Consider the following 57,671-nt stretch of genomic DNA (forward strand, 5'->3'; position numbering starts at 1 on the left):
TTACAAGAGAAGCTTTTAGTGACCGGGCTGGGGCTCGAACCCAGGACCCTCTCCTTAAAAGGGAGATGCTCTACCAACTGAGCTACCAGGTCATTTATTATTCCTTCCTTAGCGGCTGCAAATATACAAGCCTTTTTCGGTTCTACAAAACCTTTTTATTAAAAAAATTAGCACAAAACTCAATATTGTTTTTAGGTTATTGTTTTACAATATTTTAGCTCAAAAATTATTTTTCTAATAAATATGCTTGACGTACTTTTTTAAATAAATTTGAAGAATATACAAAGTCTACTACTGCTTTATTATCTGTTTTAAAAATTTCTTTATGAGATCCCTCCCATGCTTTTATTCCATTTTTAAGGAAAACAATCTTATCTCCTATTTCCATCACCGAATTCATATCATGCGTATTTATAACTGTTGTTATTTTATACTCATCCGTAATTTCTTGAATTAAGTTATCTATTACAATTGATGTTTGAGGATCTAAACCTGAATTAGGCTCATCACAAAACAAATATTTAGGGTTCATTACAATCGCTCTTGCAATAGCAACTCGTTTTTGCATTCCACCTGATAACTCTGCAGGAAACTTCTTATTTGAATTCTCTAGGTTTACACGTTTTAAAACAAAATTAACTCTATCTAACATTTCACTTTCTGGTTGCTTAGTAAACATCTTTAGAGGAAACATTACATTTTCTTCAACAGTTTGCGAATCAAACAGTGCACTTCCTTGAAAAACCATTCCTAATTCTTTACGAAAGTTTCTCTTATCCTCAATAGTCATTTCTGTATTCACACGACCATCATAAACAATAGTTCCTTCTTCAGGGATATGCAATCCTATTAGTGATTTTAAAAAAACAGTTTTCCCCGAACCACTTTGCCCAATAATTAAGCTTGTTTCACCAGGCAAGAAAGAAGTTGTAATTCCTTTTAAAATTTCAACACCACTAAACCCTTTATGTAAATTATTTACTTCTATCATTTATGTTAACAACATTTGAGTTAATAAGTAATTAGCGATAACAATAAGAACCGTTGTCCAAACTACCGATTGCGTACTAGCCTTACCTACTTCTAACGAACCTCCTTTTACATAATAGCCATGATATGAAGGTACAGTAGCGATTAAAAAAGCAAAAATTAATGTTTTTATAATTGCATAGGTTAATAAAAACGGATCAAACTCCATCTGTACTCCTGTTATATAATCAACACCAGAGAACAATCCTGAAAGTACACCTGCTATCCATCCTCCAAAAATCCCTAAAAACATTCCAAGAACAATTAAAAAAGGATAAAAAAATACGGTTGCTATTATTTTAGGTAATACTAAATAATTTAAAGAATTAATTCCCATTACCTCTAAAGCATCTATTTGTTCTGTAACCCGCATAGCTCCAATACTAGAAGTTATGTATGAACCTACTTTACCTGCTAAAATAATAGAACAAAATGTGGGAGCAAATTCTAATATAATAGATCGCTTGGCTGCAAAACCTATTAATGATCTTGGTATAAAAGGGCTTTCTAAATTTAAAGCTGTTTGTAAAGCAATTACTCCACCAATAAAAAATGAAATAAAAGATATGATTCCTAACGACTTAAGTCCTAATTCATCTATTTCTCTAAACAAAGCTTCTCTAAAAACACGTGCTCTTTGCGGTCTGGTAAAAACTTGTTTTAGCATGAAAAAGTACTTACCTATATGCTCAATGTAATTCATTAAACTAATTTATTTTTTCTTTTGTGCTAAAGTATTAAAAAACCATTAACTCTTCGCTTTATTATATCTTTTAGTATACGTTTCCTTACCTTTGATTTTATAATTTTAAAATTTAGAATGAAAAAAATCATCCCTTTAATAGCTTTAGCTATAATTTGTTTGTGTAGCTTTATACCTAATAATAAAAAAAACACTAAAAAACCTAAACTAGTTGTTGGTGTTGTTATAGATCAAATGCGTTATGATTACCTTGCCCGATTTGCTAGTAAATATGGTGCAGATGGCTTTAACCGTTTATTAAACAATGGTTTTTCATTAGAAAATGCTCATTATAATTACATACCTACTTATACTGCTGTTGGCCATACATCAATTTTTACAGGTACAACACCCACAAACCACGCCATAATTAGTAATAACTGGTATGATAAATATTTAAAAGAAACTATTTATTGTGTTGATGATAGCAAGTACAAAACTGTTGGTAATAATGGTGGTGGCGGTAAAAAATCACCTAAAAGAATGCTAACCACAACCGTTACCGATCAATTAAGATTAGCACAAAATATGAATGGAAAAACCATTGGTATAGCTATTAAAGATCGTTCAGCTATTTTACCTGCTGGTCATACGGCAAATGCTGCTTACTGGTTTGATGGTGGAAATCAAGGAGACTGGATTACTTCTTCTTACTATATGAATGAACTTCCTAATTGGGTTGAAAAATTTAACAATTCTAAAATTGTAGATGGTTATTTAAAACAACCATGGGAAACGTTATATGATATTAACACGTACAGTGAAAGTATTGCTGATGATAATAATTTCGAAGCTCCTTTTAAAGGTGAAGATAAACCTGTATTTCCTCATAATATACCTAAATTAAGAAGTAAGAATAACAATTACAGTATTATAAAAGCCATTCCTGCAGGAAACTCTTTAACTACCGATTTTGCAAAAGCGGCTATTATTGGAGAAAATTTAGGGAAATCATCATATACCGATTTTTTAACAGTTAGTTATTCTTCTACAGATTATGTTGGACATCAGTTTGGTGTTGCTTCTAAAGAAATTGAAGATACTTACTTACGTTTAGACAGAGATTTAGCGAACTTGTTCCAATTTTTAGATACTCAAGTTGGCAAGAATAATTACACATTATTTTTAACAGCAGATCATGCAGCTGTACAAGTACCTTCTTATTTACAATCAGTTAAGATCCCTGCAAATTATTTCAGTTATAAGAAGTTTAGAGAATTTGTAAATAATATTACCAAAAAATATTTTAATTCTGACGCTTTAGTTGAAAATATTTCTAATTTTCAAATTTTCTTAGATAAAGAAAAAATAGAATCGTTAAATTTAAATTCAAATGAAGTTGCTCAAAAAATAGCTGATGAAGTTATTAACTACAAAGGCATTTATAAAACTGCAACCGCAAGAACTTTACAAACAACTTCTTTTACCTCTGGTATTTTAAACTCGCTACAAAATGGATATAATCAAAAATTTTCAGGTGATGTTTTATTAGTTCCAAGTCCTTCAACGATTAGTTATCCTAAGAAAGGAACAACTCATGGTTCAGGGTATTCTTATGATACACATATACCTATTATTTTTTACGGTAATGGTATTAAACAAGGCTCGTCTAAAGAAAAATATGAAATTATAGATATTGCTCCTACCATCTCTAATTTACTTCAAATAGAGTTTCCTAATGGTGCAACGGGTAAAATTATAACAGAAGTTTTAAACTAAATAAAGGCGCTCAATGAGCGCCTTTATTATTCAAACAAATATACATCATAAGGTGGTTATATATTTCTCTACTCTATAATCTAAATATATAATTGAAAAACAAAACCATCCTCTAAAAAATTAGAAACATTTCTTTATAAAAAGTCACTTTTTTAATTTGGGTTATTTAAGATTATAAGTGCTGCAATAACACCTGGTACCCAACCACAAAGGGTTAATAAAAAAACAATTATTACCGATCCACATCCTTTTCCTAAAACGGATAATGGAGGAAAGAAAATTGCTAATAAAACTCTTAATAAACTCATAGTATTTTTATTGGTTAATATACTATAAAGACGAACATCTTTACTATTTGTTACAAAAAACCCCGCTATTAGCGAGGTTTTTTTAATTTTATAACAAAATATATTTATATCAAATGAAAAGCTACATTTGTTTTCCAAAAAATATTGCATTCATTAACAACTTGTTCGTTCCAAACCAAAAGCCTCTAAAATTTGTATTATCTGTAAAAACAATAACTCGTCCTGCTCCTAGTCTTTCAACTTTAAACGGAACAGTATTTTTTAAGGCTTTTAAATTTTCTTTAGATATATAACCACTCAACAAAGGATTACTTGTGTATTGAATTGGATTATTATAACTCTTAACATCAGCTTGAATAAACTGACGTGTGTTTCTAAACAATGCTATTTTATTATTCTTATAACCAAAATTTACAGGGTGAGAACGATCAATATTTGCTTCAAAAATAGCTCCTCCAATTACTTGTGCTCCTGATTGTAATCCTTTATTCTCAAATGAAACATTTTCAACTTTATCAATCTTAGTTTTATTAAATTTCAAATTAATAAAACTCTTATTAGCTAGCCAATTAACCGCATTTCTATACCCTATTAAAACTCCACCATTACGAACCCAAACTTTTAATTTACCTTCTAAGTTCTTATCTATAGAATAACTATTTGGTACAATAATCGTTGTGTATTTACTCAAATTAATTCGCGATGCATATGAAACGTCTAATTTTGTTAGTTTCATATTAAAACGTTGATCTAATAAATGCCAAATTTCACCTGCATCATAACTCGTCATTCCATTACCCACTAGCATTGCTACCTTTTTAGGTTTTATTGCTCTAAAATTCCTACTTCCTAAATCAATTCCATCATTTAATCCTGTAGCAACACCTTTTATTTCAATATGATTCTCTAAAGCAATTTTATCTAAAAAATTAAACAACTCTAATCCTGTTAACTTTTGATTTTGTGCAGGTATAAAAATTGTACCATAGTCAAATGATTCATTTTCATTTTTAAATTGCTTCATTGCTACTTTTGCTCTCAAACCTTTTGCTAAAATGCTATTTAATGCTTTTGGCGCTTCATATTCATTCCAAGAAAACAAATAACCAACACTACTTTTACTCTTTATAACTCCTTCTTTTTTCTTTAATTCTACAATCTCTTTTCCTGCTTTCGATAATGAAATATTCTCAGAGAAATCCACTCCAAATGCATGATTAAATGTCCATGCAGAAACATCGTAAAACAAACTATCTTTAAAAGTTGTTCGAACATCGAACATTGCTTTTACCAATCGATTATTTTTCTGATTCATTGGTACAACATAACTATACCCTTTTTTAAAATGTTTACCTTTAGATGAAAAACTTTCTTTTAGTTCATGTATTTTAATTTTATGTCTTTTTAAAACCTTTGCTAAATGATACGTTTTTACTGCATCTTTTTCATCACCAAAAATAATTGCTTTATTTTCACCTGAATTTCGTGAGTTCTTATAAAAGTCTTGCTGATACTTTAATATTTTTACTCGCATGTTTTTAGCTGCTTCTAAAGTTGATAAAGTAGCTGTAAATTGATTACGAATGGTGAATGGAAATGTTAACACCCCGTTTTCACTTTCTTGTGCATGTCCTCGAGAACTACCTTGCTCAAATAAAATTCCGATACTTCCATTTATATCTGGAAATGTTGATCCTTTTCCGTAATAAAAGTCATCAAAACTTTCTTCTGAATAGTAAGTAGAACCTATCTTATCAAAAGCTTTGGCATGGTATGTACCTATTTCTTTTGTTAAGTCTTGATTTATTTGTGGTGTTAACGGATTTGTTCTGCTAGGTATTCCTGGCTGAAAAAAGAACGTTGAATTTGTTCCCATTTCATGATGATCTGTTAAGATATTTGGCAACCATTTATGAAATGATGCTATTCTTGCTTTAGATTCTGGTAATTGAACAGGTAACCAATCTCTATTCATATCAAACCAATAATGATTTGTTCTTCCTCCAGGCCAAACTTCATGATATTCTCTATCATTCGGATCTGGATTTATATTATTTGCTTTATTTGTATTTGCCCAATATGCGAAACGCTGTAATCCATCTGGATTTAATGACGGGTCAAATAAAATTATCGTATTAGCTAACAACTCATCTATTTTCTCTCCCTCAGCTGCTGCTAAATAATACGCTGATGCCAATGCCGAATTTGTTCCACTTGCCTCATTTCCATGAATAGAAAACCCCTGATACACAATTATAGGTTGTTTAGAAACATCTATAGAAGCATTATCTGTTGCTTTTATATGTTGTTTTCTAATTTCTTCTAAATTTTGTTGATTTTTAGATGAAGTAATTGTTAGTAATAATAAAGGTTTCCCTTCATATGTTTTACCTCTATTTTCAATAGAGATTCTATCTGAAGCTTTTTCCAAAGCCTTCATATATTCTACTAACTTATCGTGTGTAATATGCCACTCACCTACTTCATGCCCTATTACAGATTTTGGTGTTGGTATTTTTTTATTATAAGATACATCTTTTGGTAAGTAATACGATAAATCTATTTTTTGCTGAGCAACTATTTTTATCGATGTTAAAATCAATAGGAATAAAAAAACTTTTTTCATTAATTGGAAGTTATTTGATAGATTAATAAATATATTAAAAGCGTTATTTTATATAATATAAGCCTATAAAACAATAACTTAAAAGTCTAGATAAAAAAGACCTATTAAACAGCCTCTAACCTATTAATCTAAACCTCAATCATATAAATTAAAACTCTTTATATTACTATAGTTAACACTTAAAAACTATAGAGTATTTTTTAAAGTCAGTAGATAATCTACCTATATTTTAATTAAAAAAGCTTTAAAAATATCTAGTTTAGCGCAGTCGAAACTTATTTTTAATAAAAAAATCTAAACTTAGAGCATTACTTTCAATCAAATTGTCATTTAATTGAAAGTAATACTTGAACTGACAAGAAGAGTTGCACTCCCCCTAATTAAAGCCAAGCGCTTAATTATATGCATTTAACTACTGATTTCTATATTTTTTTTAATAAAACCATGTAATTAAAATAATTATTTCGTTTTTCTAAACATTAACCAAAAACCAATTAATACTAGAGGAATACTTAATACTTGCCCAGTATTTAATGAATTAAATACCCAATCTTCTCTTCCTTCAACTTGTGCTTGTTTTAAAAACTCAATGAAGAAACGTAACGACCATAACACAACCATAAACAAACCAAATAAAAATCCTGTTTGATTCTTTTTCTCTGTTTTCCAATAAAAGTACCACAGTGCAAAAAACAATGCTAAGTAGCTAAATGCTTCATACAATTGAGTTGGATGACAAGGTACTGTTTCACCAGCTCTTTTAAAGATTACTCCAAAACTAGTTCCTGTAGGTTTACCATAAATTTCAGAATTAAAGAAATTACCTAAACGAATAAAAAATCCTGCTAAGGCAACCATAATTCCTACTCTATCTAAAATAAACAACCAAGGCTTATTTAAATGCTTTTTTGCATAAAAGTATAAAGCTATTGGAATACCAATTGCTGCACCATGGCTTGCAAAACCGGTAAAACCGGTAAATTTCCATGAACCATCAGCCATTTCTTTCATTGGTAAAATTATTTCTAGTAAATGATTTTGGTAATAATCCCAGCTATAAAAGAAAACATCTCCTAAACGCATCCCTATTAACATAGAAACAAATACGTACATAAACAAAGGGTCTAGTTTTTCTACAGCTATTTTATCGTTTATATAAATTTTCTTCATTAAACTAAGTCCTAGCACAAAAGCACCTACAAACATTAAACTATACCAACGTATACCAAAGCTTCCTATTTTCAGGATTTCAGGATCTAAATCCCATACTATAGATAAAAAATTCATTTACTATTAATTATATGTAAGGTCGATCGCAGTCGAAACCTATTTATTAATTTATTATTCTAAAACCTCTCGACTGCGCTCGAAGTAACGGTTATTTTTCTTTTTTTTCTGGCACAGGGTCATATCCACTTCCTCCCCATGGGTGACAGCTAAATATTCTTTTTGTAGCCAACCAACCTCCATAAAACAAACCATGTTTTTGTAAAGCTTGAATTGTATAACTCGAACATGTTGGACTATACCTACACGTGGCTGGTGTAAATGGTGATATTGCTGTTTGGTAAAAGCGAACCAGTAATATGAATGGATATGTTAGTATTTTTTTCAAATTAAACCCAGTCTTTTTTTAATAACTCATACCTTCTATCAGTACAGTCATCATTTTCGTTATAAAATTCTTCTACAGGTTTTAAAAACTTACTCAACACTTTGTTTGATGCCAGGTTTTCTACCCAAACGTCAGCTGTAATTTTTTCAAATTTCAACTTTATAAAAGAATAATTAATCATTTCCTTTGTTATTTCTGAAGCATAACCTTTACCCCAAAAGGATTTTCTAAAACGATACCCTAATTCTCTCTCTTTTTTATTGTTTGTTAAAAAACCAGCTAAACCTATTAGTTCATTTTTATTTTGTTCAAAAATACCTAAAAGACTAATACTATTCTCCCCTATATTCCCATCAAAAGAAAGTGCTATTTGAAATTTCATTTCAATATTTTCTTTCGATGGTTTTTTTTGAGGAATAGCACTAATTATTTCTTCTGCTGTTAATAATTCAACAAATTCTTTTCTATGAACCTCAGCAATTGGCTTAACTAAAAGTCTTTCTGTTTTAAAAACCATCTAATTTTTAGTTTATAGAAAAACTTGTACCATCTTTACCATCTTTTAACTGAATATCTAATGCTAATAACCTGTCACGTATTTCATCAGATAACGCCCAATTTTTATTTTCTCGTGCTTCTTTTCGCATTTCAATTAACATTTCAACAACACCACTTAGTTTACCTGAATTGTTTCCTTCAGCTTTTTCATTCATCAATCCTAAAACATCAAAAACAAAAGCATTTATTGTTTTAATAAACACTTCTAAATCTTCAGTTGTTAAACTAGCATTTCCTTCTTTTATTTGATTAATATTTTTTACAGCTTCAAATAAATGTGAAATTAGCACTGGCGTGTTAAAATCATCATTCATTGCAGCATAACAATCATTTTTCCAACTATTAACATCAAAGGTTGATGTTTTGCTTGCTTCAATTTTGTCTAAATAATTAACAGCCTCCATTAGTTTTGAATGCCCTTTTTCTGAAGCTTCTAAAGCTTCTCCAGAAAAATCTAGAATACTTCTATAATTTGCTTGCATGTTAAAAAAACGAACTACACTTGCTGAAAATGCTTTTCCTAAAACATTATTTTCTCCTGTTAAAATTTCGTTAGGCAAAATGAAATTACCTGTTGATTTAGCCATTTTTTGACTATTTAACAACAGCATGTTAGTATGCATCCAATAATTTACTGGAGATACACCACTACATGTTTGAGATTGTGCAATTTCACATTCGTGATGTGGAAATTTTAAATCCATTCCACCTCCATGAATGTCAAATTTTTCTCCTAAATATTTTGTACTCATTACTGAACATTCTAAATGCCAACCAGGAAAACCATCACTCCAAGGAGAAGGCCAACGCATAATATGACGTTCGTCTGCTTTTTTCCAAAGGGCAAAATCTTGTGGATTTTTCTTATCTGACTGTCCGTCTAAAGTTCGTGTATTATGAATTGCATCTTCAATTTTTCTACCTGAAAGAATTCCGTAGTTACCAGTTTCATTATATTTTAATACATCAAAATATACAGACCCATTAACTTCATAAGCAAAGCCTTTTTCCATGATTTCTTTAATCATTTCAATCTGCTCTACAATATGACCTGTTGCAGTTGGCTCTATACTAGGTGGTAAAAAATTGTAATTTTTTAAAACATCATGAAAATCTACAGTATAACGCTGTACTACTTCCATTGGCTCAATTTCTTCTAAACGGGCTTTCTTAGCGATTCTATCTTCCCCTTCATCTGCATCATTTTCTAAATGGCCTGCATCAGTAATATTACGTACATAGCGTACTTTATACCCTAAATGTAATAAATAACGATATACCACATCAAAGAACATAAATGTACGTACGTTTCCTAAATGGGCATTGCTATATACTGTAGGACCACAAACGTACATACCTACATATCCGTCGTTTACAGTTTTAAAAAGCTCTTTGTTTTTTGATAAAGAATTATATACCTTTAATTGATTTTCTTCGTATAATTTCATAGGAAAAGTGACTATTTACAGATGCTAAAGATAGGCACTTTATAAGGAATAATGAAATGTAATTTTAGTGAAGTTTTTGTTAAAATATAAAACTTATTTTAGCTTTATATTACTATAATTAGCAGTTAAAATAAATTTATTCTTAGATGTTTTTGATGGATGTGTAAACTTTACTGATAAATCTCGTTTTTTAAGTGTTTTATTAAAATACCCAATTACATCGTCATATTCAAATTTCCCTTTTTTACTATCAATGCTTATTGTTGTATCTAAATCGGATACTTTAATCGTACTATTTGAATAATTTAAAAATATTTTTAATAAATTAAAGTCAGAAATCACTTTATTTATTGATAACTCTCCAAATTCACTATCTATTTCTGTATTTTCACGAACAACATCAATAGTTAATCCCGATGAATTAGCTTTTAAAGTTGTATTAGCAACCGATGCTATATGAGCATCGGTTACGTTATTTAAAAACACAGTACATGCGTTTAATGAATTTATGTTTACTGGCGAAAACGAAATATTTAATTTACCTCCGTTTAATACATCCGCTTTAAAAGTACCATAACTTACTTTTCCTGAAGCTTTTGTTTTTGGTAATTTAACTTTACAGTGACGTGTATTTAAATCGAAAGTAGCGTTTTTGGGCACTTTAATAACAAGTTTCTTAGTTACCTTAACTTTTTTACCATCAACCATAAAGTTATTACTACCTGTTGAATAAGAATAATGAACATTTTTAACTTCTTTTCTCACTCTCTTAATCTCCTCTCGAGCTTTTAACAATTCTCTTCTTACTTCCTTTCTATTTACTCTCTTAATCTCAGCTCTCGCTTTTGCTATCTCCCTTTTTAATTCTTTTTTATTTAGGGTAGCTCTAACTTCTTTTAATTCTTTTTTAAGTGCTATTTTTCTTTTTTCTTGTGCTTTTTTAAACTTTTTATACTTTTTACTCTTTTTAAACGCTTCCCATTCTTTTTTTGATTTTATTGTAATATCATTAACACCATCTTTCCATTGAAAAAAATAAGTCCCTCCATCTTTTGCATATTTATCAAAATCGAACTCTATATGATCTAAACCAGATACTATTTCTTCAAAATTAATTTCAGGTATAACTATTTCAGGTAACTCTGGCATTTCTGGTATCTCAATTTCTGGTATTTCGGGTATTACAATAACCTTACTACCTTCTGTATTATACTGATATATATTAGGATGATTGCTTTTTGATGAATTGAAAAACACAATATTATCATTACCAAAAGAATGAACGTTACTATTATTCGCATTAATTTGTACTTTATTTTTATTACCTAAAGCTTCGAATTTCCAATTTTTAAAATATTTTTCTGCTGCTTTTTTATTAAGGCCTTCAACTTCTATTATCGCTTCAACAGATACTTCATTTTTATTCCATATTGTTACATCGATTGTCGCATTTGATGCATTTATAGTAACTACTGCATCTTTATTTGTTTTAAAATTTTCATTAAATTTTTTATCATATTTCTGAGCAAATACAATACTTGTTACAAGTACCAAAAAAGTACTTATTTTAAATTGCTTGAATGTCATTTTGATTTGTATTTTTAAGTTCATTTAATTGTTTTTGCATACGTTTTAACAGCTGTAAACGCAATTGCAGATTTCCAATCAATGCATTGATGGTATTATCGTTAATTCCTTTGGTATTGAGCTCTTCGGTTAACGATTTATATTCTTTGGTTAATTCGCCAATTTTCGCAAAATAACCGTCAAAAAATTCTTTAGTATCGTCAGTTAATTCTAACTGACTTAATTCATAGTTTATAGTATTAATATAATATGACTCTATTGTTTTTAACTCAGGTGAAACACTTCCTAAACTAATTTCATTTTTATATTCATTTGTAGCAACACTCGTTGGATAAAACTTTACACCTAAACCTAACAACACTAAAATTGATGCAGCAATATATAGCCATTGATATGATTTTTTCTTTGATGATTCACTATGTAATTCTTTCATCAATTTTTGTTGAAACTTTTTTCGATGATCTTTAGAAATATCAACTCGCTTATCATTCCTATTTTTTAAAACTTCTCTAATATCTTTAGACATGATATACTGCTTTTAATTGTTCTTGTAATTTCCTTTTTCCTCTTAACAAATGTGTTCTTGAGGTTGCTTCTGAAATTCCTAATATTTTAGAAATTTCTCCATGATCATATCCTTCTAACAAAAACAGGGTTACTACTATTTTATATTTATCTTTTAATTGCTGAATACAACTTATAATTTCTTTATGAGAAATTGCAGGAGCTATACTCCAGTCTTCTTCATCGACCATCACACTTGTTTCTTCATTTATAGAAACGAATGCTATTTTTTTCTTTTTTAACCAGTCAATACTTTGATTAATTACAATTCTTTTTAACCAAGCTCCAAATACGACCTCTCCTTTATAATTACCTATATGCTTAAACGCTTTTAAAAATGCTTCTTGCATTATATCTTCAGCTAAAAATTTATCATTTACATAACGATATGCTATGGTAAGCATCGCTTCGCAATACAAATCATACAATTGCATTTGTGCTTTTGCTTCATTGTTTTTACATGCATCTATAATTGATTGATGTAACTGTTTGGTTGACTTCATTTTTTATTTCTTACACTAAAGACGATACTTTTTATGCTTCGTTGCACTTTGCTTAATTTTTTATTTTTAAATTTACCTTATTATTTCTTTTTTACTTTACATGACTCATAAAAAAAAATCTGCTCTTTCTGAAAAAGATGGTATTTCTCAACCAGAAACTACTAGCAAATCTTCTGCTGAAAAAATAAAATTAAGCAGAAAAAAAAGAATAACTACTCAAGAATTTGTTTCTCAAATTTTAACAGGAAGTATTACGTTTTTAAGTAGAGCTATTACCTTGGTTGAAAGTACCAATACAAAACATCAACAACAAGCTAATGAAATCTTAGAAGCTTGTTTACCATACGCAAACAAATCGATAAGAATAGGAATTACAGGTGTTCCTGGTGTTGGAAAAAGCACTTTTATTGAAGCTTTTGGTAAGCATCTAACCTCATTAGGTAAAAAAGTAGCTGTTTTAGCTGTTGACCCAAGTAGCTCTGTAAATAAGGGAAGTATTTTAGGTGATAAAACGAGAATGGAAGAATTAGTTACTGATAAAAATGCATTTATCCGACCATCTCCTTCAGGTTCTTCACTAGGCGGTGTTGCTCAAAAAACAAGGGAATCTATTATTTTATGTGAAGCCGCAGGTTTTGATACTATTGTTATAGAAACCGTTGGTGTTGGGCAGTCTGAAACTGCTGTGCATTCTATGACCGATTTCTTCTTACTCTTAAAACTAGCAGGTGCTGGTGATGAATTACAAGGAATAAAAAGAGGTATTATTGAAATGGCTGATGCTATTGTTATTAATAAAGCAGATAGTGGTAATGAAAAGAATGCTAAGATTGCAAAAGTTGAATTTAACAGAGCTTTGCATTTATATCCGCCAAAAGATAGTGGATGGCAACCAAAAGTTTTACTAGCAAGTGCACTTCATTACAAAGGTATTGATGCTATTTATAGCATGATTAATGAGTATATAAATTCAGTAAAAAACACTTCTTTTTTTCAACAGAAAAGAAATGATCAAAATAAATATTGGTTATTAGAAACCATTAATCAGCAACTAAAAAACAATTTTTATAACAATTCTGATATAAAAAAATTATTAAAAGATGAGTTTAAAAATTTAGAAAATGGTAAAACAACTCCTTTTACAGCCGCAACTCGATTACTAAACAAAAACTATGAATGATAACTCTTTAACTTGGAATGATTTTACAAAAGTAGAAATGCGAATTGGTACAATTATTTCTGCTGAAATATTTGAAGAAGCAAGAAATCCTGCTTATAAAATGCAAATTGATTTTGGTGAATACGGTATTAAAAAAACTTCTGCTCAAATAACCAAACTATACACTCCTAAAGAATTAATAGGCAACCAAATTGTTGCTGTTATTAATTTCCCTAAAAAACAAATAGCAACTATAATGAGTGAATGTTTGGTTTTAGGTGGTATTGGTGACAATAAAGAGGTTACACTTATTTCTCCTGAAAGAAAAATTAAGAACGGAACAAGGATTGGCTAACTTTTAACTTAATCTATATTTTTTTTATCTTATTTTTCTCAAAACAAATTACACTATTAACACTCTTAATTGCTAAACTAATGTACTTAAAATTTGAAACAGAAAGATTATTTATTAGACCAACTTCTGAAGAAGATGCTGAATTAATTCAGCAAATAATGAGCACTCCTAAGTTCATTAAATATGTTGGGGATAGAAAAATTAATTCAATTGAAGATGCTAAAAAGTATATTCAAACCAAGATGCTACCGCAATTACATAAGCTCGGATTTTCTAGTTATACATTAATTACAAAAATCGATGGTAATAAAGTTGGTACTTGTGGGCTTTTTAACAGAGAGGGAATAGATGGTATTGATATAGGTTTTGGTCTTTTACCTCAATACGAAGGCCTAGGTTATGCCTATGAAGCATCTAACAGAGTAATGAAAGCTGCTTTTGAAGACTTTAAACTTAAAGCTATTAAAGGTATTACATCAAAAGAAAACATTTCTTCTCAACGCCTTCTAGAAAAACTAGGCTTAGAAATGACAGGTACTACTAAGCTTCCAGATGAAAATGAAGAGATATTGCTTTATGTAAAAAATAACAAATCTGTATAAGTTTAACTAGCAATAATTGGAAAGTAATTAATATAAACAAATATCGAAATTCCTTTTTTTTATAGAAAAACTAACTTTAGAATATAAATTGTTAAAACGAATTCATATTCACAATAACATTAGTAATAAATTTAAAAATTAGACTCTAAACGTAATGAATAAATTTAGCTTTGAAAATAGCATATCAAGAAATAAAAACTTCTTAATAAACTTATCAAATGAAAATAACAGTTCTGATTATTTAGATTACTTAATTAATAATTTTTGTGGTACTATAGTTAATAGTATTTCAGAAATTTCAAGTAATTATGGAATTAGATTGTATGTAATTGGAGATATCAAACATATAAAAAATGACACAAGGACGGTTTTCATAATTAAAGATTTATCTTCTAATTATGAAAACTTAACGAATGACAATTTTCATTTAATTCAACTTGGTCAAGTTCCGATAAATATTCATAATGCAGGAGTGTTTTACAGAAGGTATTTTGATACTGATAATTTCTTTAGCAATATAGAATCTGAACATAAGTTTCAAAATTTAACAGAGTCAAATAAACAATCTACGGCTTTAAGAAAAGGAATTTATTTAAGTAATGTTATCAAACAAAAGAAAGATAAAACAGAATCGCTACATTTCCATTTATTAAGGTGTTCTAGTAACTTAACGGGCCCTACTGATAATTTTAGACCAACAGATAATCAAATTATTGATTCTCTAAACAAAGCTATAAAGTTTGATTTTGAAAAAGAAACAAAATTAAATCATGTTTTAGCACAAATTTATCTAAATAAAAAAAACGAATTAAATTCAAAAGAAGTTAAAGCTAAAATTGGTGCACATTCTGATAAAACCAAAGACATGGCACAAGAAGGTCTTATTACTTTTTGTACTTTTTATGATAAAATAAATTTTGAATACTTATCTCCTTCTAAAACAGATAAGTTTGATTGGGTTTATAAAAAAAATAGTGGATTTACAAGACTTCTTTTTAAGTTAAAAACTACTGTCAATGACAACTCTTTAATTAAGGAGTTTAGTGTAACATTATATCCAAATTCTGTTTTCTCCATACCACTTTCAACTAATAGGCTATATACACATGAAATTAGACCTTCAGTACTAAGTATCGATAAAATACCTGTTAGAATGGGCTATGTAATTCGTTGTTCAAATTTAGAGGCAGTATATGAAAATAATGAAACCTTTATTAAAGAAAATGGGCATTTAATCAGATTAGAGCAGATGAATAATGAAAATATGGAAAACTTGAGAGATTCTTATTACAAAGAAAACAAATTTGAAAAAAGTGTAGATTATGGTAAAATTCATTTTAGTATGAATTCTGGAGATTACAAAAAACCAATATATTAAATAGCAAAACATTAGTAATGAGTCTAAGTGAATTCACAAAAATAACATTGCCTTTTAAGCAGAATCTATTCAATGAATTATCTAACCAAATCTGTTTTGAAAATATTGGAAAAGGAAGGCTTGGAAATCATTTAATTAAAACTAGCGATAAAGGCATTCCTATTGTTAGAACAACGACTCAATATAATATTCCTACTCATAATTTTTCTTCTACTCACAATACAATTATAAAAAGTATAAATGACAGTCTTGAGGATTTAACACCTATTAATTTCAATAATGCCTTAATAGAAATTTACGACTCAAGTTATACTAAAATGAAATATCATTCAGACCAATGTTTAGACTTAGCTCCTAATTCTTATATCGCTCTTTTTTCTTGCTATGAAAAACCGAATGAATTAACAGAACAAAGCATTAGAAAACTAAAAATTAAAGACAAAATAACTGATAAAGAATTTGAAATTCTCTTAACTCATAATTCTTTAATTTTATTTTCATTGCCACTTAATTCTAGGTTTTTTCATAAAATTGTTTTAGAACAAGTTCCAAAACAAAAACCTTTGAAATCTGAAAATAAATGGCTTGGAATAACTTTCAGGGAATCTAAAACTTTTATTCAATTTAAAAATAATCAACCATACTTTACTAATGGCAAATTATTAAAATTAGCAAATGATATTCAAAGAAAAGAATATTATACACTACGAGGAGAAGAAAACAGGAGTCTAAATTTTACTTATCCAAAAATTGATTATACGCTTAGTAAAGCAGATATTATTATGCCTAAATAAATTACAAAAAATAATAACACAACTTATGATTATTGCTTTTGATACTTACTACTACGAAAATAAAGCCAAAACTATTGGTGTTAGTTTTAATAAATGGGAAAATGATAAACCTATTGAAATTTATAGCGAAATAATTGAAGGAATAGCAGCATACGAACCTGGTTCTTTCTATAAAAGAGAAATGCCTTGTATATTAAGCTTATTAAAAAAAATAGATTTGAATGATGTTCAATTTATTATTGTTGATGGCTATGTTATATTAGATGACGATGGAAAGTATGGTTTAGGAGGACATTTGTATGAAAAAATAGGTGAAAAAATTCCGATTATTGGAGTTGCAAAATCAGGATACGATTCAAACAAACTCAATTCCAAAGCACTTTTAAGAGGAGAAAGTAAAAAACCTCTTTATATATCGGCAATAGGAATTGAACTAAACTTAGCTTTTAAGTATATAAAATCAATGCACGGGAATTACAGAATGCCTACGCTACTGCAAATAATGGATACAAAAACAAAAGAAAGTTAAAGTTATTAACTTTCTTTTGTTTTTCTTTTTACCACCAAAATTTAAAATACTTAATTAATAAAAATTTAAATTTCTTTCTTTTTAAAACGAATTCATATTCTTAATAGAATTGTGAGTTACCTGATAACAAAACTTAAATGAACCCAAAAATATTTAAACCTAATCAAGATTTAAAAGAATTTGTTAAATCTTATTGGACGTTAGAAGGAACTAAAGACGCAACACCAAACAAAAATACGATTGTTCCAGACGGTACAATGAAATTAATTTTTCATTATGGAGACTTGTATTGGCATCACCCTGAAAATGGAGATAGTTTTTTACAACCAAGATGTTTTTTAATTGGCCAACTTACCAAACCTTATATTGTAGAACCTGACGGAGATACTGGAACATTTGTTGTTCGGTTTCACCCAAATGGTTTTTCACCTTTTACCACAATTCCGATTAAAGAAATGGAGAATACACCTATTTCGCTAGAAAGGTTATTTGGAAAAGAAGGACAAAAGCTTGAATTTAAGATTTTGAACGCAAATGGTGTTTTAAAAAGAATTGAGATCATTGAATCTTTTTTATTAAGCAAATTAAAAAATAAAAAATTGACAGACAAAGTTGTAAAATCAACAATTAAGACAATTACAACAGCTAACGGACAAATTCCAATTAACGAGCTTTCTAAACAAGGTCATCTTAATAGAAGAGTTTTATCGCGAAAATTTAATACAACCGTTGGGTTAAGTCCTAAACAACTTTCAAAAATTATACGACTACAATCCTCTCTCAAGATCTTATTAAATAAAGATATTTCTAAACTTACCGATTTAGCTTATGAAAATGATTATTTTGACCAAGCACACTTTATAAAAGATTTTAACGAATTTACAGGTACTACTCCTAAAGAATTTTACAAAGACCATTTAAAAATGTCATTAATTTTCGAAAAACTAAATTAATACTGTCCCATTTTTACAATTTTAAAGATTTATAGATTTGCAACTTTGTACTCGAATTTAAAATAGTTTAAAATGAAGAATGCAAATCCTGTATGTTGGTTTGATATTAATGTAGCAAACCTAGAGCGAGCAAAAAAATTTTATGAATCAGTTTTTAACATAACACTTGTTGATTTACCTATTGAATGGGGAAAACAGTCAACTTTTCCTTTTGAAAACAATGGAACTAACGCTACTGGTGCTTTAATTGAAAAAGAAAACTACATTCCTAATAGTAATAATACTGTCGTTTATTTTTCTTCAAAAGATTGCATTACAGAAGAATCTAGAGTAGAAAAATTTGGAGGAAAACTAATTAAACAAAAAATGTCTATTGGAGAATTTGGGTTTGTTTCAATTTTACAAGATTCTGAAGGCAATACAATTGGCCTTCACTCAAGAGAGTAAAAAAATGAATAATAATAGCGGTTTAAACAAAAAAATTAAACCGTTATTGATTTTAAGCTAGTATCTATAAAAAAAAACGAGTACCACTTAATTTCATATCATTTTTACCATAAATCATATCATTACGAAAACCTTATTCTATATTAACTAATATTACTCCAAAGCCCGCTAGTTTTTTGCAGCTGCCTATATACCTTTAATAAATTAGCATTTTCTGGTTTAGAAAAAGCTGCATCTTCTTCTAAAACACTTATGGCAATTTGGCGTGCCTTCTGTAAAATACCTGAATCTTTAACAACATCTGCAATTTTAAGGTTTAATACTCCACTTTGTTGTGTACCCATAATATTACCAGGTCCACGTAATTTTAAATCTACCTCAGCAATTTTAAATCCATCGGTAGTTTCAACCATCGTTTGTAAACGGGTTTTACTATCTGAAGATAATTTAAAACTCGACAATAAAATACAGTAACTCTGCTCTGCTCCACGCCCTACTCTACCCCGTAATTGATGTAATTGACTTAATCCAAAACGTTCAGCGCTTTCAATAACCATTACCGATGCATTTGGCACATTAACTCCTACTTCAATTACCGTAGTTGCTACCATTATTTGTGTTTCTCCTTTTACAAAACGATTCATTTCATACTCTTTATCCGCAGGTTTCATTTGCCCATGAACAATACTAATTTGATATTTTGGAGAAGGAAAATCACGTGAAATACTCTCATAACCATCCATTAAATCTTTGTAATCCATTGCTTCCGATTCTTGAATTAACGGATACACTACATAAGCTTGACGTCCTTTATTTATTTCATCTTTTAAAAACTTAAATACACTTAAACGATTGCTATCATAACGATGTACTGTTTTAATTTCTTTACGTCCTGGAGGTAATTCATCAATTACAGAAATATCTAAATCACCATAAACCGACATTGCTAATGTTCGTGGAATTGGTGTTGCCGTCATTACCAATACATGTGGAGGTACAGATTTTTTAACCTTTATTAAAGGAAGACTTTTTAATTTAGCTTCTATCCTTGCTATCGTGTTTTCTATAGCTCCTGAAACTTCCTCATCACTTAATCGAATAATCTCGTAACCAAACTCATTTAAAATTGTTGATCGTAAATTAGCTGCTTCTTTCTGCTCAGGTGTAGCGTGGTATTTTCCATTAACCTCTACAATCAATTTTTTCTCTAAGCAAATAAAATCTACCATAAATTCATCAATAATATAATATCTTCTAAATTTAAATCCTGTTTGTTTTGTACTTAAAACCTCCCATAAAGCTCTTTCTTCTTTCGTAGTTTTATTTTTACGTTTTAATGCTATTTCTTTTAATAGTTTATATTCTAATGGATGTGTTGTCATGTATTTTTCACGAACAACTTTTCCTTTTTCCTCAGAAACTCCTTGAACTGGGTTTTTCTCCCATAATTTTGATCGCTGTGCTACTCCAAAACGATGTTGCTCATCAATAATCGAAATCCCTAAATTTTTAAACTGTACTTTATCCTCTAATACTGCATGTGTACCTATTAAAATATGCAATGAACCATCTTCTAACCCTGTATGAATTTCACGTCGTTGTTTTATTTTACTAGAACCTGTTAATAGTGCTATTTTTAGAGGTGTTTCAGCTAATAATTCTACCATTCCGTTATAATGTTGAATTGCTAAAATTTCAGTAGGTGCCATAATTGTTGCTTGGTAGCCATTATCAATCGCTAACAACATCGTTAGTAAAGCAACTATGGTTTTACCAGAACCAACATCTCCTTGCAATAAGCGATTCATATGTACACCTGAACCTATATCTTTACGTATTTCTTTTAAAACTCTTTTCTGTGCATTCGTTAATTCAAAAGGTAAATAATTCTTGTAAAAACCAGTAAAATGATCTCCTACTTTTTCAAAAATATAGCCTTTTATTTTTGACTTCCGAATTAGTTTTTTCTGTAATAATTGAATTTGAATAAAAAATAATTCTTCAAATTTTAATCGATTTTGCGCCTTTGCTAATAGCTCTTGACTTTTAGGAAAATGGATATTTAATAAAGCTTCTTTTTTGCTTAATAATTGATTTTCATTTAATAGATATGCAGGAAGTGTTTCATCTATTAACCCAAAAGTTTGTTGAAACAAATTCTGAATAAAACCACGTAAAATCTTATTACTAATTCCCTTATTAGCCAACTTTTCGGTAGATGGATATACAGGTTGCATAGATGTTTGCAACTTGCTTTTGTACTCTTTTACCGTCTCCATTTCTGGATGTGGCATATTTGCATTGCCGTTATACCAATTTAGTTTTCCGTAAATTACATACGGTACATTAACTTTTAAGCTATCCTTAATCCATTTTGCTCCTTTAAACCAAACTAGTTCTATAAACCCTGTAGCATCAGAAAAAGTAGCAACTAACCTACTTCCTCTTTTCTGTTTTACTTCTTTTATACCAGTAATCTTACCAACAATCTGAACTTCAGAAGTATTCTGCTTTAATTGATTAATTGTATAAAACTGTGTTTTATCAATATAACGAAACGGAAAAAGATGCAACAAGTCATTACATGTTTTTACACCTAACTCGGTATACAACAATTCTGCCCTAGCTACACTAACGCCTTTTATATATGTTACAGGATGATTTAAATTCATTGAGAACGAAAATACAAAAAGCCATTAAAATCAACTATCTTTGCACTCTTAAATTCATCAAATGAGATTACATAGAAATTTAGTTTACGCAGTAATTGATAGTTTACGCGACGTTTTTAATGAAGATGTGTATGCTGATAAAGCTGTTCAAAAGGCACTAAAAAGAGATAAAAGATGGGGAGCACGTGATAGAAAATTTGTTGCTGAAACTATTTATGACATTGTACGATGGAAACGTTTGTATGGTGAAATTGCGAATGTAAAAACTCCATATTCAAGACCTGACTTATGGCGTTTACTAGTAGTTTGGTGTGTATTAAGAGGTATTAAATTACCTGATTGGAACCAAATTGAAGAAACTCCTACTAGGAGAATTAAAGGAAAGTTTGATGAACTTTCTCAAACAAGAAAATATAGAGAATCTATTCCTGATTGGATAGATGAATTAGGTGTTAAAGAATTAGGTGAAGCTGTTTGGACAAAAGAAATTGCTGCTTTAAATAAACAAGCCGATGTTATTTTACGTACTAATACTTTAAACGTAACAAAAGAGCACTTACAAAACGATTTAAAAGCTGAAGGTATAGAAACTGAATTCATTAAAGGATGTGATGATGCTTTACGTTTAGTTGAACGTGCTAATGTTTTTAAAACAGAAGCTTTTCATAAAGGTTTTTTTGAAGTACAAGATGCTTCTTCTCAATTAGTAGCTGCATATTTAGATGTTGAACCAGGTATGAAAGTAATTGATACTTGTGCTGGTGCTGGTGGTAAGACATTACATTTAGCTTCTTTAATGAAAAATAAAGGGCAAATTATAGCGATGGATATTTATGAAAGTAAATTGAAAAAGTTAAAAGTTAGAGCTCGTAGAAATGGAGTTAGTAATGTTAACTTAAAAGTTATTGATTCTACAAAAGTAATTAAAAAGTTATACGGTAAAGCTGATAGAGTTTTAATTGATGCTCCATGTTCTGGTTTAGGTGTTATTCGTAGAAATCCAGATAGTAAATGGAAATTACAACCTGAATTTATTGATAACATCAAAAAAATTCAACAAGACGTTTTACAACAATATTCTAGAATGGTAAAACCTGGAGGTAAATTAGTATACGCTACTTGTTCTGTGCTACCTTCTGAAAACCAAGATCAAGTTAAAACATTTTTAGCTTCTGAAGATGGTAAAGATTTTACCTTTGTAAAAGACAGTAAAGTATTGGCTCATAAATTTGGGTTTGATGGTTTTTATATGGCTCAGTTAGTACGAAAATAATTTTTCACTTTTATTATACAAAACAAAAGGCTCGTGATTTTTAAATCACGAGCCTTTTCAATCAACTATTAAAAACTAATTAATCACTAAACTTTTTGTTAAGTAATTACACTTATAAGACGATACATTTTTTGATTTGTTACACCTCTATTTTTAGTTTAACATTTTTTTAAGATACCCTATATATATAAAATAAGTGTTACTTGTTTTAAATAACTAATTATCAATCGCTTAACCCCTTTCACTTACCCATATTACAAACTCATAATCAAGTATATAAACTGATTATATTATTCCATAAAAAAAACCTCATACAACCAATACAGTTATATGAGGTTAACAATAAGCTAAAAAAGATTATTTTACTTTAATAAATCTTCCAGTATGCTTTTTTCCATTTTTTTCAAATCCATAAAAATAGATTCCATTCTTTAAAAAACGAACGTCAAATGTATTTTTCTTATTACCTAGGTTAATCTTTTTACTAAGAACAACAACACCGTTAATATCAAAAATCTGTATTGTAGATTGTAACTGCACGTTACTTCTTAAACTTAAATCACTTAAGTTAACAATAATCAAATCATCTACTACTGGGTTAGAAAACACCTTAATTTTATCTTTACTTTTTGTTCCTATGTTTTGTTTTGGTAAAGAAGCTACAGTAGTACTACAAGCACCTGTCTTTTTCCATGCTGCTTGCCAATGAGCTCCCGTTCCCGGTTCATAAGCCCATGCTGCACTTGATGAACACCAACCTGCTACACTACAACTAAATTTCTCTCCATTATTCTGTACTTCTGCATTTTGGCTGTATGATGTTCCTACTACATACTGTGCCACTCCATTACAACCACCTGTATTCCCTGCAGATTCTACAGTAACAGCTACACTAGTCGATGTAGTTTTAGCCATATCATTATCTGTAGCAACAACAGATAATTCATAGGTACCAACTTTTAAATTATTTACAGAATAAGTATAAGGACTTGTAGTATCTTCTCCTAATTTTACAGTTCCTCTATAAAACTCAACTAACGTAACTGTACCATCACTATCAGCTGCATTTGCAGCGATGTTTAACACATTACCTTCTGTAATAACACTATTATTGGTTGGTGCAGAAATACTTACTGTCGGAGCAACATTTTTGTCTCCACCTCCTGTGTCACCACCACATTTTTTAATACTCTCCCAAACTCCTGATTTACCTGGAGTTTCATTCTTTGTCCACCATTTAGCTCTATAATGCACATTATTATACTGAACATCATCTCCGTTAGTATACACTTTTGTTGATGACCATACAGAATAATTTACACATAGATCAGTACTAGCTTTTGTTATTGAAAAAGCTACTTGGCTTTCACTACTTTTATTTTCACTATTAGTAGCTTTTATTTTAAATACATATTCTCCTACTGTAGAAGCCGTATAGTTTGCTGTATAATTGTCACCTGTATTTGTTGCTGCAACTACAACTCCATTTACATCAAAAACAACACTAGTTATATTTCCTATAGCGTTTGTTACCGTTGCTGCTAATACTACATTTGAACCTACTTCTGAAGAATAATTATTCACAGGGCTTGTTATGGTAACTACTGGTGAAGCTGTATTAGCTTCTACCGTAACATTTACTCCTAAAGATACTGTTGAAGCATTATCATTATCAAAAGCTTTCGCTGTGATTGTGTGAGCTCCTAAACTTGGTACTGCCCAATTATATTCATATGGAGAGCTTGTATCCTGTCCTAACAAAACAGTTCCATCATAAAATTCTACTTTAGTAACAGTTCCATCAGAATCAGCTGCTCTTGCTGATATTATTACTGATGTTCCTGCTGTAAGAGTACTATTATTTACTGGTGCTAAAATACTTACTGTTGGAGCTTTATTAATTGGTAACGTACCTCCTTCTGCAAAAACTTCATTAATTTTGTTAACTAATGGAGATTTTACATTAGACCATCTTTTAAGTTTTCTACCAAAAGAAGTAACCGAACCTGAAATTTCAAGATCTCCAAAAACAGTCCATACAATAGTACCACCTAATCCATTATCGTTAATAAATTTAGCTTTTATTCCTATTGACTCCTCGTCATCATAACTAAGGAAAAAATTATCTTTTACCAAATACGGTACTTTAGCTTCATTATCCCATTTTCTTGTCCATCCACTATTTGGTGATAATGCTTTTTGTTTGATGAAAAAATAATTTGGAGTTCCATCATACACTTCTTTAGGCCAGTTAGTGTAATCTGCTGCTGTTTGAATTGGACCATCTGGCTGTAAAGTTTCTGCTCTTTTTACTGTTTTTTTATTAAGAGCTGCAGGACCATCTGTAATTACTCCTCTTCCATAAAAAGGTGCTCCAAAACAAATTTGCTTTTTTGGAACTCCTACTTCTACTAATTTATTTAAAGTACTTTGCCAATTAAAAAAATCAATCTCAGCTCCAGAATAAGGATATACTGGTGAGTTATGTCCTGCTTTATTAGACCATCCTCCATTATAATCATAAGTCATTATATTATAGTAATCCATGTTCTTAGAAAGTTTTGTCCAGTTGAATCCTTCTAACTTTCTTGGATCTGCAGCCATTGCTGAAGTAATCAATTTGTCTGTTCCAATAGCATTTCTTATATCTTGTACTAAAGTTTCAAAATTTGCAAAATCTGCCTGTGAACCAGTAAAATTCATCCCTGAATATGGCCCTGGATATTCCCAGTCTAAATCAATCCCATCAAATCCAATAGCTATTAATTTTTTACAATCTTCAATGAACCTTGCCTTTTTTACTGGGTCGGCTGCCATTTCTGGAAAATGTTTACACATACTCCATCCACCAATAGATGCCATTACTTTTACACCATTTTTATGAGCTATGTCTAATAACCCAAGTGCTCCATTCTCTTTTTTAAGAGGTAATGGTAAACCTCCGCTTAATCCCCAAACTGGATGCGTCCAAGTACTAGCTCCTACTTCAACCTGAAAACCTTGTGCTTCTGCACGAGTTTTTATTGAAGGATTCACGTAATTTACATATTCTAATTCTCCGAATAAAAGATGTAAATCCCAACTACTATATAAATCTGTGTAAAATAAATCTGCTGGCTCTTGCGATACATTCGCATCATAAATTTTCTTATTTCTATGATCTCCACTATGTAAAGAACCGTCACGTGCTACTCCAAAAAAAGAATAGTTTAAAATAGTATACTTAGAGTAATCAATATTTAAGTGTGTTAAAGCACCTGCTTTAGGAACTCCTGCTTTTGTATCTTTCCAAGCATCCCAATTACTAATATAACCAATAACTTGCTTTTGATGATCGGCTGTTGTTGCTTTTCCACCTGTATTTACCTGTGAAAACATAAATGCAGTGATAAAGAAAAAAACTATTTTCAGTTTTTTTCTAACTAATTTGAAGGGTGTCATAAATTTTATTTTAAATTAATTAATTCTTTTCAAAATTATGGCGAATATATTTTACCGTAAAAAAAAATAGCTAAACAACTAAAAAACAACACCTAAATACATATTTCATCATTTAAACACACTTTTACAAACTTAAAAAGCATTAATTTAATCCATCTTCATAAAGTAATTTTTAGTTTTAATAATTTATAAGTATTTTTATAACTAACTAATTATATACAACTTATGTCTAACTCAAACAAACCGAATACCTTATTCTGGATAATTGGTAGTATCTCTTTATTATGGAATGCAATGGGGGTTAACCAATACATTCAACAAGCTTATAAAACTGATGCTTTTAAAGCAATGTATCCTGATAAAAAAGTAATGGAACTAGCATTAAATACCCCATCATGGGTAATGGCAGCTTTTGCAATAGCTGTTTTTGGAGGTGTTTTTGGTAGTATTTTTTTATTACTTCGTAAACAAATAGCAAAACCTATATTTTTGGTTTCGCTAGTAGCGATTATTATACAAATGTTTTATAATGTTTTTATAAGTGGTGCTATGGATGTATACGGACCTGGCGTTCTTATAATGCCTACTATGGTCATTGGGTTTGCTATATTTATACTTTGGTATACTAAAAAGTGTAAAATTAAAGACTGGCTTTCTTAGTAATCTTTTTAAGATATAAAACCATAACACTATTTAGCATATATTAATCTTTTTTAGCTAACTGTATATAGTCTTCCTATTCTACTTAACATCTAAACTATGTAATATTCTAAAGTTAAAAAAAAACAAATACTCCAGCAATTAATTACTTACCAAGTACATCTTTTTTCACCTTTGGTAATTCTAATTGATATTTAACAACAACTGTTCTTATTATAAAAATAACAGCTGCTGGTATAACAAAATGAAGATCTTTGTTTATATTAAAATTACTTAAAATAAGATATACTACCCCACCTGCTAAACAAGCCGAGGCATAAATTTCCTTTTTAAATATTAATGGGACTTTTCGGGTAAGCACATCTCTAATTACCCCTCCAAAAACGGCAGATACCATCCCCATAACCAAAGCAACAAATGGATGTAAATCATATGCTAATCCTTTTTCTAGGCCTGATAAAGTGAATACACTTATTCCAATCGTATCAAATAAAAACATCGTTTTACGTAAAGGAGCAATTCTACTTCTAAATAAAAACGTAATCCCTACTGCTGTTAAAATTGTCCATATATAATTAATATCATTAATCCAGTTTATTGGATGTGCATTAATTAATACATCTCGCATCATACCTCCGCCTACAGCTGTTACGAAAGCGATAATAATAACACCGAATATGTCAAAGTCTTTTTTTATTGCAACCAATGCTCCACTTATAGCAAAAGCAAAAGTTCCTGCAATATCAAGGGTATAAATAATGTTCACTTATATACTTATTTCAGAAAATTGTATTTGTAATGTTCTTTCAACTTCTTTAATATTATTTCTCTCATTATTAAGAATTAATACCAGTGATACTCCTTTTTTTCCTGCTCTTGCGGTTCTTCCACTTCTGTGAGTGTAATATTCAATTTGTTCTGGTAATTGATGATGTACAACAAATCCTAAATTATGCACATCAATTCCTCTAGCAGCAACATCTGTTGATACTAATATTTGAAGGGTTTCTTTTTTAAAAGCACGCATTACTTTATCACGTTCTTTCTGCTGCATATCTCCTTCTAAAGCTTCTACTGAAAAACCTTCTTCTTTTAACTCTCGTGTTAATTTTTGAGCTCCAGCCTTTGTTCTTGCAAAAATAATACCTCTTTCTTCGTGTCTTTTCTCTAAGAAACGAACAATAACATTTACCTTTTCAGGAATAGTAGTTTGCAAAAATTGATGTGTAATATTTGCGTTTACTAACGAATTCTTATTAACCTCAACTTGCTTTGCAGAAGTATCCATATATTTTTTAATTATACTTCTAATTTCTTCTGGCATTGTTGCTGAAAACAACCATGTTTTTCTAGTTCCTGAAGTATATTTTAAAATACGATTTAACTCTAATTTAAACCCCATACTTAACATTTCGTCAGCCTCATCTAAAATTAACGTTTCAATATCTTTTAAATCAACATCTCCTCGCTCTATTAAATCAATTAAACGACCTGGTGTAGCTACAATTATATGTGTCGTTCTTTTTAAATTATTAATTTGACGTTCAATTTTCTCTCCTCCATAAACAGCTTCAACAAATATTTTACCATCTACATATTTCGTAAACTTAAATAATTGTTTTTTTATCTGCTGAACCAATTCTCTTGTTGGTGATAAAATTAAAACTTGAGTCGTATTTTTTGATACATCTATTTTATGCAAAGCAGGTAAGCCATAAGCTGCTGTTTTACCAGTACCTGTTTGTGCTAATCCTATAAAATCAGCATTATTACCTAATAAATAAGGTATAGCTTCTTTCTGTACTTCAGTAGGAGTTGTTATTCCTAACTCTTTCAACCCTGTTATGTATTCCTTTCGTACTCCTAATGCTCTAAATGTTGTCATTCTGTCAATTTATAAATGCAAAGATATTGCTTATTTTTCTCCTAAAAGTAAGTTTGTTACTTCTTTAGTTATTCTTTTTGGTTTTTGAGACGTTGCATCTAACAAACAAAATGTTGTTTGTGATTTAACTAAAAGTTCCTCTCCTCTACACATTTCAAAATGACGGATAGATTTTATTCCTGCTGTTTCTCCAACCCATGTTTTTACGGTTATCTCATCTCCTAAAACACCTTGTTTTTTGTAATCTACTTCATGCCTAATTACAAACCAAACATAATCTAACTGAGGAAGATCTTTTGTAAGTAATAGCCAATGACTGTTCGATACTTCTTGCATCCATTGAACATAAATCACATTATTTACATGATTATACTCATCAATCTCGTTTAAAGTAACTATATATTTTTTTTCATACGAATTCATGTGACAAAACTACATGAATGATGTTAATTATTACTTAAATCGACTGTTGATTTTACTGTTATAAGATAATATTTCTGATATTCGAATGTTTAAAATTATTTATGAATAAAATTACTAGCAAATTTGGTACAGAAAAGATAAGCAAATTACTTTTAAAGCAAGCTATACCAGCTTCTATAGGTATTTTAGTAATGTCTTTAAATATGATTGTTGATACTATTTTTGTTGGACGCTGGATTAGCGTTATGGCTATAGCTGCTATTACTGTAGTATTACCTATCGCTTTTTTAATTTCTTCTATTGGAATGGGAATTGGAATTGGTGGGAGTTCTATAATTTCTAGAAATTTGGGTAAAGGAAATACTTTAAAAGCTTTTAATGTATTTGGTAATCAAATTAGCTTAACTGTTGGTTTATCTTTACTATTTGTAGTAATAGGAACTTTATTTTGTTTTCCTATTCTTCAATTATTTGGAGCTAATGGTACTATCGTAGCTCCTGCTACTGAATATTTTCATGTAATTATTTATGGAGTTCCTTTTTTAGCATTTGCTATGATGGGAAACCCAGTTATAAGAGCTGTTGGCAAACCTAATTACGCCATGTTTACCATGATTTTACCAGCTATCGGTAACATTATTTTAGATATTATTTTCATTAAATTCATGAACTTAGGAATGTTTGGAGCCGGTTTAGCAACTTCAATTTCTTATGGAATAAGTGGGTTATTTGTTTTATGGTTTTTTCTGTCAAAAAACACGGAGCTTAAAATTATTCCAAAATATTTAAAAATCAATTTTTTAATTTTAAAAGAAATAATTGCTTTAGGTGGTATTACTATTGTTAGGCAAGGAACTATTAGTGTTTTAATTATTATTCTAAATTATACATTATTTAAATATGGCGGAGAAATATCAATAGCTGTGTATGGAATTATTAATAGAGTAATGATGTTTGCTCTCTTTCCTGTATTAGGTGTTACCCAAGGTTTTTTACCAATTGCTGGATATAATTATGGAGCTAATGATTCAAAAAGAGTTAAAGAATCTATTAAAGTTGCCATCTTATTCGGAACAGTAATCGCAACTTTTATTTTTATTTTAATAATGATATTTCCTACTCAATTAGTTAGTTTATTTACTAATGATAAAGAACTATTAAGTCGCACACCTAATGCTTTAATTATAGCATTTTTAGCTATCCCTGTAATTACGACACAATTAATTGGTTCAGCTTATTTTCAAGCAGCTGGTAAAGCTTTACCAGCTTTACTGTTAACATTATTAAAACAAGGTTTTTTCTTAATACCATTGGTATATATTTTACCTAAATTTCATGGAATAAACGGCGTATGGATGTCTTTTCCCATAGCTGATATTTTATCGACTATCGTTACTTTTTTTTTCCTACAAAAAGAAATCAGATTAAACCTAAAATGTAAAATTTAACACTTCTTTTTAATTGTGTATTAAAAAAAGTTATACATTTGAAACGTTCATTTCAATAAGATGCCAAAAGTAGAAACATTTAATAAAGAAGCTGTAATAAAACAGGCAACTGAAGTTTTTCATCGTAAAAGCTACAGTTTAACATCTATGCAAGATCTAGTAGATGCCACTGGTTTAAACCGTTCGAGTATATATAATTCTTTTGGTAGCAAACTTGACCTTTATATGGTTTGCTTAAAGGACTATCAAGCTTCTTTTAAATGTACTGTTGAAAAAGTATTAAGTAATGTAAATTCCCCTCTTCAAGCAATAGAAGCTATTTTTAACTTAAACGTTAAAAACAATAAAGCAAATAATAACATAGGTTGCTTAATTAATAATTGTACTTCAGAAATGGCCAATCAAGAAGTTACAATTAATAACTTTTTGAATAATAATCATAAAAATATGATTCAATTATTTCAAGAACTTATAGAAAAAGGACAACAAGAAGGTTCTATTAATAACAATAATTCTTCTCATGGATATGCATTATACTTACTAAACGCTATTCAAGGTTTAAGTATTTCTGGTATTTTAATGAACGATTGTAATCAACTAGAAGGCATCGTGAAAACAACCCTTTCTATATTAAAATAATTTTTTTTAACTCAATTTGAAACGAACGTTTCAAATAAAAACAAATAACAATGAATAAATTACAAAACAAGGTAGCAGTAATTACAGGTGCAAATAGTGGAATCGGTTTAGCAACTGCCAAATTATTTTTAAAACACGGAGCTAAACTAGTGTTGGCTGGTAGAAGAGAAAACGCTTTAAAAGAAGCAACAAAAGATTTAAAAGGTGAATACATAACTGTTGTTGCAGATGTATCTAAAGAGGAAGATAATATAGTATTAATCAAAAAAGCTGTTGAAAAATATGGCAAAATAGATGTTCTTTATTTAAATGCTGGGGTTGCACCGGTTGCTCCTACTACTGATATTACAATAGATCATTATAATGAAGTTTTTGACATTAATGTTAAAGGTCCGATATTAGCTGTAAAAGAAGCTCTAGCTCATATGAATGATAAAGGTAGTATACTATTTACAAATTCTATTGTTCATCAAAAAGGGTTTGACGGCCTGTCTGTTTACTCGGCTAGTAAAGGTGCATTAAGAGCATACGCTAGAGTATTAACTTCTGAAGTGAAATCTAGAGGTATTCGTGTAAACTCAATTGCACCCGGCCCTATAGATACTCCAATATACGGTAAAATGGGATTACCACAAGAAGTTTTAGAAGAAATGGGGAAAGGTTTTGCTAGTCAAGTACCTTTAGGTAGGTTCGGAACTTCAGAAGAAATTGCTAATACAGCATTATTCTTAGCTTCCGATGATGCTTCATATATTAATGGTGTTGAATTAGAGGTTGATGGTGGATTAAGTCAAATATAACTTTAACGAAGAAAGCTGAGATTATATCTCAGCTTTTTTTCATAATTATTATTCTAATTTAATCCTATCTATAATTCTCTTTAAAATAAAATTAAGTATTATAATTATCTGTAAATCTAATCAATAGTCATAAAATCAATGGTGTCGTTTTCAACTTATCTTTCTAATTTTATTTATCTTTATTTCGAATATATGAAATGGTAAAACTAGAATCTCATTTTTTTTAAATATTAAAGTAGTAAACTTAAATAATGGGAAATTTACTTTTTAATAGCACAAAAAAAATCAAGAGTGTTTTTATCGCATTTATCTGTCAAGATATAATCTTCTGAAGAGATTTTATGCACTAGATTCTTATGTTTTTTAAGTAATTTTTTTCTATTTATTCTATTGAGTACTTCATAAGGTAATTTAAGTAATAAAGAAGGTAGTTTCTTCTCTAAACCAAAATAATCCCATTTTAAAATTTTTCTAACTCTTTTTTTATTTTCACTATAATACTGGCTTGAAACTTCATTTCCTTTTATACCTTTTATTACGACAGATTTAAATATAGAATTTAAAAGCACATCTAATTCTTTATATTGATACTCTCTGTAATGCCAAGGATTTCTTGCTACTGATTGCTCAACATTTGGAGTTGTTAAAAATAAAGTCCCATTAGGTTTTAATTTTTTATAAATTTCTTTCAAAAATTGAACATCATTTTTTATGTGCTCAATTACTTGAAAGCATACAACAAAATCTAAACTTTCATCTTTTATTTGTGGTAACGGAGGAGCTTTTTGTTTTATAACGGTTGCCTCAGGGAACTTTTTAGCAAGCTCGTTAACTGCATAATTCGCTTTATCTATAGCATAGATATCTGTACATTTTTCTTTTAATAAATTAAGTCCATATCCCTCACCTGGACCAATTTCAAGTAAAGAACCATAAACTTTATTTTTAATAAGTTCATAGGCTTTTCTTGTTCGCTGATACAAAGGTGAATCAGATGATATTTTTGAAGAAGTAACTTCTGTTGAAAAAAAGAACATATAATTAATAAGGCCAGTTTTTAAGCTTCCATTTTTTTAATTGCTTTTTAAGCAAATTCAATTCAGCTATTTTGTGATTATAATATTTAGGATTATATGCTTTTATTTGAAATATCATTTGCTCATAACGTTTCATTAAGCTATTTGTATATCTTACATTAATAATTGGTCTAGGTGGATTAAAAGAAAGTATCCATTTCAGTTCATTTTCAATATTTTCTATAGCAGTTGAACAAATTTTATATCCTTCTACTCTTTTATTAATACGATAATAAAGTTTTCCAAGAGCAAACCCAAATTCATGAAAAGGTATTGATTCATTTGGTAGCGTTTTTATACAGTAATCTAGTGCACTTTCTGCTTCTTTAATATTGTTTTTTTCTATTAACGATTGTGCTAAAAAATAGTAAGATCTTCTTAAAATATTTTTAGAGATACTAACAGATTCATCAGTTACTTTAGAATCAATATTATTCTGTTTTTTAAAAGGATTTGAAGTTACTAAGTTTTTAAAAGAAGTCCTAGTATCTACAATTTTTGGATTTAATTTATCTTTAGGTCTAATCATTGGAAGTAACTCGAAAACAATTCCTTTTTGAATTAAATAATTGTCAAGCCCTAAAAAATGCTTTTTATCTCCGGTTTCAGCGAAGCAAATAGAACGATTTTTAAGATTGTTACCTATAATATCTAGTAAAATAACATCATTTTTATAAAAGATATTTTTTTTATACGACCATTTTAAAGTATCTATTTTTTTAATACTCCAGTCAGATGTTTTATTATTTTTCTGAATAGGTAAAATAAAATTTTCAGTTGGCATTAAATAAAATTCACTCCCTTGAAGTTTTATTTTATTTTTAGAGTTATTAAGAAAATTACCTACCTTTTTTAGGTTAAAGTATTTATTAGTTATTTTACGTAAAGGAATTTCTGTATCAATTTTGGAATTAATAAAATCATCATTAAGAGAAATAGTAATAGGTTTAGATTTATTAATTTTCACTTTTAATTTTTGAGCATACCAATCTAATTGTAATTGATCAAAATTTATTATTCTTACGTCTGTTCTGTAATTTTCAACCTCTTGTAGGTACCAAAGAGGAAAAGTCATATTATCGTAGTTCGTAATCAAGATAGCTTGTTCAGGGCAAGCATCTAAATATGCTTTTCCAAGTTCAAAAGCAAAAACCTCCTTCTTTCTGTAGTGACTATCAAAACCTTTAGCTAATAATTGAACAGGAGAAACAAATAAAGTAATTAGTCCGATCGTTAAAATTCTAATTTTCTCATTTTTTATAAATTTAAATAATGAGAATAAACTATTAACAGACAGGCCTATCCATATACATAAAAAAATAAATGAACCCGCAAAAATATAATCTCTTTCACGAATTAATACACTTTGTGGCACTGGGTTAACATAAATTGTTATTCCAATACCAAAGGTTAAAAACAATAAGATAGAAGTTAAAAAGTAAACTTTTTGCTTACGCAATTGGTACAAACCTAATAAACCAAGTAAAAATGGAATTCCGTAGAAAACAGTATTGCTATTTAAATTTTTAAAATATTTTGGAATAACTGATTCGTTTCCTATCCTATATCTATCAATAAAATTAAAACCAGAAGCCCAGTTACCTTTTGTTATACTTCCTGTTCCTTTAAATGTATTTTGAACTCCAACAAAATTTTGAAATAAATATCTTAAATATAGCCAGTTTACTTGATAGTTGTAAAAAAAAGATAAATTTTCATAAAAAGTAGGTTTATTAATACTTTTCTTTAACTCGGGTAAAAAAACAGGAGTCCCTTTTATAGTCGTCCAAGTATTATATGCTTCTTTATTAATATTGTTTTTATGAAAAACTCTCGGGAAGAACAAATTAAACTTTTTATCATAATTATAAATACTATTCTTACCATCATTAATAGTAGTATATTTCTTTTTAGTAGGACTATATTTTAATGTAGGTTTTCCATCTAAAAAAGGAGTCTTACTATTTAAAGGAGCATTGAAAGAAGTCCCTTTTAATAAAGGAATATTAGAAAGACCAAACTGTTCAGCTCTAATATACTTTAATAAATCTAAGGAAGTTAAAGTTGTGTTAGATACAGCTGTATTTACTTGTGATCTTACTAAGGGCATTATGTATGAAGAAAAACCTACATAAAACATAAGTAAACAAAGTAAAATATAATTAAGCGTAAATTTTCGTAACTTATGACTTATAAAAACACTTAAAATTATACTTAAAATAAGTGCAATATAACCTAAAGTAGTTCCGAAATTAACAGGAAACTTTAATGTGTTAACCATCCAAATATCAAAAGAGGATAAAACAGAAATAGTTCCTTGAAATATTATATTAAGAAAAATAAAAAATAGAACTAATCCAAAAAACAAAGAAAGAAGAATATGCTTTGTTTTAAAACCAATTTTTTTATTAAAAAAAATAAGTGTCAGAGGTATTATTACAGCTAAATTAATCAGGTGTACTCCAAGTGAAATACCCAATAAAAGAAAAATTACTAATAATAGTTTTTTTTCTTGTCTTTTATTTTTGACTTCTTCCCATTTCAAAATTAACCAAAAAATTAAAATCAATAAAAAGAAAGACAAAGTGTATACTTCTGTTTCTGTAGAAGCAACCCAAAAGCTATGACAAAAAGCAAATGATAAGGCTCCAATAATTCCTGAAATATTATGAATTTTGTTACTTCTATTAGGTGTTATTTTTCTAGAAAATATTACAATTATTTTAAATAAATAAGCAACAGATAAAGCTCCAAAAAGAGATGAAATTAAATTAGAAACAATAATCGGTTTTATAAAGAAAAAAACTCCTATTAAAATATTACCTATAAGGGTATAAAAAGGCGCGCCTGCAGGGTGTGTTGTTTGTAAAGAATAATTAGAAACAACAAATTCTGGGCTATCCCAAAAAGTTATAGAATTAGGAATGCAAATTGCATAAATAATAAAAGAGATTAAAAATAATCCCCAGCTGACAATTGTTTGGGTTGATCTCACAGACCTCAAATATATAATAAATAAATTCAGAACTAAAAGTTAATTTTTTTTTTAAAACAATGTTAATTTTAATCTGTAATTTTGTCATAACCAAACAATTAAACGAAATGAATAAAAAACTACTACTAATCGGTATTCTACTTCTTTGTTTTGCAAGAAGTCATGCCCAAACACTTAATGAAACATCAGGTACCGGTTCTGGTGTAAGCATTACAAGTGGAGATTATAATACAATGTATGGAGACAGTACAGGTTCAGCTCTTACCTCAGCTCATTATACTACTTTTTTAGGATACAGAGCAGGAAGATTCAATACAACTTCTGAGAGTACATTTATAGGATATATGGCAGGATATTCTAATACAACAGGTTTTGATGCTACTTTTATAGGAATGGAAGCTGGTAAAAGTAATACAACAGGAGGTGATAATACTTTCATAGGAACAGAATCTGGTGAGTTTAATACAACGGGGTATGATAATACTTTCGTAGGAGAAGAATCAGGAACTAAAAATACAACAGGATATGAGAATGTTTTTATAGGTGAAGATGCGGGGTTTTCTAATACTACAGGATATAGAAATACATTTGTAGGAAATGAAGCTGGAATTTCATCAAATACAGGTTTTAGAAATACTGGTATTGGAGACGAAGCTTTATCTGATGTAGATGAAGGAGATCATAATACTGCAGTAGGTGATTCAGCAGGTACAGATGTAGGAGATGGGAGATGGAATACGATGATTGGAGCAGCTTCTGGTGTAGCCACAGAGTATGCTGATTATAATACATTTGTTGGAGGGATGTCTGGTTGGGATAATAACCGTACCAATAGTACAACGAATGCAAACAGAAATACCTATGTAGGTTTTCAGACAGGTTTTTCTAATAGAGAAGGGGAAGATAATGTAGGTATGGGAGCTTTTTCTGATTATAACAACACAAGACGCTATAGAACAACATTTATTGGTGCTGATATTGATGTAGATAATAATGATGTTATTATTATGGGATACAGTGGTTATAACAATGCTCAGTATAGTATTTCTATTGGTAATAACCATGATATGCGTGGTAATAATGCTGTTGGTATAGGAAATTCATTAAACATGAATGCTAATGCCGATTATTCAGTAGGTTTTGGAGATCTAACAAATATTTCACAATCGTATGCTGTAGGTATCGGTAATAGTGTAGATATAGATAATAAACAATCTGTAGCTATTGGTTCTGGAGCTATTATTAAAAATGATGGAGCTATTGTTATTGGTTACGGTGCAGCTTCAAATGACTTAATTGATAATACTGGAGGTGCATTAGATGCAACAAACAATATAGCATTAGGGTACAATGCTATTGTTAGTGGAGACAACTCTGTAGCAATAGGTAATGCGGCTACAGCGGCACTTGCAAATACCATGGTTTTAGGTGGAGCTACCAATCCATTAAGTGTTGGTATTGGAACAGATACACCAAATGCAAAAGCCTCATTAGATTTAACAGGAACTACTAAAGGTTTATTGTTAAATAGATTAACAACAGCACAAAGAACAACTTTGCAAACTGGTTTAACAGCTTTAGAAAAAGGACTATTTGTTTATGACACTGATTTAAATGCTCCGTTTTCATGGAATGGAACTCAATGGGTTACATCTGAAGCTGACACAGATGCACAAGATTTATCTTTAAGTACTAATACATTAAGCTTAACGAATGATGGAACTAGTGTAGATTTATCAGGGTATTTAGATAATACGGATGCGCAATCTATTTCATTAGCAACAAATACATTAGGTATTTCAGGAAATGCATCTACGGTAGATTTATCTGGATACTTAGATAACACAGATGCTCAATCACTTTCATTGGCAACAAATACATTAGGTATTTCAGGTAATGCTGCTACAATAGATTTATCTGGATACTTAGACAACACAGATGCGCAATCACTTTCATTAGCAACAAATACATTAGGTATTTCAGGGAATGCTGCTACAATAGATTTATCTGGATACTTAGACAACACAGATGCTCAGGACTTATCTTTAAGTACTAATACATTAAGTTTAACGAATGATGGAACTAGTGTAGACTTATCAGGCTATTTAGATAATACGGATGCGCAATCACTTTCTTTAGCTACCAATACGTTAAGCATTTCTGGTAATGCATCAACTATTGATTTATCAGGTTATTTGGATAATACCGATGCACAATCACTTTCGTTAGCAACAAATACATTAAGTATTTCAGGAAATGCATCAACTATTGATTTATCAGGATATTTAGATAACACAGATGCACAAGATTTAAGTTTAACAACTAATACGTTAAGTTTAACGAATGATGGAACAAGTGTAGATTTATCAGGTTATTTGGATAATACAGATGCACAAAATTTATCATTAAGTAGTAATACATTAAGTTTAACGAATGATGCGACAAGTGTAGATTTATCAGGGTATTTAGATAATACAGATGCACAATCAATTTCATTTTCAGGAACTACATTAAGTATAGCAAATGGAAATAGTGTTAATTTATCAGGATTACAAGATGGAACAGGGACTGATTCACAAAATTTATCATTAAGTAGTAATACATTAAGTTTAACGAATGATGGAACTAGTGTAGATTTATCAGGGTATTTAGATAATACGGATGCGCAATCACTTTCATTAGCTACCAACACATTAAGTATTTCTGGTAATGCTGCTACAATAGATTTATCTGGATATTTGGATAATACGGATGCTCAGGATTTAACACTTAATACAACTTCTAATATCTTAAGTCTTACAAACGATACTACAACAATTGATTTATCTGCTTACAAGGACAATACAGACAATCAAAACCTTATTTTATCAGGTACAACTCTTAGTATTGCTAACGGTAACTCTGTTGATTTAGCTGATTTAGGTGGAGCTACAGGAACAGATAATCAAGACTTAACGGCAACTTTAACAGGTAATACATTACAAATTGATATTGAAAATGGGAACTCTATATCTGTTGACTTATCTCCTATTCTTGCGAATCAAGAAACTAAAATAAATGATTTAATTTCTAGGATCGAGAAAATTGAATCATGTGCTTGTAATGGTACTTTACCTTTACCTAAGGGTCTAAAAGCTAAACTTTTTCAGAATACTCCAAATCCTTATTCAACTGAAACTAAAATACCTTTTATTATTCCTACCAATGTTACTAATGCCTATATTAAAATACATAATACTAATGGGCAATTAATTCAAAAGATAGTTTTAACGGAGCGAGGAGAAAATCATATTATTTTCGATAATGATTATTTATCTTCTGGAGTTTATATTTATTCACTGTATACAAATGGTGTAAGAATAGATTCTAAAAAAATGATTATTAAAAACTAAATACTTCTTTAACTCTAAGCAAAAAGGTGCTGTTATTAATAACAGCACCTTTTTGCTTTAACTATATATTATTCTAATAAATATTAAACTACACTTTCCCCATTCAAATTAGTAGTAAGTATATCACTCATTAAATTAAAATAAGGGCGAAGCGCTTTAAATGAAGCATTAACTTCATCTACGAAATTTTTAGACATAACTTCCTTGTCTGTAAATTTACGAATAGCTATAAAACCTTTTTTTCTAATTAAATCTATTGACTTATGCTCTTTATCAAAACCTTTAGGAGCCGTTTTTAACTCATCTCCCTCCAATTTACCATTAAAATACTTTACAAAACTGTCTTCAGATAAAACTTCACGAATTTCAGAATCGTCTAACTCAAACTCTTTTCTAATACGAAATAAATCTTCTTTTTCAGGTTGCCAAAACCCACCTCCTAAAACAGTATTTCCAGGTTTTATCTGTAAAAAATACCCGCCTCTTAAATGTTTTCCATTTCTAGCATAAGAAACTGCAAAACGCGGATTATATGGTGTTTTATCTTTTGAAAAACGTACATCTCTATAAATTCGATATACTTTTTGTTTCCCTATATCATCGTGTATTTCTAATTTTTGATGGATGTTTGAAAATAATTCTTTTGCATTAGTTAAACAAACATCATATTCCTTTTTATTCTCTGTAAACCAGTCACGATCATTATTTTCATTTAAGTTTTTTAAAAATTGAAAAGTTGATTTTTCTAATTGCATTACTATTGAATTTTAGGAAGTGAAAGATACTAATTTTAGCCCAATAACAATATCCATTAATTTTTTATAACTACATGAAATCGTATATTAATAAACCTACTTTTTCTTATTTTTTGAAATTAATAAAATCCCTGATACTACAATTATAATCCCTACAACTTGTAGAATCGTTATAGTTTCATTTAAAAAAATAACCGCTAGTATAATTGTTGATACTGGTCCTACTCCTGCAACAATAGCAAAATTTGATGAATTGATTAACTTTATGGAAATTGAAACTAAAAATGAAGGAATAACAGTCGCAAAAACGGCTATAAGAAAACCTAAAAGATATACCTCCCATGAAAAACTAAAAATATTTACATTTGAAATAATTCCAAAATGGATAAAAACACAAATACATGATACCAACATTGCATATGCTGTAAAACGCATAACTCCAAACTTTGGAATTAACCAACCACTTCCTACTAAATAAGATGCATATGTTATTGCACTTAACAACACAAAAAAGCCTCCTATATAAGTATTATTACCTGAAATACTTACCTCGCTTCCAAATGTAATTAATATACCCAAATAAGTTATAAAAATTGCCAATTGTTGTTTTTTACTTATACGGTGTTTAAAAAACAACCTATTAAATAACAATACTATTGTTGGGTATATAAATAAGATAATACGTTCTAAACTAGCTTTGATATACGTTAACCCTACAAAATCAAAAAAACTAGCCAAATAATAACCTACAAAACCAAAAAGAAATACCCACAAGTAATCATTTTTAGTATTCGGTATTTCTTTATTTTCATTTCTAAAATAATATGCTATGACTATGTAAAAAGGAAATGAAAAAAGCATACGTAACAATAAAGCACTAATAGCATCTACATCATATTTATAAACTAGTTTTACCATTACAGCTTTAGATGAAAATAAAACGATTCCTAAAATACCTAGTAATACACCTCTAAAAAATTGTTTTTATTTCTCATCAGGCAAACATAGTATTACTTCTCTTTATTAGAAGAAATTAAACCCTCTATCTTACGATAGCCAATTATACAAAAACGTATTAACACAAGACATAACCCACTATAAAAAAACATATTAAAGCTATTATCATGAATAAAAAACGTCATATCGAAGTTATATCGATATGACGTTTTAATTTATTTTAAAAACTAGTAAACCTAATTACACATTAAATCTAAAGTTCATAATATCACCGTCTTGTACGATGTACTCTTTTCCTTCAACACCTAATTTACCTGCTTCTTTTACTTTTTGTTCACCACCTAAAGTAGTATAATCTTCGTACTTTGTTACTTCTGCACGAATGAACCCTTTTTCAAAATCGGTATGAATAACTCCAGCTGCTTGTGGTGCAGTATCACCTATATTAATAGTCCAAGCTCTTACCTCTTTTACACCAACTGTAAAATAAGTTTGTAAGTTTAATAATTTATAAGCCGCTCTAATTAAAACAGAAGCTCCTGCTTCTTTTAATCCAATATCAGCTAAAAACATTTCACGCTCTTCATAATCATCTAACTCAGTAATATCAGCTTCTGTACCAACTGCTAAAACAATTACCTCAGCATTTTCGTTCTTTACAGCTTCTTTAACAGCATTTACATAATCGTTACCTGTTACCGCAGCTCCTTCATCTACATTACAAACGTATAATACTGGCTTTGCTGTAATAAATTGTAATGACTTAACTATTTCATCATCCTTTTCAGAAAATTCAATTGCTCTTACAGAAACTCCACTTAATAAAGTCTCCTCAATCTTTAATAAAATTTCTAATTCAATTTGAGCTTCTTTATTTCCAGTTTTAGCTGTTCTTTTTACACGCTCTAAACGTTTTTGAACAGTCTCTAAATCTTTTAACTGTAATTCAATATCAATTGTTTCTTTATCTCTTACGGGATCTACCGAAGCATCTACATGAATAATATTATCATTATCAAAACAACGTAATACATGAATAATCGCATCTGTTTCACGAATATTTGCTAAAAATTGGTTTCCTAAACCTTCACCTTTACTTGCTCCTTTTACCAATCCTGCAATATCAACAATTTCAACTGTTGCTGGCATTACTCTTTCAGGATTAACCATACCTTCTAAAACCTGAATTCTAGGATCAGGTACATTTACAACACCTATGTTTGGCTCAATAGTACAAAACGGAAAGTTTGCACTTTGTGCTTTTGCATTTGATAAACAATTAAATAATGTTGATTTTCCTACATTTGGTAACCCTACAATTCCTGCTTTCATTCTATTCTTTTATTGAAAAATTTGCGAGTGCAAATATAATGTTTTGCTTTGAATTTTAGTCGTTTATTTCATGTTCAATTATATTTAACAAAAAGGAAATAAAAAAACATTTAAATATTTTTTACTATATTTCAAAAACATTTAAACAAAACATTCGCTTTTCTTTATGAAAAAACTGTCTGATGAAATTTTATGGAAATCCTTAAAAGAGGGCGATTTAAAAGCTTTTGGAGCCCTTTTTAAAAACTATTATTCTAGTTTATTTAATTATGGATTAAAAATTTCAGGTAACAAAACAGTTACTGAAGATTCTCTTCAAGATTTTTTCATGTATATTTATGAACATCGAGAAAACTTAAGCGATTTAAATCATATTGCGCCATATTTATTTACTTCTTACAGAAGATTTATTATTAAAATTCTTCAAAAAAATCAAAAAACAAAAATGGTACGTGACATTAACGAAAATATTGTTGATATTCACTTTACTCCTGAAGAACTTATTACCCATCAAGAATCAACTACTTTTAGAAACAAAAACTTAACTACTTTATTAAATAAACTTCCCAAAAGACAACGTGAAGTTTTATATTTAAAATATAATTGTAATCTTAAAACTCAAGAAATAGCCGATGTAATGGATATCAACTACCAGAGCGTAGTAAACAATATACATAAAGCAATAAAAGGCTTAAGAGAAGAAATTAAAGTATTACAATTATTTAATTCTTAAATTCGCCAACTTAAAAGAGTATATATTATAATTTAAGTACTTATAACGATATAAGCATACGTTTTCCCTACATTAATAATGACGAATAAAATATACAATAACATTAACGACTTTTTAAACGATACCTCTTTTAAAAATTGGGCGTTAAATACAAAATTGAGCGATGTATCTTTTTGGAATTATTGGTTAGAAAACAACCTTGATAAAAAAGAGCTTGTTAAAGAAGCAAAAGATATTATTATTGGTATCCAATTTAAAGAAAGTCTTATTCCTGAAGAAAAAATAAATCTAGAATGGAGTGCTTTTGAGAAAAGAATTTTAGAAAAACAAAAAACACCTAAAAAAGTTTCTTTCAACAAAGGTAAATGGATTGGAATTGCAGCAACGATTGCTTTGTTTATATCTATTGGGTTTTATGCTTTTAATAATACAACTACAACATATACAACCGGTTTTGGAGAAACATTAAATTTAAAACTTCAAGACGGAAGTACTGTTACCTTAAATGCTAATTCAACCCTTTCTTATTCAAAAGATAACTCTAGGAAAGTTTGGTTAAAAGGTGAAGCATATTTTCAAGTAAATAAAAAAAAATCTACAAACGCTAAATTTTGGGTACTTACAAACGACCTAAAAGTTGAAGTTTATGGTACTATGTTTAATGTAAACTCTAGAAAAGAAAAAACTCAAGTTTTCTTAGAAGAAGGTAATATTTGGCTATCATTAAAAAATGGAAAATCAAAAAAAATGCTTCCTGGTGATTTTATCTCTTTCTCTGCAAAACAAAATAAAATTTTAGAAGATCACACCAAAGTAGTAGCTACAGAAAAAACTTCTTGGAAAAACGGTACCCTAACTTTTAATAATGCCACATTAATTAATGCGTTAAAAAAAGTTACAGAAACCTACGGTTATAAAATTGTCTTTAAAAACAAAAAAATTAAGAACACCTTAATTACAGGAACAGTACCAACTACGAACTTAAATATTTGTTTAAAAGCTATAGAAAAGTCTGCTAATGTTATAATTACAAAAGAAAACACTAAATTAGTTGTTTCTAAAAAATAATTTACACAGTTCATCAAACTATTAAAACTACTAAAAAGCCGCTCTTCATCTAACATAATTATCTTTGGATTCTTATGCTTTTTTACTACAGTACATAGTCAGGTCTTGAAAAAAAACAAGACCCCTATTATACATTTCATCAATCATTTAAGTAAAAAGCATAATATATACTTTACATATAACCCTACCGATTTAAAAGAAAAATTCATTGATAAAACGAATTTTGAAACGCTTTCTCTAAAAAAATCTTTACGCCTTTTAAAAAAAAGCACCTCTTTAAAATTAGATTACCTAGGTAACAATTATTATGTTATTTATAACAAAACAAAAACCGAAAAAAATAGAATTACAAACACTTTAGATTCGGTAAATAATTACACAAAAATTACTAAGAGATTAATTACTGGCGTTGTTTTAAATACTAATTATAGCCCTGTAAAAGGAGCTAGTATTATAGAAAGCGAAACTAATAACGGTGCTGTTACTTTATCCGATGGCTCTTTCTCTTTAAAACTAAACAAAAATAACCCAATAATCATAGCACATGTTGGCTACGAATCTCAAACTATTACCTCTTTTAACAACCAATTAAAAGTAATGTTACAATCAGGCTTACAATTAGATGAAATCCTAGTTGTAGGTTCTAGAAATAGTTTAAGGAAAAAGAAAGATGCCGCCATTGCCACCGATATTATTGATATTAATAAAATTTCATTAAAAAGCGGGTTATTAGAAGTTAATCAATTTTTACAATATAGTATTCCATCTTTTAACGCCACAAAGCAATCTGGAGCTGATGGAGCTGATCATATTGTACCCGCTACCTATAGAGGTCTAGGTCCTGATCAAACATTGGTGCTCATCAACGGAAAAAGAAGACATCAAGCATCACTTATTAATTTATACGGAACAAGAGGAAGAGGCAATTCAGGTACCGATTTAAATACAATTCCTGTTTCTGCTATTAAAAGAATTGAAATACTAAAAGACGGTGCTTCTGCTCAATATGGTTCAGATGCCATTGCTGGAGTAATTAATATTATACTAAAAAAAAATAAAAACTCTCTTCAGGTAAATACAACTTTAGGTTTTAATAATGCGACTGTAAACAATAAACCTAAAAGAAAAAGTATTGATGGGCTTACGTATAAGGTTGGCATAAACTATGGTACAAAAATACTAGAAAATGGTTTTTTAAATATTTCTACTGATTTTTTATCTAAAGATCATACTTTTAGAGTGGGCACAAGTTTAAGAGAAAAATTTGGAGATGCAGCTATAAAAAACATGAGTACCTTTTTTAATTCCGAAATTCCTATTACAGGTAAATCTGTTATTTATGCAAATGGAGGCTATAATTTAAAAAATACAGATGCTTATGCTTTTACAAGAAAACCAAACGGAGAAAGAAACGTAATAGATATTTATCCTAATGGGTTTAACCCTCTAATTACTTCACAAATTTCAGATAAATCTTTTTCTATAGGGCTAAGATCAAACTATAAAAACTGGAATATCGATTTTAATAATACTTATGGAGCTAATAACTTTCATTATTTCATTAAAAACACATTAAATGCTACATTAGTTAATACATCTCCAACCGAATTTGACGCAGGTGGCCATTCATTAAGTCAAAACACAACTAGTGTTGACCTTTCTAGAAATTTCAAAAAACCACTTAATGGAATAAATGTAGCTTTTGGAGCAGAACACAGATTAGAGAACTATGAAATTTTTGCAGGAGAAAAAGCTTCCTACAACTCTTATGACATATATGGTAATACTGTTACCTCTTCTACTCCTATAACAGATTTGGTTACTTTAAATAACAAAATTCGTCCTGGTGGCTCACAAGGTTTCCCTGGGTACTCTCCTAATAATGAATTAAAAAGAGTTCGTACAAACTCAAGCCTATATATAGATAGTGAATTTGATTTCACAAAAAAGTGGATGATTGCTACTGCTTTAAGGTATGAAAACTATAGCGATTTTGGTAGTACTCTTAATTCTAAATTGGCTACTCGAATAAAACTTACCTCTAACCTTAATTTAAGAAGTTCATTTAGCACCGGCTTTAGAGCTCCTTCGTTAGCTCAAATATATTACAATTTAGCCTTTACAAATTACATGGGAAACCAACCAACAGAATCTTTATTAGTGGCGAATAACAACCCTATCACAAGACAATTTGGTATTGGTAAATTAAAAGAAGAAAAAGCTAAAAACATAAGTGCTGGTCTTGCTTATACTCCATTTACTAATTTTAACTTCAGTATTGATTCTTATTATATTTCGATAAAAGACAGAATTATATTGAGCGGAAATTTTAACCCTTCTGCATTAGGATTTAATGTTGAAAACATACAATTCTTCGCAAATGGAGTAAATACAACAACTCGTGGTATAGACCTTAAAATGAATTGGTTTAAAAAATTTAACAAATCTAAATTTTCGATTAGTTTTTTTGGAAATATTAATTCTATGAAAATAGATAATGTAAATAATAAAAACTTAGATAAAGAAACCTTTTTTGGAATTAGAGAACGTCATTTTCTATTAGCATCTGCCCCTAAAAATAAATTTAGTTTAAATTTTAATTATCAAAAGGAAAAATTTAATCTAAACGCAAATATTACCAGATTTAGTAGTGTTCAATTAATAGATTGGCAAATAAGTAAAGACCTTAGTTTCTTTAACAATTCTGAAGCTAATCGTATTACAGCTGCTACTGATACCTATGAATCAAAATACACTGTTGATTTACATTTAAGGTATCATTTTTTAAAAAACATGAGTTATCAAACAGGTGTTACCAACCTTTTTAACACTCACCCAACTGTACAAGATAAATTTACTGATAGCGGTGGTTTATGGGATGCTACACAAATGGGAACTAGTGGTGCTTTCTACTACACAAAAATTCAGATTTCTTTCTAAACAGCCTAATTATACCTATTCGAACATAATATAATAGGTAAAATACATTTACTTTTCTAGTATTTCTTTGTTATAAAATAGCTACCTAAAATAACTTTTTTTATTTTTTCTAAAAAAAATGTTAAATTAATGAGTATAAAAAAGCAACCTTCACCTTATTAATAATATAACCGATAATATACATAACTAAACTAACTGTAAATTATTGACGAAATAATTATTAATTAAATAACTTTTCATGAAAAAACTTAAACTTTTACTCATTGCAATATTATGCACTAGTGCTACGTGGTCACAATCACAAATTTCTGGTACTATTGTAGACAGTAATAATCAACCTTTACCTGGTGCCAATATTATCGAAAAAGGAACTTCTAACGGAGCAAATTCTGATTTTAATGGAGCGTTTAAGTTGACTGTTAAAGAAGGAGCAACTTTAATAATCAGTTTTTCTGGTTTTGAAACTCAAGAAGTAGCTGTAAACGGAAAAACAAAATTCACAATTACCTTAAAAGAAGGTTTACAATTAGATGAAGTTGTTATAACAGGTTCAAGGACTCCTGCTAGAAGTAGTACTACAAGTGCTTTACCTATAGATGTAGTGTCTTCTAAAGACTTACAATCTACAGGACAAGCTAGCTTTGATAAAGCTTTACAATACAAAATACCATCATTTAACACAGTACAAACACCTGTTAATGATGCTACTTCTTTATTAGACCCATATGAAATTAGAAACATGGGACCTAGTAGAACGTTAATATTAGTTAACGGTAAACGTAAAAACTTAAGTGCATTATTATATACACAAACTTCTCCTGGTCGTGGAGAAACAGGTGCTGATATTTCGGGTATACCAACTGATGCTATTAAATCTGTACAAATTCTTAGAGATGGAGCTTCTGCTCAATATGGTTCTGATGCTATTGCTGGTGTTATGAATATAATCTTAAAAGATGATTATAAAAACGGTTCTGCAACTTTTAGATCTGGAATTACTAGTGAAGGAGATGGAGAAATGCTTGGGGTAGCCATTAATAATGGATCAACTATTGGTGATGATAAAGGATTTGTTAATTATACTGCCGATATTTCTAAAACAGCTTTATCTAACAGACCAGGTACCGTAGATGCAGCGGGTGAAGCTGCTGATTTTGGAGCATCGCTTTCTGATGTTCAAGAATTTCTTTCAAGACGTCCAGACGCTGGTAATATTAATGGTTCTCCTGAAATAGCTGCTTCTAAATTCTCAATTAATGCTGGTTATAATATTAGCGACAATACAGAAATTTATGGTAATGCTGCTTACGTATTTAAAAAAGTAAACTCTTATGCAAATTACAGAACTCCATATTGGAGAACGGTTTCTGACTTCCCATATTTAGCAGATTTTTTTCCTGGAGGTCACCCAACTAATGCTGGTGGATATGATGGATATGTACCAACTTTTGAAGGAGATTTAAACGATTACAATGCGACTATTGGTTTTAAGACTAAGAAAAATGGTTGGAATTTTGATGTAAGTTTTACCACAGGAGGTAATTCTCAAACTTATAGAGTAAGTAATTCACATAACAGAAACTTCGTATACTCTCCATCTACTTGGATTGATGCAAATAACAACGGAACTGTAGACGCTGGAGAATTAACACAAGGTTCTCAATTATATAGAGAAAATAGTAAAACATCTTTCGATCCAGGAGGAACAGCTTTTTCTCATAATGTAGGGAATATAGACATCTCTAGAATACTTTCAGACAAAGTAAGTATTGCTTTTGGTACAGAATTTAGATCTGAAGAATTTGAAGTTATTGAAGGTGAGCTAGGTTCTTATGATGGTGGTGGTGCAGATTCATTTGCGGGTAATAGCCCTGATAATTCTGGAAAATTTAGCCGTTATAATTTAGGTGGTTATTTTAGTTTAGATTGGGATGTTAATAAAGATTTTCTTGTTAGTGGAACCGTAAGAGCAGAAAACTATTCAGACTTCGGTAGTACTTTCGTATGGAAAGTAAGTTCTCGTTATAAATTTGCTGATGATAAATATACTTTAAGAGCTTCTGTATCTACAGGGTTTAGAGCGCCTACATTACATCAGATTTACACACAAAAAGCACAATACAGCTTTGTTCCTGGACAAGGAATCCAAGTTGGTGGTTTAGTGAGTAATGTATCTTCTCAAAAAGGTTTATTAGGTCTTCCTGATTTAACAGCTGAAGAATCTACCAACTTTACTGTAGGTTTTGGAGCTAAACCTTTTAACAACTTCTCTTTTACTATAGATTATTATGATATTAGAGTTGATGATAGAATTGTATTAAGTACAGAATTAACACCACCTTCTACACCTGTATTTAGTGGATTATCTGATGTAAGTTTCTTTATAAATGCATTAGATACTAAAACTTCAGGTATAGATTTTGTTTCTAGTTATAAAGGTATAGAAATAGGAAATGGTAAGTTAGGATTTAATTTATCTGGGAATTACACAATTGCTAACGAACGTGTTGGTGCTGTTAAAAACCCTTCTTTTGCAACCCAAACAAACCAATCTGTTGTTAACGCTACTCAAGAAGCTTTATTTTTTACTTCTAGGCCAAAAACAAAATGGATTTTAGGAACAACTTACGATATTGGTAAATTCGGAGTCTCTTTAAATAATACTTATTTTGGTAAAACTACATTTAAACAACAAGGAATGGATTCTAACTTAAGAACAGAATTTACACCTAAAATTGTTACAGATTTAGGAATAAACTTTAACGTAGATAGTCACTGGACAATTGCTTTAAACGTAAATAACTTACTTAATGTATTACCAGAATGGTCTTTTAAAGCAGAAAATGCAGCTGGTTCTGCAATATTAGCAGATCCTGCACAGGTTAAAAACCAATCTAACTTAATTACATTCAATCAACGTTATTCTCAAATGACATATGATGGATATCATTTTAGTCAATTAGGTACAATGTTTAATTTGTCTGTTAATTACCAATTCTAAATTATAAACTCTCGTTTATTTTTATTTGAAAATTGACCGAAACGTATACGTTTCGGTCTTTTTTTATAGAAAAATTAAACAAAAAAACCGAGCTAAAGCTCGGTTGTTAACATTTATTTTAAGAAAATAATATACCTTATTCGTTATGCATAAAACGTTGCTTAGCAAGTAACTCTTCTTCAGTTTCTACAACATCATCATCAGGAACACAACAATCAACAGGACATACTGCTGCACATTGAGGCTCTTCATGAAAACCTTTACATTCTGTACATTTATCTGCTACAATATAATATATTTCATCAGAGATAGGCTCTTGAACATCCTCTGCATTTGCTTTTTCACCATTAGGCAAAACAATATCTCCTTTTAAATCGGTTCCATCTTCATACTTCCAATCATCTGCTCCTTCATATATTGCTGTATTCGGACATTCTGGTTCACACGCCCCACAATTTATACATTCATCAGTTATTATAATAGCCATAATTAATCTGTTTCAGTTTTGTAACTTTGCAAATGCAAAAATAGTTCCAAATTAATTTAGAAACAAAATAAATGGATACAATCCAAAATAGAATTTCAGCTTTTATAGAATTAGGGAAGTTTTTAAGTCAATTCACTGAAGCAAATACAATTCAAAAAGACAATATTCAATTTAATGATTTGTTTTTTGATGGGTTTAAACATCAATTAAAAATTTCTGAAGAGAATAATAAATGGTTTACTAAACAAAATTTAATGTTTGCCATGCAAAGCTGGTCTGAAGCATTAACAAAAGAAAACATTCAACAATGGATTTCTAATGAAAGCCTAGGTAATAACAACTCGAAAAAAGTTGCTATAATTATGGCTGGAAACATACCTCTTGTTGGTTTTCATGATTTTTTATCGGTTTTAATTTCAGGACATACAGTTTTAGTAAAACAATCATCAAACGATAAACACTTATTACCTTTTTTGGCAAAATATTTAGAGTATGTTGAACCTAAATTAAAAGGAAATATTGTTTTTACTGAAGAGAAAATAGAAGGTTTTGATGCCGTAATTGCTACAGGAAGTAATAATACAGCTCGTTATTTTGAATATTACTTTAAAAACAAACCTAGTATTATTAGAAAAAGTAGAAATTCTGTAGCTGTTTTAACAGGAAATGAAACTAAAGAAGATTTTGAAAACTTAAGTAACGATATATTTCGTTATTTTGGATTAGGTTGTCGTTCTGTTTCTAAATTATATGTTCCTAAAAACTATGATTTCGACGCATTTTTTAAAGGAATGTATAATCAACATGAAATTATTAACAACGCCAAATACGCGAATAATTACGATTATAATAAAACCGTGTATTTAATGAGTGAATTTGATATTTTAGAAAACGGATTCTTAATGATTAAAGAAGATGAAAGCTATAGTTCACCTATCGCCTCTGTTTTTTATGAATATTACGATAATACTGATGATTTAAAAATAAAACTTTGGGAAGACAGAGAAAAAATACAATGTGTTGTTGCACGTGATTTTATTGAAAACGAAATAGCTTTCGGTCAAACTCAACACCCTAAATTATGGGATTATGCAGATGGTGTGAATACTTTAGCTTTTTTATCAAAAATTTAAAGATGAACTCCCTATAAATTTTGCACCTTTGTTCTAACGAAATATCACTTACTAATGAAAAAGCACAACTTTAGCGCAGGTCCTTGTATTTTACCCGAAGAAGTTTTAAAAAAAGCTTCTGAAGCCGTTATAAACTTTAATAACGATGATCTTTCTTTAATTGAAATATCACACCGTAGTAAACCTTTTGTTGATGTAATTGAAAATGCAAGAAGTTTAGCGTTAGAGTTATTAGGTTTAGAAAATAAAGGCTATACTGCCTTATTTTTACAAGGTGGAGCTAGCGCTCAGTTTTTAATGACTGCCTATAATTTATTAAATAAAAAAGCAGCATATTTAAACACAGGTACTTGGAGTTCTAAAGCAATTACAGAAGCCAAATTATTCGGAGAACTTGTTGAGGTAGCCTCATCAAAAGATGATAATTTTAATTATATCCCTAAAGGATATCAAGTACCTAATGATGTAGACTATTTTCATTGCACAAGTAATAATACTATTTACGGAACACAAATGAAAACTTTCCCACAAGTTGATATTCCATTAATATGTGATATGAGTTCTGATATTTTTTCACGTCAGCTAGATTTCTCAAAATTTGATTTAATCTATGCAGGGGCACAAAAAAATATGGGCCCTGCAGGTACTACGCTAGTCGTTATTAAAAACGATATTTTAGGAAAAGTAGAACGTGTTATCCCTTCAATGTTAAACTACCAATCTTTTATAGATAAAGATAGTATGTTTAATACACCACCTGTTTTTGCTGTTTATACTTCAATGTTAACATTAGAATGGTTAAAAGATTTAGGTGGAATTGATTTTATAGAAAATGTAAACGAACAAAAATCTTCACTTTTATATAATGAAATAGATAGAAACCCTCTTTTTAAAGGAATTGCCGTTAAAGAAGACCGAAGCCATATGAATGCTACGTTTAACTTAACGAATACTAATTTAAAAGAAAAATTTGACACAATGTGGAAAGAAGCCAATATTAATGGTTTAGCTGGTCATAGAAGTGTTGGTGGATATAGAGCAAGCATGTACAATGCATTACCTTTATACAGTGTGCAAGCCCTAGTAGATGTAATGCAAGAACTAGAAAGAAAAGCATAAAAACGTCATTCTGAACAAAATGAGGGAATCAGTTTTTTAGAGATTTCCATATCATTTTATAATTCGGAATAACATTATAAAATAGAAATGAGAATATTAGCAAACGACGGAATATCAGAAAGTGGAAAATCTACTTTAGAAAATGCAGGATTTGAGGTAGTAATTACCAAAGTTGCTCAAGAACAATTAGATAATTTTATTAATGATGAAGGAATTAACGCCATCGTTATTAAAAATAATACAGAAATTCATTCAGAATTAATAGATAATTGCCCAAGTTTAAAATTAATCGCTAACGCAAGTAGTAACAATGACAATATAGATGTTACCTATGCCCAAGAATGTGGTGTACAAGTAATAAATATTTCTGATGCTAGTGCCAATGCTGTTGCAGAATTAGTTTTTGCACATTTATTAGGTATGGCTCGTTTTTTACATCAAGCAAACCGCGAAATGCCTTTAGAAGGTGATATGAATTTTAATAACCTTAAAAAGCAATTCTCTAACGGTACTGAATTACGAGGAAAAACATTAGGTATTATTGGAATGAGTAGCTCAGGACAACAAGTTGCTAAATTAGCATTAGGCTTAGGAATGAAGGTTGTTGGTTATGACGTTAATTATGAAAATACAATAACAATTCCGGTTGAATTTTATAACGGACAAATACTTGATTTTGAAATCGATTTAATCAGTTCAGATGACCTTCTAAAAGAAGCACATTTTATAAGCTTACATTTAGAAGCCCAAGAAAATCATTTAATTGGCGTTAAAGAGTTTGAAAAAATGAAAGACGGTGTTGGCTTTATTAATGTTGCACAAAGTGGATTAGTAGATGAAATTGCTTTAATAAAAGCTATAGAAAGTGGTAAAGTACAATATGCTGCTTTAGATACTTTTGAAAATCAGCCAAAACCTGAAATTCAATTATTAATGAATCCTGAACTATCTTTAAGCCCAAATATAGCTGCAAATACAATTGAATCTCAGCATAAAACAGGTGTAGAATTAGCTAACAAAATCATAGAATCTTTACATATATAAATACATTTTAATGGCTATTGTAAAACCCTTTAAAGCAGTAAGAGCTACTAGAGATAAAGTAGCCATGGTTTCGTCTAAATCATATGAAATTTATTCCCCAGAAATGTTAAATGCTAAATTAGCATTTAATCCATATACATTTTTACATGTTATAAACCCTGGTTATAAATATCATAAACAAGACATTACAGGAGATCAACGTTTTAAACTGGTACACAATCGTTATTTAGAATTTAAAGAAGATGGTATTTTCACAAAAGATAAAACACCTGGTTTTTATATTTATCAAAAAACAACACCAACGAATTCTTTTTGTGGAATTATTGCAGCTACTTCAGTAGAAGATTACCATAACAACAATATTAAAAAGCACGAAGGTACACTTAAAAAAAGGGAATTATTATTTGAGACCTATTTGAAAAACACAGGATTTAATGCAGAGCCTGTGCTCCTTACCTATCCTGATAATGATAGTATTAATTCTGTTATAGAAAAATATCGCGCTAATAGAGCTGAATATGAATTTTCAACTACTGATAAAGATGCTCATTTACTTTGGCTTGTTGATGATAAGAATGATATTGAACGAATAACAAGTGCTTTTGCTAAAATAAACACTTTATATATTGCCGATGGTCACCATCGTTCTACCTCATCATGTTTATTAGCTAAAAACTTAGCTAAAGAGAACTCAAAACACACAGGTAATGAAAATTACAACTTTTTTATGAGTTATTTATTACCCGAAAGTCAACTAAGTATTTATGAATTTAATCGTTTTATAAAAGATTTGAACGGACTAACTCCTGAGGAGTTTTTAATTGAATTAGATGCTTTTTTTAGAATAGAAAATAGAGGACAAGAATTATACAGACCTAAAGAGAAACATCAATTTACCATGTATTTAAATGGTGAGTTTTACGCATTACATTTACGTAAATCAGCCTATGAATTTACAGATGCTTTAAGTAAACTAGATGCTCAAATTTTATATCAAACAATCTTAAAACCAATTCTTGGTCTTAAAGATATAAGAAATGCTTCTAAAATACTATACTCACAAGACAAATCTGACAGTTTAGAATTAAAAACAAAAGTTGATAGTGGAGATTTTAAAGTTTCCTTTGGAATGCTACCAACAACAATAAATGAACTGAAAGAAATTGTTGATGCAGATATGTTAATGCCTCCAAAAACAACATATATAGAACCTAAGTTAAGAAGTGCTTTAACTATTTATGAATTATAATTAAATGAAAAGAAATATTTTTATTACTTTATTAATCTTAATACCTTTATTAACCTATTCTCAAAAAAAAATGGGAGTTTTAATTGGTTTAAATAATTCTTCTATTTCTGAAGGTTTTTTAGGTCAAATCTCCATTACAACTAAAATGGGATTTCATTTAGGTGGTTTTTATGAATTTAAATTATCTGAAAAAATAAAATTTAGACCTAAACTAGTCTTTTCCCAACAAGGAAATCGTGGTAATGAATTTAAAGGTGTTGAGCATATTCTTTATAAATCTAATTATTTGAATATTCCATTAAATTTTAAATTTTATGAATCAACATATATTCTAGTTGGACCTCAAGTAGGACTCTTAATTTCAGAAGAACGAAATTCTCCTTCGATAGGTGAAACTTTCGATTTTGGATTAAATTTAGGGTTTGGACAAAAAATAAAAGATTTCTTTTTAGAGCTTAATCTTTATCAAGGATTAACCAAAGCTATTGATAAACCAAATTTCGATGGAAGTTTACTTAAAGGAACTAATACCTTAATTCAATTTAGTATTGGATATTATATACTTTAAAAAAAATCATATATGACTACAGGAATTAAAGAAAATATAGATACAATAAAATTGAATTTACCAGAAAACGTAACATTGGTTGCGGTTTCTAAAACAAAACCTATTGTTGATATTCAAGAAGCATACGATGCAGGACAACGCGTATTTGGAGAAAACAAAATTCAGGAAATGGTTACAAAGTTTGATGCGCTGCCAAAAGATATCAAATGGCATATGATTGGGCATTTACAACGTAATAAAGTAAAATACATGGCTCACTTTGTTGATTTAATTCATGGTGTAGATAGTTTTAAAACACTTAAAGAGATTAACAAACAAGCAAAAAAACACGATCGAGTAATCAATTGTTTATTACAAGCTCGTATTGCCAAAGAAGAAACTAAATTCGGATTATCTTTTTTAGATATTGATGAAATTATTTCATCTGAAGAATTTGCTGAATTACAACACATAAAAGTTGTAGGTTTTATGGGAATGGCTACATTTACTGACAATCAAGAACAGTTACAAGAAGAATTTGTCTCTTTAGCTAACTTTTTTAGTAAAAACCAAGAAAAAAACTCAAATTTATCTATTCTTTCAATGGGAATGAGTGGTGATTATCAATTAGCTATAAAAAATGGTAGTAATATGGTAAGAATTGGTAGTGCTATTTTTGGAGTTCGAAATTATATTGTTTAGATTTACATTAATCAGCTAAAAAAAAATAATTGTACGCAGTTTTAGATATTGAAACAACAGGAGGTAAATTTAATGAAGAAGGAATTACAGAAATTGCTATTCATAAGTTTGATGGTCATCAAATTGTTGACCAATTTATTAGTTTAGTAAACCCAGAGAGAGAAATTCAAGAATTTGTTGTTAAACTAACAGGTATTAATAGTAAAATGCTTCGAAACGCACCTAAATTTCATGAAGTTGCAAAACGAATTATTGAAATTACTAAAGGCTGTATTATCATAGCTCACAATGCTAGTTTCGATTATCGAATTTTACGTACAGAATATAACCGTTTAGGATTTGACTTTCAAAGAAACACCCTTTGTACCGTAGCACTTAGTAAAAAACTAATTCCCGAAGCTCCTTCACACAGTTTAGGTAAACTATGTAGATTTATTGGAATTCCAATGTCAGATAGGCATAGAGCAAATGGAGATGCCTTGGCAACTGTGCAATTATTTAAATTACTCTTAGAAAAAGACGTTGACAAAAGCATTGTTCAGCAATCTATAAAGTATTCAGACGGTAGGCAACAAAAGCAACGTTTTACAAAAATATTAGACAAATTACCCGAAAAGCAAGGACTCTTTTATGTACACAGTGAACATGGTACTATTATATATGTAGGTAGAGGTAAAAACATAAAACACGAAGTAAATAAGCTGTTTTTAAAAAGTACTCCTAAAGCTTTAAAAATAATAAAAAGAGTTAATGAAGTTACCTACGAAGAAACAGGAAACCCTCTTTTTACTAGATTAAAATATCATTTAGAACTTACGAAATTAAGACCTAAATTTAATGTTATTCGTAAACGAAAAATTTCTGATAAGAATTTTAATCATGATAATTTATTAATTATAGACAAAGGAAGAACACCTGAAGAACATGCTGTTATTTTAATCGAAAAAAACAGCGTTTTAGGATATGCTTATACCAACTTTGCTT

48 protein-coding genes, 1 tRNA gene and 1 pseudogene (1 of these 50 running past the window's edge) are annotated in these 57,671 nt (G+C 29.4%); 26 read left to right on the forward strand and 24 right to left on the reverse strand.

The window, feature by feature from the left end; translation table 11 throughout:
* Positions 1-19: 19 nt before the first annotated feature.
* The 3 genes from H518_RS21360 to H518_RS0114135 all read right to left on the reverse strand — a co-directional run bounded on the left by H518_RS21360 (position 20) and on the right by H518_RS0114135 (position 1,732).
* Positions 20-92 (reverse strand) — tRNA-Lys (locus tag H518_RS21360).
* 134 nt (positions 93-226) lie between these two features.
* A complete protein-coding gene (locus H518_RS0114130) occupies positions 227-991 on the reverse strand; it encodes an ABC transporter ATP-binding protein (RefSeq protein WP_028889667.1) in 765 nt (254 codons plus the stop codon).
* The gene (locus tag H518_RS0114135) at positions 992-1,732 is read right to left on the reverse strand and encodes an MlaE family ABC transporter permease (protein ID WP_028889668.1); all 741 of its coding nucleotides are present in this window, start codon (positions 1,730-1,732) and stop codon (positions 992-994) included.
* Positions 1,733-1,849: 117 nt separating this feature from the next.
* On the opposite strand from H518_RS0114135, the gene pafA reads away from it, so the two are divergent.
* Positions 1,850-3,490, forward strand: a complete 1,641-nt coding sequence (pafA, locus tag H518_RS0114140) for an alkaline phosphatase PafA (RefSeq protein ID WP_028889669.1) — start codon at positions 1,850-1,852, stop codon at positions 3,488-3,490.
* A gap of 152 nt (positions 3,491-3,642) precedes the next feature.
* On the opposite strand, the gene H518_RS20900 is transcribed toward pafA, so the two are convergent.
* From H518_RS20900 to H518_RS0114185, 9 genes are all read right to left on the reverse strand, one after another.
* Positions 3,643-3,798: a YqaE/Pmp3 family membrane protein gene (locus tag H518_RS20900; protein ID WP_081411203.1), complete on the reverse strand. Its 156-nt coding sequence runs from the start codon at positions 3,796-3,798 to the stop codon at positions 3,643-3,645.
* A gap of 121 nt (positions 3,799-3,919) precedes the next feature.
* The gene (locus H518_RS0114150; RefSeq protein WP_028889670.1) at positions 3,920-6,424 is read right to left on the reverse strand and encodes a M14 family metallopeptidase; all 2,505 of its coding nucleotides are present in this window, start codon (positions 6,422-6,424) and stop codon (positions 3,920-3,922) included.
* A 459-nt stretch (positions 6,425-6,883) separates the two neighbouring features.
* The gene (gene lgt, locus H518_RS0114155) at positions 6,884-7,711 is read right to left on the reverse strand and encodes a prolipoprotein diacylglyceryl transferase (RefSeq protein ID WP_028889671.1); all 828 of its coding nucleotides are present in this window, start codon (positions 7,709-7,711) and stop codon (positions 6,884-6,886) included.
* Positions 7,712-7,802: 91 nt separating this feature from the next.
* A complete protein-coding gene (gene yidD, locus H518_RS0114160; RefSeq protein ID WP_028889672.1) occupies positions 7,803-8,039 on the reverse strand; it encodes a membrane protein insertion efficiency factor YidD in 237 nt (78 codons plus the stop codon).
* Between the two features lies 1 nt (position 8,040).
* The gene (locus tag H518_RS0114165; protein ID WP_028889673.1) at positions 8,041-8,556 is read right to left on the reverse strand and encodes a GNAT family N-acetyltransferase; all 516 of its coding nucleotides are present in this window, start codon (positions 8,554-8,556) and stop codon (positions 8,041-8,043) included.
* Between the two features lie 7 nt (positions 8,557-8,563).
* The gene (gene cysS / locus H518_RS0114170) at positions 8,564-10,045 is read right to left on the reverse strand and encodes a cysteine--tRNA ligase (RefSeq protein WP_028889674.1); all 1,482 of its coding nucleotides are present in this window, start codon (positions 10,043-10,045) and stop codon (positions 8,564-8,566) included.
* A gap of 93 nt (positions 10,046-10,138) precedes the next feature.
* A complete protein-coding gene (locus H518_RS0114175; protein WP_155995231.1) occupies positions 10,139-11,632 on the reverse strand; it encodes a hypothetical protein in 1,494 nt (497 codons plus the stop codon).
* A complete protein-coding gene (locus H518_RS0114180; RefSeq protein ID WP_028889676.1) occupies positions 11,613-12,158 on the reverse strand; it encodes a hypothetical protein in 546 nt (181 codons plus the stop codon). Before H518_RS0114180 ends, H518_RS0114175 begins: the two co-directional genes overlap by 20 nt.
* Positions 12,151-12,699 (reverse strand): RNA polymerase sigma factor, encoded by a 549-nt coding sequence (locus H518_RS0114185; RefSeq protein ID WP_028889677.1) that lies wholly within the window; start codon positions 12,697-12,699, stop codon positions 12,151-12,153. Before H518_RS0114185 ends, H518_RS0114180 begins: the two co-directional genes overlap by 8 nt.
* 100 nt (positions 12,700-12,799) lie before the next feature.
* Here H518_RS0114185 and meaB point away from each other — a divergent pair, with 100 nt between their 5' ends.
* The 8 genes from meaB (at position 12,800) to H518_RS0114225 (ending at position 18,916) form a co-directional block, all read left to right on the forward strand.
* Entirely contained in the window at positions 12,800-13,879 is a 1,080-nt protein-coding gene (gene meaB, locus H518_RS0114190) for a methylmalonyl Co-A mutase-associated GTPase MeaB (RefSeq protein WP_028889678.1), read from the forward strand.
* Positions 13,872-14,213, forward strand: a complete 342-nt coding sequence (locus tag H518_RS0114195) for a tRNA-binding protein (RefSeq protein ID WP_028889679.1) — start codon at positions 13,872-13,874, stop codon at positions 14,211-14,213. Before meaB ends, H518_RS0114195 begins: the two co-directional genes overlap by 8 nt.
* 80 nt (positions 14,214-14,293) lie before the next feature.
* Entirely contained in the window at positions 14,294-14,815 is a 522-nt protein-coding gene (locus H518_RS0114200; RefSeq protein ID WP_028889680.1) for a GNAT family N-acetyltransferase, read from the forward strand.
* Between the two features lie 154 nt (positions 14,816-14,969).
* The gene (locus H518_RS0114205; RefSeq protein WP_028889681.1) at positions 14,970-16,193 is read left to right on the forward strand and encodes a hypothetical protein; all 1,224 of its coding nucleotides are present in this window, start codon (positions 14,970-14,972) and stop codon (positions 16,191-16,193) included.
* 17 nt (positions 16,194-16,210) lie between these two features.
* Entirely contained in the window at positions 16,211-16,987 is a 777-nt protein-coding gene (locus H518_RS0114210; protein WP_028889682.1) for an alpha-ketoglutarate-dependent dioxygenase AlkB, read from the forward strand.
* Between the two features lie 25 nt (positions 16,988-17,012).
* Positions 17,013-17,516, forward strand: a complete 504-nt coding sequence (locus H518_RS0114215; protein WP_028889683.1) for an endonuclease V — start codon at positions 17,013-17,015, stop codon at positions 17,514-17,516.
* 137 nt (positions 17,517-17,653) lie between these two features.
* Positions 17,654-18,469: a helix-turn-helix transcriptional regulator gene (locus H518_RS0114220; RefSeq protein WP_028889684.1), complete on the forward strand. Its 816-nt coding sequence runs from the start codon at positions 17,654-17,656 to the stop codon at positions 18,467-18,469.
* A gap of 72 nt (positions 18,470-18,541) precedes the next feature.
* Entirely contained in the window at positions 18,542-18,916 is a 375-nt protein-coding gene (locus H518_RS0114225; RefSeq protein ID WP_028889685.1) for a VOC family protein, read from the forward strand.
* 143 nt (positions 18,917-19,059) lie between these two features.
* Here H518_RS0114225 and H518_RS0114230 read toward each other — a convergent pair whose 3' ends face one another.
* Positions 19,060-21,588, reverse strand: a complete 2,529-nt coding sequence (locus H518_RS0114230; protein ID WP_028889686.1) for a DUF559 domain-containing protein — start codon at positions 21,586-21,588, stop codon at positions 19,060-19,062.
* Between the two features lie 61 nt (positions 21,589-21,649).
* Here H518_RS0114230 and H518_RS0114235 point away from each other — a divergent pair, with 61 nt between their 5' ends.
* Positions 21,650-22,861: an RsmB/NOP family class I SAM-dependent RNA methyltransferase gene (locus tag H518_RS0114235; protein ID WP_028889687.1), complete on the forward strand. Its 1,212-nt coding sequence runs from the start codon at positions 21,650-21,652 to the stop codon at positions 22,859-22,861.
* A gap of 357 nt (positions 22,862-23,218) precedes the next feature.
* Here the strand turns inward: H518_RS0114235 and H518_RS19950 are convergent, their stop codons facing one another.
* The gene (locus H518_RS19950; protein ID WP_081411194.1) at positions 23,219-26,302 is read right to left on the reverse strand and encodes a glycosyl hydrolase family 18 protein; all 3,084 of its coding nucleotides are present in this window, start codon (positions 26,300-26,302) and stop codon (positions 23,219-23,221) included.
* A gap of 225 nt (positions 26,303-26,527) precedes the next feature.
* Between H518_RS19950 and H518_RS0114245 the strand changes: the two genes are divergently transcribed.
* Complete coding sequence (locus H518_RS0114245; protein WP_028889688.1) at positions 26,528-26,962, forward strand: hypothetical protein; 435 nt, start codon at positions 26,528-26,530, stop codon at positions 26,960-26,962.
* A gap of 145 nt (positions 26,963-27,107) precedes the next feature.
* Here H518_RS0114245 and H518_RS0114250 read toward each other — a convergent pair whose 3' ends face one another.
* Genes H518_RS0114250 through H518_RS0114260 form a run of 3 tightly spaced genes read right to left on the reverse strand, consistent with a single transcriptional unit; the run spans position 27,108 to position 29,270 of the window.
* A complete protein-coding gene (locus tag H518_RS0114250; RefSeq protein ID WP_028889689.1) occupies positions 27,108-27,728 on the reverse strand; it encodes a trimeric intracellular cation channel family protein in 621 nt (206 codons plus the stop codon).
* A complete protein-coding gene (locus H518_RS0114255) occupies positions 27,729-28,847 on the reverse strand; it encodes a DEAD/DEAH box helicase (RefSeq protein ID WP_028889690.1) in 1,119 nt (372 codons plus the stop codon).
* Positions 28,848-28,877: 30 nt separating this feature from the next.
* On the reverse strand, positions 28,878-29,270 hold the full coding sequence (locus H518_RS0114260) for an acyl-CoA thioesterase (RefSeq protein WP_028889691.1): 393 nt from the start codon (positions 29,268-29,270) through the stop codon (positions 28,878-28,880).
* A 101-nt stretch (positions 29,271-29,371) separates the two neighbouring features.
* On the opposite strand from H518_RS0114260, the gene H518_RS0114265 reads away from it, so the two are divergent.
* From H518_RS0114265 to H518_RS0114275, 3 genes are read left to right on the forward strand one after another with little or no spacing between them, the layout of a single operon-like run.
* Positions 29,372-30,718 carry an MATE family efflux transporter gene (locus H518_RS0114265; protein ID WP_028889692.1) on the forward strand — a complete coding sequence of 449 codons (1,347 nt, stop codon included), beginning with the start codon at positions 29,372-29,374 and terminating at the stop codon, positions 30,716-30,718.
* A gap of 60 nt (positions 30,719-30,778) precedes the next feature.
* On the forward strand, positions 30,779-31,357 hold the full coding sequence (locus tag H518_RS0114270; protein ID WP_028889693.1) for a TetR/AcrR family transcriptional regulator: 579 nt from the start codon (positions 30,779-30,781) through the stop codon (positions 31,355-31,357).
* A 50-nt stretch (positions 31,358-31,407) separates the two neighbouring features.
* Positions 31,408-32,157 (forward strand): SDR family NAD(P)-dependent oxidoreductase, encoded by a 750-nt coding sequence (locus H518_RS0114275; protein ID WP_028889694.1) that lies wholly within the window; start codon positions 31,408-31,410, stop codon positions 32,155-32,157.
* 260 nt (positions 32,158-32,417) lie between these two features.
* Here H518_RS0114275 and H518_RS0114280 read toward each other — a convergent pair whose 3' ends face one another.
* On the reverse strand, positions 32,418-33,194 hold the full coding sequence (locus H518_RS0114280) for a class I SAM-dependent methyltransferase (protein WP_028889695.1): 777 nt from the start codon (positions 33,192-33,194) through the stop codon (positions 32,418-32,420).
* Between the two features lie 4 nt (positions 33,195-33,198).
* Positions 33,199-36,228, reverse strand: coding sequence for a glycosyltransferase family 117 protein (locus H518_RS0114285; RefSeq protein ID WP_028889696.1), 3,030 nt, complete (start codon positions 36,226-36,228; stop codon positions 33,199-33,201).
* A 107-nt stretch (positions 36,229-36,335) separates the two neighbouring features.
* On the opposite strand from H518_RS0114285, the gene H518_RS21240 reads away from it, so the two are divergent.
* Positions 36,336-39,620 (forward strand): T9SS type A sorting domain-containing protein, encoded by a 3,285-nt coding sequence (locus tag H518_RS21240; RefSeq protein ID WP_028889697.1) that lies wholly within the window; start codon positions 36,336-36,338, stop codon positions 39,618-39,620.
* 83 nt (positions 39,621-39,703) lie between these two features.
* On the opposite strand, the gene H518_RS0114295 is transcribed toward H518_RS21240, so the two are convergent.
* From H518_RS0114295 to ychF, 4 genes and pseudogenes are all read right to left on the reverse strand, one after another.
* Positions 39,704-40,375 (reverse strand): DUF2461 domain-containing protein, encoded by a 672-nt coding sequence (locus H518_RS0114295; RefSeq protein WP_028889698.1) that lies wholly within the window; start codon positions 40,373-40,375, stop codon positions 39,704-39,706.
* 96 nt (positions 40,376-40,471) lie between these two features.
* Positions 40,472-40,954, reverse strand: a complete 483-nt coding sequence (locus H518_RS21540) for an EamA family transporter (RefSeq protein WP_407635134.1) — start codon at positions 40,952-40,954, stop codon at positions 40,472-40,474.
* Positions 40,946-41,335: pseudogene (locus H518_RS21545) on the reverse strand (DMT family transporter); the annotation flags it as partial. The gene H518_RS21540 and the pseudogene H518_RS21545, both read right to left, overlap by 9 nt.
* Positions 41,336-41,572: 237 nt before the next feature.
* The gene (gene ychF / locus H518_RS0114305) at positions 41,573-42,664 is read right to left on the reverse strand and encodes a redox-regulated ATPase YchF (protein WP_028889699.1); all 1,092 of its coding nucleotides are present in this window, start codon (positions 42,662-42,664) and stop codon (positions 41,573-41,575) included.
* 166 nt (positions 42,665-42,830) lie between these two features.
* On the opposite strand from ychF, the gene H518_RS0114310 reads away from it, so the two are divergent.
* The 4 genes from H518_RS0114310 to H518_RS0114325 all read left to right on the forward strand — a co-directional run bounded on the left by H518_RS0114310 (position 42,831) and on the right by H518_RS0114325 (position 50,406).
* On the forward strand, positions 42,831-43,397 hold the full coding sequence (locus tag H518_RS0114310) for an RNA polymerase sigma factor (RefSeq protein ID WP_028889700.1): 567 nt from the start codon (positions 42,831-42,833) through the stop codon (positions 43,395-43,397).
* 78 nt (positions 43,398-43,475) lie between these two features.
* Entirely contained in the window at positions 43,476-44,465 is a 990-nt protein-coding gene (locus tag H518_RS0114315) for a FecR family protein (RefSeq protein ID WP_028889701.1), read from the forward strand.
* A gap of 105 nt (positions 44,466-44,570) precedes the next feature.
* Positions 44,571-47,405, forward strand: a complete 2,835-nt coding sequence (locus H518_RS0114320) for a TonB-dependent receptor (RefSeq protein ID WP_240472522.1) — start codon at positions 44,571-44,573, stop codon at positions 47,403-47,405.
* Between the two features lie 238 nt (positions 47,406-47,643).
* Complete coding sequence (locus H518_RS0114325; RefSeq protein WP_028889703.1) at positions 47,644-50,406, forward strand: TonB-dependent receptor; 2,763 nt, start codon at positions 47,644-47,646, stop codon at positions 50,404-50,406.
* A 136-nt stretch (positions 50,407-50,542) separates the two neighbouring features.
* Here H518_RS0114325 and H518_RS0114330 read toward each other — a convergent pair whose 3' ends face one another.
* On the reverse strand, positions 50,543-50,893 hold the full coding sequence (locus tag H518_RS0114330) for a 4Fe-4S dicluster domain-containing protein (RefSeq protein WP_028889704.1): 351 nt from the start codon (positions 50,891-50,893) through the stop codon (positions 50,543-50,545).
* A gap of 71 nt (positions 50,894-50,964) precedes the next feature.
* Here H518_RS0114330 and H518_RS0114335 point away from each other — a divergent pair, with 71 nt between their 5' ends.
* The 7 genes from H518_RS0114335 to H518_RS0114365 all read left to right on the forward strand — a co-directional run.
* The gene (locus tag H518_RS0114335; protein WP_028889705.1) at positions 50,965-52,026 is read left to right on the forward strand and encodes an acyl-CoA reductase; all 1,062 of its coding nucleotides are present in this window, start codon (positions 50,965-50,967) and stop codon (positions 52,024-52,026) included.
* Between the two features lie 54 nt (positions 52,027-52,080).
* Positions 52,081-53,145 (forward strand): 3-phosphoserine/phosphohydroxythreonine transaminase, encoded by a 1,065-nt coding sequence (gene serC, locus H518_RS0114340; protein WP_028889706.1) that lies wholly within the window; start codon positions 52,081-52,083, stop codon positions 53,143-53,145.
* A gap of 87 nt (positions 53,146-53,232) precedes the next feature.
* Positions 53,233-54,189 (forward strand): NAD(P)-dependent oxidoreductase, encoded by a 957-nt coding sequence (locus H518_RS0114345; protein ID WP_028889707.1) that lies wholly within the window; start codon positions 53,233-53,235, stop codon positions 54,187-54,189.
* A 10-nt stretch (positions 54,190-54,199) separates the two neighbouring features.
* Positions 54,200-55,438: a DUF1015 domain-containing protein gene (locus tag H518_RS0114350; RefSeq protein ID WP_028889708.1), complete on the forward strand. Its 1,239-nt coding sequence runs from the start codon at positions 54,200-54,202 to the stop codon at positions 55,436-55,438.
* A 4-nt stretch (positions 55,439-55,442) separates the two neighbouring features.
* Entirely contained in the window at positions 55,443-56,006 is a 564-nt protein-coding gene (locus H518_RS20595) for an outer membrane beta-barrel protein (RefSeq protein WP_028889709.1), read from the forward strand.
* Between the two features lie 12 nt (positions 56,007-56,018).
* Positions 56,019-56,687 carry a YggS family pyridoxal phosphate-dependent enzyme gene (locus H518_RS0114360; protein WP_043706964.1) on the forward strand — a complete coding sequence of 223 codons (669 nt, stop codon included), beginning with the start codon at positions 56,019-56,021 and terminating at the stop codon, positions 56,685-56,687.
* Between the two features lie 29 nt (positions 56,688-56,716).
* On the forward strand, positions 56,717-57,671 hold the 5' portion of the coding sequence (locus H518_RS0114365; RefSeq protein ID WP_028889711.1) for an exonuclease domain-containing protein. It continues 143 nt past the right edge of the window; the window shows 955 of its 1,098 coding nt (coding positions 1-955); it begins with the start codon at positions 56,717-56,719; the stop codon falls past the right edge of the window.

The sequence above is a fragment of the Tenacibaculum ovolyticum DSM 18103 genome (assembly GCF_000430545.1).
In the GTDB taxonomy this organism is placed as follows: domain Bacteria; phylum Bacteroidota; class Bacteroidia; order Flavobacteriales; family Flavobacteriaceae; genus Polaribacter; species Polaribacter ovolyticus.

Excerpts from the sequence above, each read along its gene's own strand:
- H518_RS0114310 (WP_028889700.1), top strand. The coding sequence starts at position 42,831 with ATGAAAAAACTGTCTGATGAAATTTTATGGAAATCCTTAAAAGAGGGC.
- H518_RS0114255 (WP_028889690.1), bottom strand. The coding sequence starts at position 28,847 with ATGACAACATTTAGAGCATTAGGAGTACGAAAGGAATACATAACAGGG.
- H518_RS0114325 (WP_028889703.1), top strand. The coding sequence starts at position 47,644 with ATGAAAAAACTTAAACTTTTACTCATTGCAATATTATGCACTAGTGCT.
- H518_RS0114210 (WP_028889682.1), top strand. The coding sequence starts at position 16,211 with ATGAGTCTAAGTGAATTCACAAAAATAACATTGCCTTTTAAGCAGAAT.
- H518_RS0114235 (WP_028889687.1), top strand. The coding sequence starts at position 21,650 with ATGAGATTACATAGAAATTTAGTTTACGCAGTAATTGATAGTTTACGC.
- H518_RS0114245 (WP_028889688.1), top strand. The coding sequence starts at position 26,528 with ATGTCTAACTCAAACAAACCGAATACCTTATTCTGGATAATTGGTAGT.
- pafA (WP_028889669.1), top strand. The coding sequence starts at position 1,850 with ATGAAAAAAATCATCCCTTTAATAGCTTTAGCTATAATTTGTTTGTGT.
- H518_RS0114165 (WP_028889673.1), bottom strand. The coding sequence starts at position 8,556 with ATGGTTTTTAAAACAGAAAGACTTTTAGTTAAGCCAATTGCTGAGGTT.
- H518_RS0114150 (WP_028889670.1), bottom strand. The coding sequence starts at position 6,424 with ATGAAAAAAGTTTTTTTATTCCTATTGATTTTAACATCGATAAAAATA.
- H518_RS0114225 (WP_028889685.1), top strand. The coding sequence starts at position 18,542 with ATGAAGAATGCAAATCCTGTATGTTGGTTTGATATTAATGTAGCAAAC.
- H518_RS0114195 (WP_028889679.1), top strand. The coding sequence starts at position 13,872 with ATGAATGATAACTCTTTAACTTGGAATGATTTTACAAAAGTAGAAATG.
- H518_RS0114345 (WP_028889707.1), top strand. The coding sequence starts at position 53,233 with ATGAGAATATTAGCAAACGACGGAATATCAGAAAGTGGAAAATCTACT.
- meaB (WP_028889678.1), top strand. The coding sequence starts at position 12,800 with ATGACTCATAAAAAAAAATCTGCTCTTTCTGAAAAAGATGGTATTTCT.
- serC (WP_028889706.1), top strand. The coding sequence starts at position 52,081 with ATGAAAAAGCACAACTTTAGCGCAGGTCCTTGTATTTTACCCGAAGAA.
- H518_RS0114260 (WP_028889691.1), bottom strand. The coding sequence starts at position 29,270 with ATGAATTCGTATGAAAAAAAATATATAGTTACTTTAAACGAGATTGAT.
- H518_RS0114350 (WP_028889708.1), top strand. The coding sequence starts at position 54,200 with ATGGCTATTGTAAAACCCTTTAAAGCAGTAAGAGCTACTAGAGATAAA.
- cysS (WP_028889674.1), bottom strand. The coding sequence starts at position 10,045 with ATGAAATTATACGAAGAAAATCAATTAAAGGTATATAATTCTTTATCA.
- H518_RS0114315 (WP_028889701.1), top strand. The coding sequence starts at position 43,476 with ATGACGAATAAAATATACAATAACATTAACGACTTTTTAAACGATACC.
- H518_RS0114215 (WP_028889683.1), top strand. The coding sequence starts at position 17,013 with ATGATTATTGCTTTTGATACTTACTACTACGAAAATAAAGCCAAAACT.
- H518_RS0114270 (WP_028889693.1), top strand. The coding sequence starts at position 30,779 with ATGCCAAAAGTAGAAACATTTAATAAAGAAGCTGTAATAAAACAGGCA.
- H518_RS0114205 (WP_028889681.1), top strand. The coding sequence starts at position 14,970 with ATGAATAAATTTAGCTTTGAAAATAGCATATCAAGAAATAAAAACTTC.
- H518_RS20595 (WP_028889709.1), top strand. The coding sequence starts at position 55,443 with ATGAAAAGAAATATTTTTATTACTTTATTAATCTTAATACCTTTATTA.
- H518_RS0114265 (WP_028889692.1), top strand. The coding sequence starts at position 29,372 with ATGAATAAAATTACTAGCAAATTTGGTACAGAAAAGATAAGCAAATTA.
- ychF (WP_028889699.1), bottom strand. The coding sequence starts at position 42,664 with ATGAAAGCAGGAATTGTAGGGTTACCAAATGTAGGAAAATCAACATTA.
- H518_RS19950 (WP_081411194.1), bottom strand. The coding sequence starts at position 26,302 with ATGACACCCTTCAAATTAGTTAGAAAAAAACTGAAAATAGTTTTTTTC.
- H518_RS21240 (WP_028889697.1), top strand. The coding sequence starts at position 36,336 with ATGAATAAAAAACTACTACTAATCGGTATTCTACTTCTTTGTTTTGCA.
- H518_RS0114220 (WP_028889684.1), top strand. The coding sequence starts at position 17,654 with ATGAACCCAAAAATATTTAAACCTAATCAAGATTTAAAAGAATTTGTT.
- lgt (WP_028889671.1), bottom strand. The coding sequence starts at position 7,711 with ATGAATTTTTTATCTATAGTATGGGATTTAGATCCTGAAATCCTGAAA.
- H518_RS0114180 (WP_028889676.1), bottom strand. The coding sequence starts at position 12,158 with ATGTCTAAAGATATTAGAGAAGTTTTAAAAAATAGGAATGATAAGCGA.
- H518_RS0114360 (WP_043706964.1), top strand. The coding sequence starts at position 56,019 with ATGACTACAGGAATTAAAGAAAATATAGATACAATAAAATTGAATTTA.
- H518_RS0114335 (WP_028889705.1), top strand. The coding sequence starts at position 50,965 with ATGGATACAATCCAAAATAGAATTTCAGCTTTTATAGAATTAGGGAAG.
- H518_RS0114330 (WP_028889704.1), bottom strand. The coding sequence starts at position 50,893 with ATGGCTATTATAATAACTGATGAATGTATAAATTGTGGGGCGTGTGAA.
- H518_RS0114230 (WP_028889686.1), bottom strand. The coding sequence starts at position 21,588 with ATGAATTTAAATCATCCTGTAACATATATAAAAGGCGTTAGTGTAGCT.
- H518_RS0114275 (WP_028889694.1), top strand. The coding sequence starts at position 31,408 with ATGAATAAATTACAAAACAAGGTAGCAGTAATTACAGGTGCAAATAGT.
- H518_RS0114135 (WP_028889668.1), bottom strand. The coding sequence starts at position 1,732 with ATGAATTACATTGAGCATATAGGTAAGTACTTTTTCATGCTAAAACAA.
- H518_RS0114185 (WP_028889677.1), bottom strand. The coding sequence starts at position 12,699 with ATGAAGTCAACCAAACAGTTACATCAATCAATTATAGATGCATGTAAA.
- H518_RS0114280 (WP_028889695.1), bottom strand. The coding sequence starts at position 33,194 with ATGTTCTTTTTTTCAACAGAAGTTACTTCTTCAAAAATATCATCTGAT.
- H518_RS20900 (WP_081411203.1), bottom strand. The coding sequence starts at position 3,798 with ATGAGTTTATTAAGAGTTTTATTAGCAATTTTCTTTCCTCCATTATCC.
- H518_RS0114200 (WP_028889680.1), top strand. The coding sequence starts at position 14,294 with ATGTACTTAAAATTTGAAACAGAAAGATTATTTATTAGACCAACTTCT.
- H518_RS0114175 (WP_155995231.1), bottom strand. The coding sequence starts at position 11,632 with ATGACATTCAAGCAATTTAAAATAAGTACTTTTTTGGTACTTGTAACA.
- H518_RS0114295 (WP_028889698.1), bottom strand. The coding sequence starts at position 40,375 with ATGCAATTAGAAAAATCAACTTTTCAATTTTTAAAAAACTTAAATGAA.
- H518_RS0114130 (WP_028889667.1), bottom strand. The coding sequence starts at position 991 with ATGATAGAAGTAAATAATTTACATAAAGGGTTTAGTGGTGTTGAAATT.